At 37.7% G+C, this 57671-nt stretch carries 50 protein-coding genes and 2 pseudogenes; 11 read left to right on the forward strand and 41 right to left on the reverse strand.

Features of this window, described 5'->3' with window-relative positions:
* Positions 1-118: 118 nt before the first annotated feature.
* Both sapS and sapR read right to left on the reverse strand, forming a co-directional pair.
* Positions 119-1144 (reverse strand): two-component system sensor histidine kinase SapS, encoded by a 1026-nt coding sequence (gene sapS, locus ACH0AK_RS07835; protein WP_010736205.1) that lies wholly within the window; start codon positions 1142-1144, stop codon positions 119-121.
* 17 nt (positions 1145-1161) lie between these two features.
* Positions 1162-1836, reverse strand: coding sequence for a two-component system response regulator SapR (gene sapR, locus ACH0AK_RS07840; RefSeq protein ID WP_010736206.1), 675 nt, complete (start codon positions 1834-1836; stop codon positions 1162-1164).
* 623 nt (positions 1837-2459) lie between these two features.
* On the opposite strand from sapR, the gene ACH0AK_RS07845 reads away from it, so the two are divergent.
* Entirely contained in the window at positions 2460-3290 is an 831-nt protein-coding gene (locus tag ACH0AK_RS07845) for a manganese catalase (RefSeq protein WP_010736207.1), read from the forward strand.
* Between the two features lie 50 nt (positions 3291-3340).
* Here the strand turns inward: ACH0AK_RS07845 and ACH0AK_RS07850 are convergent, their stop codons facing one another.
* The 3 genes from ACH0AK_RS07850 to ACH0AK_RS07860 form a co-directional block, all read right to left on the reverse strand.
* Positions 3341-3547, reverse strand: coding sequence for a hypothetical protein (locus ACH0AK_RS07850; protein ID WP_023519183.1), 207 nt, complete (start codon positions 3545-3547; stop codon positions 3341-3343).
* A 190-nt stretch (positions 3548-3737) separates the two neighbouring features.
* A complete protein-coding gene (locus tag ACH0AK_RS07855; protein ID WP_010736209.1) occupies positions 3738-4193 on the reverse strand; it encodes an arginine repressor in 456 nt (151 codons plus the stop codon).
* 57 nt (positions 4194-4250) lie between these two features.
* Positions 4251-4901: a GyrI-like domain-containing protein gene (locus ACH0AK_RS07860; protein ID WP_023519182.1), complete on the reverse strand. Its 651-nt coding sequence runs from the start codon at positions 4899-4901 to the stop codon at positions 4251-4253.
* 209 nt (positions 4902-5110) lie between these two features.
* Here ACH0AK_RS07860 and ACH0AK_RS07865 point away from each other — a divergent pair, with 209 nt between their 5' ends.
* Positions 5111-6493 carry an MFS transporter gene (locus ACH0AK_RS07865; protein ID WP_010736211.1) on the forward strand — a complete coding sequence of 461 codons (1383 nt, stop codon included), beginning with the start codon at positions 5111-5113 and terminating at the stop codon, positions 6491-6493.
* Between the two features lie 178 nt (positions 6494-6671).
* Positions 6672-7778, forward strand: a complete 1107-nt coding sequence (locus ACH0AK_RS07870; RefSeq protein WP_023519181.1) for an NAD(P)/FAD-dependent oxidoreductase — start codon at positions 6672-6674, stop codon at positions 7776-7778.
* Between the two features lie 64 nt (positions 7779-7842).
* Here the strand turns inward: ACH0AK_RS07870 and apf are convergent, their stop codons facing one another.
* The 6 genes from apf to ACH0AK_RS07900 all read right to left on the reverse strand — a co-directional run bounded on the left by apf (position 7843) and on the right by ACH0AK_RS07900 (position 13598).
* The gene (apf, locus tag ACH0AK_RS07875; RefSeq protein ID WP_023519180.1) at positions 7843-8451 is read right to left on the reverse strand and encodes an aggregation-promoting factor; all 609 of its coding nucleotides are present in this window, start codon (positions 8449-8451) and stop codon (positions 7843-7845) included.
* A gap of 377 nt (positions 8452-8828) precedes the next feature.
* On the reverse strand, positions 8829-9995 hold the full coding sequence (gene queG / locus ACH0AK_RS07880; protein ID WP_023519179.1) for a tRNA epoxyqueuosine(34) reductase QueG: 1167 nt from the start codon (positions 9993-9995) through the stop codon (positions 8829-8831).
* 15 nt (positions 9996-10010) lie between these two features.
* Positions 10011-10757 (reverse strand): hypothetical protein, encoded by a 747-nt coding sequence (locus ACH0AK_RS07885; RefSeq protein WP_010736215.1) that lies wholly within the window; start codon positions 10755-10757, stop codon positions 10011-10013.
* Positions 10758-11030: 273 nt separating this feature from the next.
* On the reverse strand, positions 11031-11966 hold the full coding sequence (efaA, locus tag ACH0AK_RS07890; protein WP_023519178.1) for an Mn/Fe ABC transporter substrate-binding lipoprotein EfaA: 936 nt from the start codon (positions 11964-11966) through the stop codon (positions 11031-11033).
* Positions 11967-11997: 31 nt separating this feature from the next.
* A complete protein-coding gene (locus ACH0AK_RS07895) occupies positions 11998-12855 on the reverse strand; it encodes a metal ABC transporter permease (RefSeq protein ID WP_023519177.1) in 858 nt (285 codons plus the stop codon).
* Positions 12852-13598 carry a metal ABC transporter ATP-binding protein gene (locus ACH0AK_RS07900; protein WP_023519176.1) on the reverse strand — a complete coding sequence of 249 codons (747 nt, stop codon included), beginning with the start codon at positions 13596-13598 and terminating at the stop codon, positions 12852-12854. The genes ACH0AK_RS07895 and ACH0AK_RS07900 overlap by 4 nt, the downstream gene beginning before the upstream one ends.
* 241 nt (positions 13599-13839) lie before the next feature.
* Between ACH0AK_RS07900 and ACH0AK_RS07905 the strand changes: the two genes are divergently transcribed.
* On the forward strand, positions 13840-15210 hold the full coding sequence (locus ACH0AK_RS07905) for an amino acid permease (protein ID WP_226076728.1): 1371 nt from the start codon (positions 13840-13842) through the stop codon (positions 15208-15210).
* A 337-nt stretch (positions 15211-15547) separates the two neighbouring features.
* Here ACH0AK_RS07905 and ACH0AK_RS07910 read toward each other — a convergent pair whose 3' ends face one another.
* From ACH0AK_RS07910 to ACH0AK_RS07955, 10 genes and pseudogenes are all read right to left on the reverse strand, one after another.
* Positions 15548-16912: a sensor histidine kinase gene (locus ACH0AK_RS07910; protein WP_071866683.1), complete on the reverse strand. Its 1365-nt coding sequence runs from the start codon at positions 16910-16912 to the stop codon at positions 15548-15550.
* Complete coding sequence (locus ACH0AK_RS07915) at positions 16909-17565, reverse strand: response regulator transcription factor (RefSeq protein ID WP_019723143.1); 657 nt, start codon at positions 17563-17565, stop codon at positions 16909-16911. Before ACH0AK_RS07915 ends, ACH0AK_RS07910 begins: the two co-directional genes overlap by 4 nt.
* A gap of 12 nt (positions 17566-17577) precedes the next feature.
* Positions 17578-18810: an ABC transporter permease gene (locus ACH0AK_RS07920; protein WP_137072016.1), complete on the reverse strand. Its 1233-nt coding sequence runs from the start codon at positions 18808-18810 to the stop codon at positions 17578-17580.
* Positions 18811-18816: 6 nt separating this feature from the next.
* The gene (locus ACH0AK_RS07925) at positions 18817-19500 is read right to left on the reverse strand and encodes an ABC transporter ATP-binding protein (protein ID WP_137072014.1); all 684 of its coding nucleotides are present in this window, start codon (positions 19498-19500) and stop codon (positions 18817-18819) included.
* Positions 19487-20740 (reverse strand): efflux RND transporter periplasmic adaptor subunit, encoded by a 1254-nt coding sequence (locus ACH0AK_RS07930; protein WP_178946657.1) that lies wholly within the window; start codon positions 20738-20740, stop codon positions 19487-19489. The genes ACH0AK_RS07925 and ACH0AK_RS07930 overlap by 14 nt, the downstream gene beginning before the upstream one ends.
* 61 nt (positions 20741-20801) lie before the next feature.
* Complete coding sequence (locus ACH0AK_RS07935) at positions 20802-21032, reverse strand: hypothetical protein (RefSeq protein ID WP_023519169.1); 231 nt, start codon at positions 21030-21032, stop codon at positions 20802-20804.
* A 385-nt stretch (positions 21033-21417) separates the two neighbouring features.
* On the reverse strand, positions 21418-22569 hold the full coding sequence (gene tnpB / locus ACH0AK_RS07940; RefSeq protein ID WP_499796843.1) for an IS200/IS605 family element RNA-guided endonuclease TnpB: 1152 nt from the start codon (positions 22567-22569) through the stop codon (positions 21418-21420).
* Between the two features lie 42 nt (positions 22570-22611).
* Positions 22612-22938, reverse strand: a pseudogene (locus tag ACH0AK_RS07945) (transposase).
* Positions 22939-23078: 140 nt separating this feature from the next.
* Positions 23079-23432, reverse strand: coding sequence for an MmcQ/YjbR family DNA-binding protein (locus ACH0AK_RS07950; protein WP_023519166.1), 354 nt, complete (start codon positions 23430-23432; stop codon positions 23079-23081).
* A 130-nt stretch (positions 23433-23562) separates the two neighbouring features.
* The gene (locus ACH0AK_RS07955) at positions 23563-24189 is read right to left on the reverse strand and encodes a pentapeptide repeat-containing protein (RefSeq protein ID WP_226076756.1); all 627 of its coding nucleotides are present in this window, start codon (positions 24187-24189) and stop codon (positions 23563-23565) included.
* Between the two features lie 233 nt (positions 24190-24422).
* Here ACH0AK_RS07955 and ACH0AK_RS07960 point away from each other — a divergent pair, with 233 nt between their 5' ends.
* Entirely contained in the window at positions 24423-24599 is a 177-nt protein-coding gene (locus ACH0AK_RS07960; protein ID WP_019724362.1) for a hypothetical protein, read from the forward strand.
* A gap of 125 nt (positions 24600-24724) precedes the next feature.
* Here the strand turns inward: ACH0AK_RS07960 and ACH0AK_RS07965 are convergent, their stop codons facing one another.
* Positions 24725-25108: a DUF7006 family protein gene (locus ACH0AK_RS07965; RefSeq protein WP_019724361.1), complete on the reverse strand. Its 384-nt coding sequence runs from the start codon at positions 25106-25108 to the stop codon at positions 24725-24727.
* A gap of 1037 nt (positions 25109-26145) precedes the next feature.
* Here ACH0AK_RS07965 and ACH0AK_RS07970 point away from each other — a divergent pair.
* Positions 26146-27633, forward strand: a complete 1488-nt coding sequence (locus ACH0AK_RS07970) for an AcpB/EbpR/MafR family transcriptional regulator (RefSeq protein WP_226076759.1) — start codon at positions 26146-26148, stop codon at positions 27631-27633.
* 241 nt (positions 27634-27874) lie between these two features.
* On the opposite strand, the gene ACH0AK_RS07975 is transcribed toward ACH0AK_RS07970, so the two are convergent.
* From ACH0AK_RS07975 to ACH0AK_RS07990, 4 genes are all read right to left on the reverse strand, one after another.
* Positions 27875-32746, reverse strand: a complete 4872-nt coding sequence (locus tag ACH0AK_RS07975) for a WxL domain-containing protein (RefSeq protein ID WP_226076762.1) — start codon at positions 32744-32746, stop codon at positions 27875-27877.
* Between the two features lie 13 nt (positions 32747-32759).
* The gene (locus tag ACH0AK_RS07980; protein ID WP_153830450.1) at positions 32760-33845 is read right to left on the reverse strand and encodes a WxLIP family cell surface protein; all 1086 of its coding nucleotides are present in this window, start codon (positions 33843-33845) and stop codon (positions 32760-32762) included.
* A gap of 75 nt (positions 33846-33920) precedes the next feature.
* Positions 33921-34724 (reverse strand): WxL domain-containing protein, encoded by an 804-nt coding sequence (locus ACH0AK_RS07985; protein ID WP_071866713.1) that lies wholly within the window; start codon positions 34722-34724, stop codon positions 33921-33923.
* 22 nt (positions 34725-34746) lie between these two features.
* Positions 34747-35118 carry an EF2685/EF0750 family sortase-dependent surface protein gene (locus ACH0AK_RS07990; protein ID WP_023519160.1) on the reverse strand — a complete coding sequence of 124 codons (372 nt, stop codon included), beginning with the start codon at positions 35116-35118 and terminating at the stop codon, positions 34747-34749.
* Between the two features lie 265 nt (positions 35119-35383).
* On the opposite strand from ACH0AK_RS07990, the gene ACH0AK_RS07995 reads away from it, so the two are divergent.
* On the forward strand, positions 35384-36901 hold the full coding sequence (locus tag ACH0AK_RS07995) for an AcpB/EbpR/MafR family transcriptional regulator (protein WP_023519159.1): 1518 nt from the start codon (positions 35384-35386) through the stop codon (positions 36899-36901).
* 217 nt (positions 36902-37118) lie between these two features.
* Here the strand turns inward: ACH0AK_RS07995 and ACH0AK_RS08000 are convergent, their stop codons facing one another.
* The 7 genes from ACH0AK_RS08000 to ACH0AK_RS08030 all read right to left on the reverse strand — a co-directional run bounded on the left by ACH0AK_RS08000 (position 37119) and on the right by ACH0AK_RS08030 (position 45766).
* On the reverse strand, positions 37119-38282 hold the full coding sequence (locus tag ACH0AK_RS08000) for a hypothetical protein (protein WP_023519158.1): 1164 nt from the start codon (positions 38280-38282) through the stop codon (positions 37119-37121).
* 144 nt (positions 38283-38426) lie between these two features.
* Positions 38427-39572 carry a pectate lyase-like adhesive domain-containing protein gene (locus ACH0AK_RS08005; protein WP_041684173.1) on the reverse strand — a complete coding sequence of 382 codons (1146 nt, stop codon included), beginning with the start codon at positions 39570-39572 and terminating at the stop codon, positions 38427-38429.
* 210 nt (positions 39573-39782) lie between these two features.
* Complete coding sequence (locus ACH0AK_RS08010) at positions 39783-40148, reverse strand: hypothetical protein (RefSeq protein ID WP_010736245.1); 366 nt, start codon at positions 40146-40148, stop codon at positions 39783-39785.
* Between the two features lie 40 nt (positions 40149-40188).
* Entirely contained in the window at positions 40189-40746 is a 558-nt protein-coding gene (locus tag ACH0AK_RS08015) for a hypothetical protein (RefSeq protein ID WP_010736246.1), read from the reverse strand.
* A gap of 25 nt (positions 40747-40771) precedes the next feature.
* On the reverse strand, positions 40772-41290 hold the full coding sequence (locus ACH0AK_RS08020) for a hypothetical protein (RefSeq protein ID WP_010736247.1): 519 nt from the start codon (positions 41288-41290) through the stop codon (positions 40772-40774).
* A 32-nt stretch (positions 41291-41322) separates the two neighbouring features.
* Positions 41323-44025 (reverse strand): BspA family leucine-rich repeat surface protein, encoded by a 2703-nt coding sequence (locus ACH0AK_RS08025; protein WP_071866712.1) that lies wholly within the window; start codon positions 44023-44025, stop codon positions 41323-41325.
* 265 nt (positions 44026-44290) lie between these two features.
* On the reverse strand, positions 44291-45766 hold the full coding sequence (locus tag ACH0AK_RS08030; protein WP_226076771.1) for an AcpB/EbpR/MafR family transcriptional regulator: 1476 nt from the start codon (positions 45764-45766) through the stop codon (positions 44291-44293).
* A gap of 1083 nt (positions 45767-46849) precedes the next feature.
* On the opposite strand from ACH0AK_RS08030, the gene ACH0AK_RS08035 reads away from it, so the two are divergent.
* Together ACH0AK_RS08035 and ACH0AK_RS08040 are read left to right on the forward strand one after the other, a co-directional pair.
* Complete coding sequence (locus ACH0AK_RS08035) at positions 46850-47470, forward strand: helix-turn-helix transcriptional regulator (protein WP_023519152.1); 621 nt, start codon at positions 46850-46852, stop codon at positions 47468-47470.
* Between the two features lie 172 nt (positions 47471-47642).
* Positions 47643-47900, forward strand: a complete 258-nt coding sequence (locus tag ACH0AK_RS08040) for a VOC family protein (protein ID WP_023519151.1) — start codon at positions 47643-47645, stop codon at positions 47898-47900.
* A gap of 28 nt (positions 47901-47928) precedes the next feature.
* Here ACH0AK_RS08040 and ACH0AK_RS08045 read toward each other — a convergent pair whose 3' ends face one another.
* The 3 genes from ACH0AK_RS08045 to ACH0AK_RS08055 all read right to left on the reverse strand — a co-directional run bounded on the left by ACH0AK_RS08045 (position 47929) and on the right by ACH0AK_RS08055 (position 50871).
* On the reverse strand, positions 47929-48525 hold the full coding sequence (locus tag ACH0AK_RS08045) for a YitT family protein (protein ID WP_023519150.1): 597 nt from the start codon (positions 48523-48525) through the stop codon (positions 47929-47931).
* Between the two features lie 383 nt (positions 48526-48908).
* Positions 48909-49751 (reverse strand): S-formylglutathione hydrolase, encoded by an 843-nt coding sequence (gene fghA, locus ACH0AK_RS08050; RefSeq protein ID WP_023519149.1) that lies wholly within the window; start codon positions 49749-49751, stop codon positions 48909-48911.
* Entirely contained in the window at positions 49732-50871 is a 1140-nt protein-coding gene (locus ACH0AK_RS08055) for an S-(hydroxymethyl)glutathione dehydrogenase/class III alcohol dehydrogenase (RefSeq protein WP_137072002.1), read from the reverse strand. The genes fghA and ACH0AK_RS08055 overlap by 20 nt, the downstream gene beginning before the upstream one ends.
* 312 nt (positions 50872-51183) lie before the next feature.
* On the opposite strand from ACH0AK_RS08055, the gene ACH0AK_RS08060 reads away from it, so the two are divergent.
* Positions 51184-51432 (forward strand): winged helix-turn-helix transcriptional regulator, encoded by a 249-nt coding sequence (locus tag ACH0AK_RS08060; protein ID WP_224434882.1) that lies wholly within the window; start codon positions 51184-51186, stop codon positions 51430-51432.
* A 131-nt stretch (positions 51433-51563) separates the two neighbouring features.
* Here the strand turns inward: ACH0AK_RS08060 and ACH0AK_RS08065 are convergent, their stop codons facing one another.
* Together ACH0AK_RS08065 and ACH0AK_RS08070 are read right to left on the reverse strand one after the other, a co-directional pair.
* The gene (locus ACH0AK_RS08065) at positions 51564-51863 is read right to left on the reverse strand and encodes a hypothetical protein (RefSeq protein ID WP_023519146.1); all 300 of its coding nucleotides are present in this window, start codon (positions 51861-51863) and stop codon (positions 51564-51566) included.
* A gap of 411 nt (positions 51864-52274) precedes the next feature.
* Positions 52275-54104 carry a glucose PTS transporter subunit IIA gene (locus ACH0AK_RS08070; RefSeq protein ID WP_499796845.1) on the reverse strand — a complete coding sequence of 610 codons (1830 nt, stop codon included), beginning with the start codon at positions 54102-54104 and terminating at the stop codon, positions 52275-52277.
* Positions 54105-54377: 273 nt separating this feature from the next.
* Between ACH0AK_RS08070 and ACH0AK_RS08075 the strand changes: the two genes are divergently transcribed.
* Positions 54378-55577 (forward strand): enolase C-terminal domain-like protein, encoded by a 1200-nt coding sequence (locus ACH0AK_RS08075; protein WP_071866709.1) that lies wholly within the window; start codon positions 54378-54380, stop codon positions 55575-55577.
* A gap of 282 nt (positions 55578-55859) precedes the next feature.
* On the opposite strand, the pseudogene ACH0AK_RS08080 reads toward ACH0AK_RS08075, so the two are convergent.
* The 3 genes and pseudogenes from ACH0AK_RS08080 to ACH0AK_RS08090 form a co-directional block, all read right to left on the reverse strand.
* A pseudogene (locus ACH0AK_RS08080) lies at positions 55860-55985 on the reverse strand (type II toxin-antitoxin system PemK/MazF family toxin); the annotation flags it as partial.
* A gap of 49 nt (positions 55986-56034) precedes the next feature.
* Entirely contained in the window at positions 56035-56265 is a 231-nt protein-coding gene (gene mazE, locus ACH0AK_RS08085) for a type II toxin-antitoxin system PemI/MazE family antitoxin (protein ID WP_010736255.1), read from the reverse strand.
* A gap of 661 nt (positions 56266-56926) precedes the next feature.
* Complete coding sequence (locus ACH0AK_RS08090; RefSeq protein ID WP_010736257.1) at positions 56927-57634, reverse strand: GntR family transcriptional regulator; 708 nt, start codon at positions 57632-57634, stop codon at positions 56927-56929.
* Positions 57635-57671: the final 37 nt, after the last annotated feature.

Genomic DNA, 57671 nt, shown 5'->3' on the forward strand with positions numbered 1-57671 from the left:
ATTAAAACTTTTCCAATCATCATCTAAGGTCAACACACTTCTATCACAACCAAATTAGACCATGTTCAACCGGTAGTTCCTTCAGAAATACGCGTGAACATGTCGCAATCCCATTTTTTTAGCGTTCTTCTTGGTAAAAACTCAAGATAGGGAAAAACAAAGACATAGTCGTCCCTTCTCCTTCGATCGAGTCAACAGTGAGAGAAATCCCTAATTTTTCCGCAAGATTTTTAGCGAGGTATAATCCTAGACCAGTAGAGTGGGTTTTGCTCAGACGGCCATTCGCCCCTGTAAAGCCTTTGTCAAAAATCCGTCCAACATCTTCTTTCGGTATACCGATGCCTGAATCTTTGACAGAAAATTTTACGCCTTTTGTCGTCTTCTCGATCAATAGTTTGATCTCGCCTTCATCCGGCGTATACTTAATGGCATTACTAAGAATCTGTTTGAAAATAAAAGCCACCCATTTGGAATCAGTCAAAATCGTTTGATCTTCACCTATCACTTCATAACGTATTTTCTTTTGGATAAAATAATTTGCTTGGCTACGAATGACGGGTTGGATGATACTCTTGATACTGTATTCTTGGATCAAGTAGTCTCTTGAAAAACTATCCAAGCGCGCATAATACAATACTTGTTCCACATACTCATCGATTTTAGACAACTCATTTTCTAACAATGTATATTTTTGATCATCGATATCAAACTCGATCGATCGTACTAATAATTCTGAAGCCGCTACGGGTACTTTGATTTCATGGACCCATGAGTCGATATAATCTTTTTGATCTTGCTGGTTCGTGATGGCTTCTTGCATCACTTCCTGATGTTCACGTATCAGTTGATTGATATAGTCTTCTATCAACTTCTCTTCCTCTGTATGTCCACCATCTAAATAATTTTGCAAGGGAGAATTTTTTTGTAGATTTGCCAATTTTGCCCACCACCGACGTTTACTCAAGTAACAGACAAGTAAAAAAAAGATTAAGAAAACACCTTCGATCAATGTTAAGTAAGCAATCGTGGCCCAATCGACCGTTATATTAGGGGCTAACCACATCACAAAAATCGTCAATAAAATAAAAAATATCCAACCGACGATCAGCGACCATTGATCTTTCAAATACTTAAAAAAGTTCATAGTTGTATTTCATCCTTTCAGGGAACAATATACCCCTGGCCGACTTTTGTTTCGATATAATCGGTGATCCCTGCCTGTTCGATTTTACGACGTAAGCGATTGATGTTGACCGTCAGTGTATTGTCATCGACAAACCGTTCATCATCCCACAACGCACGCAACAATTTTTCACGAGTCAAAATTTTCCCGTGTTGCTTCATTAAAATAAACAACAAGCGATACTCATTCTTACTCAAATCGATCATTTCACCATTAATCTCCATACTGCCATTATCGACGTTCAACGTGATTCCATTATGGGTCATCATTTCACTCGACAACTCACCATAATTATATGAACGACGCAACAAAGCATTGATTTTAGCAATCAAGACATCGATTTGAAACGGCTTCGTCACAAAATCGTCTGCCCCCATGTTCATCGCCATGATCATGTCCATATTCGTATTACGACTTGAAATAAAAATGATTGGGACTTTGGAAATTTCTCGTATTTTCTGGCACCAATAATAACCATCAAACACTGGTAAATTGATATCTAAAAGAACAAGTTGTGGTTCTTCTTTCTCAAAATCAGCAAAAACCTGATTGAAATCTGACGTTCCATAGGTTTCAAATTGCCATTTCTCCAACTCTTCCATAATCAGCTGACGAATGATCTCTTCATCTTCCACTACCATAATTTTAGCCATGATATACCTCCGATGTTTTTCTTGTACTAACCATATCAAAGAAGCAAACATTCTACAAGTAACAATAGGTCGTGAAAGAAGCGATCAGCACTAAGGCATAAGCAAAAAAAAGCGAAAATGGCTCTTTCATTTTTGATTTTTTTTTGCTTAGGACCGAAGTGTTGCTTCTTGAACACCGTTTATCAGGTCGTGAGAAAGCCGGTCAGCTCCAAGTATTAAGACGGAAATTGAGAAAATAGCTTCTCATATTTTTTCAATTTTTGACTTAATATCGTAGGAGTTGGCTTTCAAACACCGTGGATCAGGTCGTGACAAAAGCGTTTTGACCTGAGACTTAAAAACAATCGTTCTTTGATGTGACCAGCTCTTCTTTCTCGTTACTTACTTTCTGTTAACAAAAATGAGAATACAATTGGAAATTATCAATAGTTATCATTTATAAACAAAAATATTTCATTGAGCTATTCCTAATATTTTCTTTTAACGAAGTCATTTTCACAGAATAAAACATTGATAAATCAACGTTTATAAAATAACTATAATATCTAGAGCGTTTTCTTTGAATTTTTTTCCATTACATATAACAATAGTAATGTATTAAAAAATGATTAGGAGGAGATTTGATGTTTAGACACCAAAAAGAATTACAGTTTGAGGCAAAACCAGATCGTCCGAATCCATTAATCGCAAAATATTTACAAGAATTGATTGGCGGACAGTATGGTGAAATGAGTGTAGCGATGCAATATCTTTTCCAAGGTTGGAGCTGTCGTGGAGAAGAAAAATATAAAGATATGCTGATGGACATTGCAACAGAAGAACTTGGACACGTTGAAATGTTAGCGACAATGGTTGCTCGCTTACTTGAAGATGCACCTGTTGAAGATCAAGAAGAAGCAATGAAAAAAGACCCAACGATTGGTGCGATCATTTCCGGCATGAATCCTCAACACGCTATTGTAGCTGGCTTAGGACCTCGTCCTGCGGATAGCGTTGGTAATCCTTGGAGTGGTGGTTATATTGTTGCTAGTGGAAATTTACTTGCTGATTTTCGTGCAAACTTAAACGCAGAATCTCAAGGAAGACTACAAGTGGCACGTATTTACGAAATGATCGATGATCGTGGCGTAAAAGACCTACTATCAGTTTTATTGGCTAGAGACAGTTATCATCAAAACCTTTGGGCAGCGGCTGTCAAAGAATTAGAAGAAACAGAAGGCGGTATTCTTGTTCCTACGACTTTCCCAAGAGAAGAAGAACGTAAAGATATTGCTTATGATTTCTATAACTTTTCAGAAGGTGACGAAAGTAGCGAAGGTTCTTGGGCAAAAGGTAAAGCTTTAGATGGTGAAGGGGAGTATCAATGGTTGGAAGAACCTAAGATCGAAGGCAAAGCACCTAAATTAAAACCGGTAACACCTAAAATGTACGGTACCCCTCCCAAAAAAAAATAAATGAAAATTAAAAACTGATGCCCTATATTAATGGGCATCAGTTTTTTCTATTATTCTATCAACAATATTCCGTCTTCGACGATCTTACCAAAAAATAGGAAAATACTACTGGTGAACAACAATGTCATGTTCACACCAAAATAGATCGCAATTTTTTCTAGGTAATTTTTGATTTCTTTTATTTTAATGTACATAAATGCCAAAAAATTGACGCCGTAAACTAAAATCGTCAGAAAAATGATCATGTTTGTCATCACTGGACTGCTCGCCCCTCTTTCACTGTATACTTGTTCAAATTGATTGGAGCTTTAGAATGATCCAGATTGTAAAGACACCCTTCCAATCATTACGTACCATTCTTGCAAGTCCAGTATCCATGGAATTTAGTACGATTTACACAACGTCAATAAGTTTAGCGCTTCCATTGATCATTAGACTAAACGTGAGCTATTCTCTCATTTGCTCTAATTTTTCAGCGAAAGCCTGGGCTTCTTCTTCTGTGCGACAAATAATAATGAACGTATCAACGCCGGCAATCGTCGCAGCCACTTCTGGATAATCAACTTCATCTAACCAGTTTGTTACCACATCCGCACCATCTTTTTCTGTTAAGACAACGATCATGAATTGAATCCGTTGAATTCGTAATACTTCTCGTTTGACCGCACTTCGCAAGCGATCTTCCATCAAAGAATCCGCTTGTTGATTGAATAACGCATAGCGTATTTGTTTATTCTCATCTTGGATTTTCACAAGTTTCAACTCACGTATATCTCGTGAGATCGTTGCTTGCGTTGCATTGACCCCATTCATCTGCAAATGATTCAATAATTCCTCTTGCGTACCGATGGCATGCTCAGTAATCAATTGGCGAATCAATGATTGTCGTTGATTTTTTTTCATACAAAAAACACCTCTTCGTATCTATTATAGCAAAAAAACAGGGAATCTTTCTCTCTTTTAGTTGATGTCTGACACTTCGACTGATTTGTCTTGTTCAACGGTTACTCGCAAAATCGTCTTTAATTTTTCTGGTGCCGTCCTTCTGGGATCACTCATATAGATTTCTTTATGCTCTTTTGAAGTTCGGCGATAGCCTTTTTCCTTGAGAGATAAAGCCAACTTTTCAAATGTTTCTGGTTCATCGTCGTAGGAACCAATGTGTAAGATCTGCGCCACAAGGCCTTCTTCAATCGTCTTAAAAACGAGCTGACTAGCTAGGTCTTCTGGAATTTTGGTTTTGGCTCGTACTAACGCCTCTGCAGCAACTTGAGGAGTCACAAAATCCGGTTGCTTGATCATCAACTGATAAGAAAAATGCTCTTTTAACATCACTGGTTCGTTCAAAAATTTTTCTTGCAGTCCCCACTGACCTTCTAAAGGATACACAGTATAGGGGGAGTAATCAGGGATCAGCCAATCATTTTTAGGTGCCATTCGGATCGTATAGCTAACAGCATACAAACTACCTACACGACGCTTAAATTCTTCTCCATTTGGATCACCTATTCCGTTGATGCAAAAAAAATTTTGAGCAGGGAGTGTGATCAATTGCGGTTTCTTTGACATACGATAACTAGGGTCGGTTTTTCTCCATTCGATTTTTTCCATAGGCCCTCCTTGTTTTCTTCTTCACTACTATCATAACTCTTTTACATTGGATTGGCTAATCTGGTTGACACTATTTTTAGACTTGTGCTAGAATAAGCCGAACGATAAATCGTACAGATAACACGCCTAGCGTGTCGAGAGAGAGGCGGTTTCTATTTTCGAATAGAAATCTCTCTCTTTTTTTACGAAATAATTTAGAGGTGAAAAACATGCAAAAACAAAAACAACTACAATTAATTCCTGCTGTACTTGCCACAGGGATCATGTCATTTGCAGGTGTTTTGATCGAAACCGCAATGAACGTGACCTTCCCAACGCTGATTCAGGAATTTCAAATCAGTACCTCCCAAGTACAATGGGTAACAACCATTTACTTATTAATGATTGCGATCATTGTGCCACTTTCAACTTATCTGACAAAAAACTTTAGCCTGCGTACTCTTTTCTTGAGTTCCAATTTACTATTTATTGCTGGTTTATTGGTCGATTACTTTTCCCCTACCTTCTTGTTACTGCTTTTAGGACGGGTACTCCAAGGTGCTGCGACAGGGATAGCCTTGCCATTGATGTTTCACATCATCTTGACTTTTGCTCCTATGGGAAAAAGAGGAACGATGATGGGTCTTGGTACTTTAACAACCGCCATTGCACCAGCGATTGGTCCTACGTATGGTGGGATCTTAACTGCTAATTTCTCATGGAGTCATATTTTTATCTTTCTATTGCCAGTGTTACTCCTTTCACTTGGGATTGGCTTATACGCGATTCCTAAATTTAAGGTGGAAAAATCTGGTCGCTTAGATTTACTCAGCGTCCTTGGTATTAGTCTGATGTTCAGTGGAAGCTTAACTTTTCTAAGCATGTTCAGAGACTGGATTGGCTGGGCATCCTTAGTCATCGCCATTTTAGGATTCATCCTTTTCTATCAACGAACAAAAAAAGCCGATCATCCGTTGATCCGACTTGAAATTTTTAAAAACCATACGTTTCGCTTATTCTTATTTAGCTTTTTAGTTTATCAATTTTTATTACTTGGTGTTTCTTTTGTCCTACCGAACTTTGTCCAAATCGTCCAAGGGAACAATGCCTTTGTCGCAGGTTTAGCTATGCTTCCAGGTGCAACGATTGGTGCCCTGTTATCACCTTTTTCAGGAAAGCTACTCGACCAACATGGACCTAAAAAACCAATTTTCATCGGTCTCTTGTTTTCACTTGTTGGCTGGACTACCCTTGTCCTGATCTTAGGTCATGCATCATTAGGTTTTTTGATTGCCTGTCATTTCTTCTATATGATCGGTATTGGTTTGTCTTATAGCAATATGATGACTACTGGAATGAATGCTTTATCGATGGAATTACAAGGTGATGGCAACGCCGTATTCAATACGTTGCAACAATTTTCTGGCGCTGTCGCTACTACGTTGGTGGCTGTGATCATCAACTTTTTCCAAGATCATCGTTCAGATAGTTATGAAGCAGCAACAACGTTAGGATCAAAAGTTGCTTTAAGTGTCCTACTTGGCTTGTTGATCATTAGTTTGATCCTATTTATCCGCTATATGGTGCAAAAACCTAAGCAAATACAAAATTAATAGATAAGGAGGTGTGAGAGAATGAAGCTCACTCCTCCTTGTTTTTTTTGTCTCTAACTTTATCAATAATCAGTTTTCACCATACAATCGTTCGGATGAAATAGAAAAAAATCCTTGGATAAAATATTGTATCTCTAATGATTCTATGAGATGGTAGATAAGTAAAGGAGGTTTTTCTATGGAAAAAATTGCTATTATCGGTGGTGGCATCATCGGTATGACATTAGCCAACTATTTAGACACCTCTAAATTTGAGGTGACCTTATTTGATGCAAAAGAAGGACAAGCTACTCGCGCTAGTGCAGGCATCATCTCGCCTTGGCTTTCAAAAAGACGAAATAAACAGTGGTATCAGTTAGCAAAAGATGGTGCGGCTTTTTTCCCAAAACTAATCCAGGATCTATCACTTGATGATTCCATCTATAAACAATCCGGCACACTGATTTTTCGCCAAAAAGAAGCTTTGGAAGATCTTGCTGCACTTGCCGAACAACGAAAGAAAGACGCACCTGAAATCGGCGATATTTCGCTGTTACAAGCTGAAGAAACAGCCAAAGTTCTCCCATTGCTAAAACCAACACCTGCTTTATTTGTGACTGGAGGGGGACGTTTAGACGGTCATGCCTATCTATCTCACCTTGCCACACGCTTGGAGAAACAAATGGTCAAAGTAATCTCTGAACGTGTCCAGTTACGCAAAGAAACCGCACACTGGGTCATCTCTGGTACTTTTGGACAACTTGACTTTGACCGAGTCATTCTAGCGCCTGGCCCTTCATTGAAGCCGTTACTGGAGCAGATTGGCTTTCATGCTGATATTCGTCCACAAAAAGGACAGCTGATCGTTTTTCAAACACCTTATGCGAACAGCCAAGAATGGCCTGTTGCCATGTTAGAAGGGGAAGCCGATTTTATCCCATTCAACGATGGGACTATACTAGTTGGCGCAACCCATGAAAATGATGCGGGTTGGGATTTGGTTCCTACCGAATCTGCTTATCAGCAATTGATAAAAAGTACAGTACCATTTTTAGCTGAACCCGATCAACTTGCTACATGGAAACACACCATGCGAGTAGGCACACGGGCGTACACCTCCGATTTTGCGCCGTTCTTTGCACCTGTTCCAGATGAACCAAGCTTGATCGCCGCAAGTGGCTTAGGCTCCTCTGGTTTGACTACTGGCCCTTATATCGGCTATTTGATTGCAGAGTATCTCAACACAGGCATTTGGCGAGGCGACCATTATCAAAAATCAATCGATACGTACCTTTCAAGATTATAAAAGAAGTAAAAAAAGAGGCCTACTTGCGTAGCCCTCTTTTTTGGATTCATGATTGATGGTTATCTTAGTACCAACCGTTTGCTAACCAGAATGCTTTTGCAGCATCCCATGAACCATAGCGTCCAGCAACGTATTCTTCTACAACACGTTCTTGGTTCGCTGGTGAGTAGTCACCGTTCAAATATGCTGAATCTAATTGGTAACGTCCGATGTAACGGCCGTTTGTTGCAGTGTAAGAACCACCTGATTCTTTTTGTGCAATCCATTCTTTCGCAGAGTTGCTGTTTGTTGTTACAGTAGTTGTAGCTGGTGCTACTTCAACTGTTTCAACAGGCGCAACGTATGTATATTCTTGCGCTGGTGTTTCTGTTACTACAGGAGTTTCTACTTTTTCAGTTGTTGGTGCTACTTCTGTTGTTTTTACTGATGAAGCGTCAGTTGGAATTGTTAATTCTTCACCAACGAAAATGCGGTTGATATCGTCAATCGAATTTTGCTCTGCAATAGCTTTGATCAGTGAATTGTCACCTGCAAATTTTTGTGAGATTTTAGATAATGAATCTCCAGCTTTTACTGTATAGACTTCATCTGCATGAGCAGTAGTCCCTACAAACATTGCAGTTGCTCCAGCGGCAACAGTTGTCCCCAAAACGATCTTTTTAATTGAATTCATAGTAAGCTCCTTTTTTTCTCTTTGATTTGTTTCAACGTCACTAACTTTATCATCTAGAAATATTTCATAGGTGAAAGAATTATGACATTTAATGACAAAATCGTCACATTTTTAATATTTGTAATATTTGATTTTCCGAAAAACTAGGACTAAAGTCGTAGAAGCTTTATAAATCAACGTTGGAATCGTTTTTCAATCCTTTCACAGAAACTTTAAAAAAACTTACATTCTGTAATATTTAGAATAATTTTTTTTCAATTTATTGTATTTTTCTGCGAAATTCTTCTCATTTTCCCAAAAATTGATGCAATAAACACAAAAAAACCAGTAATTGTTACAACAATTACTGGGAAAAATGACGTATTCGAGTAAAAAAGTCATTTTTTAGGAGTTTTTTTCTTTTGTAACAATTGGATTGCTTGGTTCATTTCATGGATTGCTTCTTCGTCTGTTTCTTTTTCCAGTGCGCAACTTAATACTTCTTGCCATTTTTCAGGATCTTTGATTCCTAACTTACCGATTGCCCACGCTGCTGTCCCGCGAATCACTGGACGAACATCACTTAGACACTCTTCAATATGAGGCAAAGCGGCACGTTCTCCTAAATTGGCTAAGGCAATCAGCGCATTTCGTTGAAGAGGTTTCCTTCCACGCCATGAGCCAGCCAAATGACCGTATTGCTGTTTAAATTCTTTATTAGAGATCGTTAACATAGGCGTGAGTTTCGGATAGACTTCGTCTACTTTTGGTTCCATTTCTGGATGAAAGTGAAAATCTTTCCCTCTATTATAAGGACAAACCAACTGACAGATATCACAACCATAAATGACGTTGCTCATCTTCTTTCGATACTCCTCTGGCATCATGCCTTTTGTCTGCGTTTGATAAGACAAACAGCATTTAGCATTCATTCGCCCATCACCTAAAAGTGCATCCGTTGGGCAAGCCGTCACACAACGCGTACATTCGCCACACCCAAAGACACCAGGAGTATCTGGTTCTAGGTCGATATTGGTCACGATCTCACCTAAATAGACAAACGAGCCAAATTCCTCTGTGATCAATAATCCGTTTCGACCGATAAACCCTAATCCAGCACGTTGCGCCACAGCTACGTCGATCAACTCACCTGTATCTACTTGCGGCGCCAAGCGCCATTCTTCTTCCTTTTGCCAATGTGTCGCTCGTGACTCAATAAATGAAATCAATTGTTGCAGACGATCCCGTAAGACATCATGATAATCGATGCCCCAAGAAGCACGAGCAAACTGTCCACGCTTTTCATCTCTAGGCATCTTTTCATGGATCTTTGTCGGATACGCTAAAGCAATTGCAATAATTGATTTCGGCCGATCAAACGTCATTTCCGGATATAACCGTTCATCGATATTAGGGTGTTCAAATCCAGAAGTATGTCCAGCAGCTTTTTGTTCTACCAACGATTCTTTCAAATGATCAAATGGCTCTGCTGTAGTAAACCCGATTTTATCAATCCCGATTCGCTTACTTTCTTGAATGATTTCTTCCTTTAATGTTAGTGCCATCATTACCACCCTCGATCAGACACGACTATATAATCCGTAATATAATCGTTCTTTTTTCAATTGAACGAATTGGATCTGTTGATCTGGGATTTTTCTTTCTTCCATCCAACGATTTCTAGCAGCAAATACTTCCCAGAAATTCACGGATACCCATTTTCGACGTTGGTCTAATGCATTGAAAAAGTTCAACGAAACAGGTTTGGTGTGGAGTAGTTCATGTAAACGTAGTTGTTCTCTTGCTGAGAACTCAGATAGATCCCGTGAATAAACAACATCTTCGTATAGATTTTTTTGTTGCCCATAAGTGAACGTTTGTGGAATTTCTCCTGGACGAGCAATTTCTACTAAACGATTATAATACGTATTCATTAGTTTGCTATTTGCAATAAATGCACTCTTGAAAAATGCGGATTGGATTTTTGGAATCACACCCTCTGTCCCTATCAAAGAAAACAACGCGGGCCATGCTTGAACCTTTAGTTCGTTCTTTTGTTTGACTAATACGCCAGGAGTAAAACCGACGGATGAAAGAAAAACAAAGTAGCCAATGCCTGTTTCTTCATCTAATGGCTGAAAATCATCAAATAACCATTTTCCAGGGTATTCCTCTGTTTCCAATTCTTCTGGGCTTGCTATGAACGCTTTCGCCATTTCTGCTTCAAGAAATAGGAGATCTTGATCTTTCTCCTTATTTTCTAGTTGGTTGATTTTTTTTGTTATTTCTTTTGCAATCAATTGTTTGTCTTTGCTAGTAAAATTCATAGCTTCACCTTCCTTTCCTCTCTTTTAACTATAACGGAATTTCACTAAAATTGGTATCTTTAAAACAATAAACGAACGAATTTTTATTTGTATAAATTGCGGAAGCATTAGTCCTCACGTCTCCAAAACTGACCAAACGGAAGGAATAGAAGGACTCTCTTCAAAAACAAAGCGCCATCCACAAAAATTTAAAGAACAATTTTCGTGGATGACGCCTTATTTATCGAGGCTACACACTTTTGCCTCTTTTTAGATTATTAAATCGATTAGTGATTATTTCTTTTCTTGAGATAGACCATCGTGGATCGTTTCGATGTTCCATTTCATCATTCCATAATAAGAATCACCAGTTTCTCCTTCTTTTGCAATGGAATCAGTGAATAGCTCATCATAGATTTCAAGGCCTGTTTCACTTGCGACACGTTCCATGCTTCTCGGATCAACACTTGTTTCCACAAATAAGACTGGAACATCCGAAGTACGAACTTGGCTGATGATCGACTGCATTTGTTCAGGTGTACCTTGGCTTTCTGTGTTGATTTCCCAAATATACCCTGCTGGTAGATCGTATGCTTGTGAGAAGTATCTAAAAGCTCCTTCACTTGTTACTAATAGTTTTTTATTGTCTGGGATCGATCCGAAACTCTCTTTCGCTTGTTTATCTAATTCTTTCAATTTTTCGATATATGCATCTGCATTTTCTTCATATTGCGGAGCATGGTCTGGGTCTTTTTCGGCAAAGATGCGTGCGATTTCTTGTACATATTTGATTCCGTTTGAAAGATCCAACCACGCATGTGGATCTGCTTCTGTCTCTGATTCTCCACCGGTCAAATAAAGTGGTTCAACTTCTTTACTTACTGCAAAATAGTCTTCATCTTCTTTTTTATTTGCCGTATCCATCAAGTTTTCAAACCAAGCATCCCCTGTTTCCAAATTTAACCCATTGTATAAGATGACATCAGCATCACTTGCTTTTTTGATATCTTCTGGCAATACCTCGTATTCATGTGGGTCAGTTCCAACAGGGACGATACTATGCACATCGACATGTTCTTTTCCAACTTCTTTCGCCATGTCGGCGATGATCGAATTTGTTGCTACGACGGTCAGGTTTTCTTCTTTCTCTTCTGCTGCGGAACTGCCACAACCTGCAAAAATAAATAAGACAGCTCCCATTAACCATAAGATATTCAGTTTATTTTTCATGTACATACTCCATTTCTATTCGTTAGATTTTTTACGACTCGGCATTTTTTTTCGTTTTGTTTCTTGAAAAAATAATCCCTTTAGTCGGTGAAAATAAAAAGGCCAACGTAAAGAATACTGCACTGGTCAACACGATGGTCGCCCCAGAAGGCCAATTATAACTATAACTATAAAACACACCGATGATCGCACTTAACACGCCGACTGTTGCCGAAATAAAAATCATTTTTGCCAATCGATCGGTCAATAGGTATGCAGTTGCTGCTGGTGTGATCAACATCGAGATGACCAAAATCGTTCCTACTGTTTGTAAACTCACAACGGCAACCAGTGTTAAGAAGAACATCAACAAATAGTGAACAAGTGTCGTATTCAACCCATAAGCTTTTGCCATCATCGGATCAAAAGAAGTGATTTTCAGTTCTTTATAAAAAATAAATACAAACAATAAGACGATCCCACTCACTATGGCAGTCATCAACATATCACTTTCTCTAACTGCTAAAACATTTCCAAATAAGATATGGTACAGATTAGTTGCACTTTGAGCAAAAGAAATCAAGATGACACCTAATGCAAAGAACGAACTAAAAACGATCCCAATAGCTGTATCATTTTTCAAACGGCTACGCTGTGTGACAAATCCGATTATGCCAGCTGTCAACATCCCAAATGCAGTGGCCCCTAGAATGTAACTAAAACCAAACATATACGAAATCGCGACTCCAGGCAGTACCGCGTGAGAAATCGCATCCCCCATCAAAGACATCCCTCTCAAAATAATAAAAGAGCCAATCACCCCTGAAGCCAATCCAACTAACATAGATGTAATCAATGCATATTGCAGAAATTGATAATCCATTAACCCCTCAATAAACGATTGAATCATTTTTCCATTACCCCTTTAACTAATTGCCCAATGATCTCCCCATAAGCCAACTGTAGATTTTCTGAAGTAAATACTTCGTCAACTGATCCAGCTGCAATCAATTCTTTATTCAATAAAATTACTTCATCAAAATAGGCTTCGACTTTGTGCAGATCATGATGGACGATCACAATAGTTTTCCCTTCATTTTTCAGTTCATCCAAAATAGCAAAGATTTTTCTTTCACTGACCGCATCGATCCCAACAAATGGTTCATCTAAAAAAATCCATTCTGCGCCTTGAGCCAAGGCTCTAGCAATAAATATCCGCTGTAATTGTCCTCCAGATAATTCACTGATTTGTCGATTTTCATAATCTGTCATGTCCACTTTCGCTAAGGCTTGTTTTGCTCGTTCCTTTTCTTTTTTCCCAGGACGTTGCCCCAAGCGCAAGGATGGATAGGTTCCTAACAAAACTACCCCTAATACATCGATCGGAAAAGAAAGATCCAGCTCACTACGCTGTTCGACATAGGCAATTTTTTTGCGAATCGTTTTTATGGAGCGACCGTCGAAAGTGATTTCTCCGGAAATTTTAGGAACTAATTCTAATAAAGCTTTCATAAAAGTAGATTTCCCAGCGCCATTCGGTCCAATGATCCCTGTAAATTTTTGTGATTGGATAACTGTTGATACATGATTTAATACTGTCTTTCCTTGATAAGCAACCGTCAAATCTTTAACGGATATTTCATTTTTAGACACCTCTTACCACTCCTTTTCGGTGTACCTAACTTTTTATTCAAACTTAGTTTAACTAATATCAAAATCATTTACAAGTGTTATAGCTAATTTTTTTGATTTTTTAGATTTTTCTCGCAATTTTTGAAAATTTTCTGTAAAATCACAAACAAGAGCTATAAAGTAATGGTCGTTATTTTGTTTGCTAGTTATAGAATAAACTTATTTTTTACTTTATCACTCAACTTAAAAAAGGAGTTTTTGTATGGAAGAAGAAAAATTAACTCGTAGTCTCAGTGCACGTCATATTCAAATGATTGCGCTAGGAGGAACGATCGGTGTCGGTCTGTTCATGGGTGCTTCATCCACCATCCGTTGGACAGGACCTTCTGTAATGGTTGCATATGCTGTAGCAGGCTTCTTTTTGTACCTGATCATGCGTGCATTGGGCGAGATGTTGTATTTAGATCCTTCTACCGGTTCTTTCGCTAATTATGCAAGTGAATACATCCATCCCGTCGCAGGTTATTTGACGGCTTGGAGCAATATTTTTCAGTTTATCGTGGTCGGTATCAGTGAAGTCATTGCTGTAGGGGAATATATGAACTATTGGTGGCCAGACTTGCCCCAGATCATTCCAGGAATCGTTGTGATCCTTTTCTTGATGTTCGCCAACCTTGTTTCTGTCAAAGCATTCGGTGAATTAGAATTTTGGTTTTCTACTATTAAAGTAGTGACAATTATTTTGATGATCATCGCCGGTTTAGGCATCATTTTATTTGGATTCGGTAACCATGGAGAAGCAATCGGGATTTCAAACTTATGGAAAAATGGTGGTTTCTTTACTGGTGGCGTGAAAGGATTCTTTTTTGCTCTATCGATCGTCGTTGCCTCTTACCAAGGAATCGAGTTGATTGGGATGACTGCAGGTGAAGCGAAAGATCCCCAAAAAACGATTGTAGACGCTGTCCAATCAACGATCGGGCGGATCTTGATTTTTTATATTGGGGCGATCTTCATCATTGTCAGCATCTATCCTTGGAATCAATTGAGCGAACTAGGATCACCGTTTGTTCAAACTTTTTCTAAAATCGGGATCACGTTTGCTGCTGGTTTGATCAATTTTGTTGTCATCACTGCTGCTTTATCTGGTTGTAATTCCGGTATTTTCAGCGCCAGTCGCATGGTATACACATTAGCCATCAACGGCAAAATGTCTAAAAAGTTTTTGAAACTTACACGTCATGGAGTGCCATTTTACCCAGTAGTAGCCATCTCATTTGGTATTTTGATTGGGTTGATTTTGAATTATTTGTTGCCCTTCGTCTACTCCCAATCACAGGATTTATTTGTTTTTGTCTATAGTTCCAGTATCTTACCAGGGATGGTACCTTGGATCGTTATTTTGATCAGTCAAATCAAATTCAGAAAAAAACATCGGATAGAAATGCTTGAACATCCATTTAAAATGCCCTTATCCCCATATACCAATTACTTGTCATTGGCCTTTTTGGCAGTGGTATTAATCTTTATGTTCATCAATCCCGAAACAAAAATCTCATTGATGATTGGTTTGATTTTCTTGATCTATATGACGGGTTACTATTTTGTACGCGAAAGAAAAATCAAGGAATAGTAGAAGAAACTATACAAAAAGAAGTCAGGACTGCGCGAACGTAGTCCTGACTTCTTTCAATCTATCACAACCTGATTGCACAACTGCTACTTACCAGGGACTAAATTTTCTACAAGAGTTTCTAGTACGTTGTGAGTTTTTTGATCATTTTGTTCTTACTATTTAGTGGTATGGTATAGTGTGGTTTTGTACATTCCAGTTGAGTGTGTAAAAATAAAAAATCAAAGTCCCTGGCAAATAGCAGTTGTGCAATTTGGCTATTAGCTTCGCTACCATCACAAAAATATCCAATAAATCTTGTGGCGACAGACCGTTTGTCCTTTAGGAATACCATCGATCAATTTAGGCTTCTTCCACTAAAAATGACAGAAAAGCACATCCTGGAATTAGCAGTTGACTTGAATGAATACTCCCAGCCATATTTTTCAAAAAGTTGTTGTACGATAAACAATCCTAAACCAGAACCTCCAGTATCTCGACTTCTGCTAAAATCTGGTCTATAAAAAGGTTGGAAAATCTTACTTAATTCCTCCTCCGTAAGTATCTGATTCACTTCATTTTCAATCACTAATTGTTTACCATCAAAAAACAGACTGATTTCTCCCTCATGCTTCGTATATTTGAAGGCATTACTTAGTAGATTATCTAAAATTTTATCAATATCATTTTTATTACCGATGATTTTCTCCCCTTTTAGATTAACGACTAGTTTTTTCTGTTCTGCTTCAGCAAGTATCCGGAAAGAAGTCAATTTATGTTCGATCATTTCTTTGATTGAGACTTCTTCATAGACCACATCATCTGAAGGCAAATTGTTTCTTGAGGCAAAGAGGATATTATTGATCATTTCTGTTTGTTCTTGCAAAATATTTTTGCAAACTTCTAAATATCGCTCTCTGTCTTTAAATTTTCCGACATTATAGATCATGCCATCAATCAACCCCATCAATGAAGCAACAGGTGTTTTCAATTCATGAGAAGCGATTTGCATAAACTCTGACTTTGCTTGTTCCAATTCTTTCGTTTTAGCTACTTCAAGCTCTAACACTTCAATTGTTTGGATCAAAGAAACATATAGATGGTTGATATCTTGCGCTAAAAGTGAGATTTCATCCGTACCTTTGACATCACAACGAATATCCGCATCTAATTCGATCATTTTTTCTGTTACTTTGGATATCTCTTTGATTTTTTTTGTCGAATAAATACTATAGTAGTAAGCGCCGATGCCCCCAATGATTAGTGAGACGATGATGATGAATGGATATAAATGAAGTAAGACTTTACTTGCTTCTTCAACTGGTTGCATTGAGTACATACCAACTAGATAATAAGTGTTACCTTCTTTGTCAGTAATTTCTTGATAAAGGTTCATTTCATCAGATAAAATACTTATTACTGAATAGCCAATACTTTCGTCAAAGAAGGAACCAATGGCTATACCATCGGTATTGGTCAGGAAGAGATCAAGATTTTGTTCTCTTCCACTTTCAAGCCAGTATTGATCAACCACCTTTTGCATGGTAGCTAAATCTTTGTTTTCTATACTCTTTGCCACTTGATTGAATTCTTTGTTTATTTCGTTCAGCTTCATTTGTTCATAGTAGACAGGCATCGTAAAATATAAGACGATCAACGAAAGAATCGAAACTAGAAAAATGATGATCCCAGAAAAGAGAAAATTTTTCAGCATGATACTCATGGGGTGTCCTCAAGCTGGTAGCCTCTATTTTTGATCGTTTTTATTGATAAAAGTGGCATTTTCTTTCGGATATTTTTTATATGATTATCTAATATTCGATTTTCCAAATGATATTCATACGACCAAACTTGATACACTAATTGTTCTCGCGTGATGATTTTCCCTTTGTTTCTTATTAGAATCACTAAAATATCGTACTCTTTTCTTGTTAAATGGATTTCTTCCTCTTGGTATTTTACAAGACCACCATCGAGATCAATGGCGTACTCCCCGATAGTGATGTGGGGATTTCCTTGATTCATCCGAAACACATTTTCGATCCGTTTGATCAAAATAAGTGGGGAAAAAGGTTTAACGACATAGTCACTGATCAAATGGGAAAAACTGAGCAACTGCGTATATTCATCATCCAAGGCAGTCAGCATGATGATCGGCACATCCGACGTTTCCCGAATTTTCTTTAAAACATCCGTCCCCCTTATCCCAGGCAACATAATGTCCAATAGGATCAAGTCAAATGTTTCTTCAGCAAAAACTTCCAATGCCTGTTCGCCACTTCTTACTGAATAAACTTCATATTTACGCTCTTTTAAAAATTCCGTCACGATTTGATTGATCATATATTCATCTTCAACCACTAAAATTCTTTCCATATCACTCTCTCCTTATTCAAAGCGTAATGCCTCAATAGGGTTTAATTTGGATGCTTTCATCGCTGGTAATAAGCCAAATATCACACCCATTAGGGAACAAAAAACTAAGCTAACGATAATAGACAGTACAGACACAATATAAGGATAATCAAGCGACTGTGTGATAACATAGCCACTTAGTAAGCCTATAAGTATCCCCAGTATCCCACCAATCAATGTCAAGACTACCGCTTCTACTAAAAATTGTTTTAAAATAATTTTTCTTCTTGCGCCGAGTGCTTTCTTTATCCCGATTTCTTTCGTTCTTTCCGTGACAGAGACTAACATGATATTCATCACACCGATCCCCCCTACTAATAACGAGATACTTGCTATACCGGACAAGAGAATAAAACTTGACTGGTTCATTCGTTCCAATTCTCTGGCAAAGTCTTTCAGATTCATTACCCCATATTCATAATCGGATGGTGGGATCTGTTGATTAAGAATCTCTGCTGCTTTTTCTGCAGCGCCTTGTAATTGATCGGTATTATTTGTTTGGATCGTGACAAGTGGCACAATATCTAACTCATCAGATAGTTTATGTGCTTGCTGTAAAGGAACATAAGCTCTTTTCTCAAAGCTAAATAGATTACTACTATTGGGATCTAACTGAAATACACCTTGAACTTTGAATGGCACGCCATTCACTTCGACAAACTGTCCGATCCCTTCTTCATTGGGAAATAATTCGTCATACAAGGAATCTTCCAGAAAAATGGCTTGTTGTTGCTCCTTGAAGGCTTGAGAAGCAAAACCTTCCCCTTTGATGAAGTTTAATTGCTCCAAATCCTCAACAGAAGAAGTGACAGCAGAAACTTTGGCGTCAGCCCCTTTTGCTTTCCTATAGATTTTCCCATCTTTTTGATATGACAAGCCACTTGCTAAGACCTCTGGTATCTCATTAATTTTATTTAATACATCTTCACGTAAAAACGGAAGGTATAACGGTTTTTTTTCTTCCTTTTCTGATAGGCCTCCCCCAAATAGGTTTCCACTTTGGAATGAACTTTTTTTATCGTATTGGATGTTCATCGTATTATTGTTACCACCAATCATTTCTCGTTTCATTTTTTCGGTATTTCCACCGATGATGCTGAAAATCGAAATAATGGCAGCAATCCCAATAATGACACCTAACATAGTCAACACTGAACGCATCTTATGAGCAAAAATCGATTGTAAGGCAAATCTGATTTCTTCCATTCTTGATCACCTCACTTTATTTTGTTCATCACTGATTATTTGACCATCTCGTAAAGTGATCGTGCGCTGACATAACGCTGCAATTTCTGGCTCATGGGTAATTAGAATAATTGTTTTTCCTGCTTGGTGGAATTCCTTAAAAAGGTCCATGATTTGGCTACTGGTTTTTGTATCAAGTGCCCCTGTCGGCTCATCCCCTAAAACAAAACTAGGGTTAGTCACTAAAGCTCTCGCAATTGCGACACGTTGCTTTTGTCCTCCTGATAATTCCATTGGTTTGAAGTCACTTCGATCCTCTAACCCTACGAGTTGCAACATATCCAAGGCACGCTTACGCCGCTCTTTTTTATTGACTTTTTTATACGTTAATGGCATTTCCACATTTTGCGAAACAGTTAATTTTGGCATGAGATTGAAATTCTGGAAAACAAAGCCGATTTTTGCGTTACGAAAATCGGCTAATGAATTGTCCGCTAACGTTTTGACATTCGTTCCTTCAACGATGTAATCCCCTGATGTAGCTGTATCCAGACAACCAATGATATTCATCAACGTCGACTTTCCTGACCCCGATGGCCCCATGATTGCGACCAGTTCTCCTTCATTGATTTGCAAAGAGATATCTTTAAGGACTTTTAGTTCTTTCCCGCCTTGCCAATATGACTTCTGAATGTTGTTAAGCGTCAACACTTGCACCAACCTCCATTCCCTCGACCATTCCTGTTTGAGGCAAAGCAAGTTGATCTTCAACAGTCAATCCTTCGACTATTTCTGCGAGTTCATTATCCATCGGATTTACCTTGACTTCATGCTCTTTGATCCGATCATTTTCTACTTTCCATACATAATATTTTCCATCTTTTTCCATGAGGTATCTTTGGTTGATGATTACTTTTCCTGACACAAAATCTTTCGGTAAAACATTGACATACACATTGGAACCAATCAGTGGCATTTCTTCTTTTGGATCAATCTTAACTTTGTAAGGAAACTTAGATAAATTTGGATTCTCTTCTTTTTGATCGTCTTGTTTTGCATCACTTGTTAAATTTGCCACCTGCACAATGGTTCCTTGCCAAGTATTCTCTTGGTCTTTACGATCCATAATTTCTACTCGCTGATCGACAGCAACTTTTTCACGATCAAATTCAGTGACTTGGCCATCCACGTACAAGTTCGAATCATCAAGGATCTCCATAAAGTTTTCTTCTTTTTGACGTTCTTTTGATTGATTGACTAAGTCACGATTCAATGATTTGATTCTTCCTGAGTTATCGGCTGTCACTGTGTCTTCATTCAGCCGTTCTTTTTCGTTTTCGTGAAGTAGTTGGGCTTTTCGCAAGTCTGTTTCTATATTCTTCACTTCATTGTCACCAGCAATAGCTTCTGCATGTAGACTGGTGATTTCTCCTTCTAATGCTTTGATCGTACTTTGTAACTCTTCGGATTTTTCCTTCGCATAATCTTGTCTTGCTTTTCCAAGCTCTGCTACTTTTTGGTTATGTGCTGTCCATTTTTGATTTGCAGTCACTCGTGCTTGTTCTACTGCTCTCACTTTGATTTCTACGTCCATTTCAGCTTCCACAACTTTTCTCTGTTGATCCGTTTGGTATGTAAACAAAGGTTGCCCTTTTTCTACGACATCGCCTTCATTTACCAGAATATCTTTCACTGTTCCTCGTTCTGGATCAATTTTGATTTTGTTGCTATTATTTGGCATGACTTTTCCTGCTAAAATCAAATTCGCCGCTTTCACCTCATCAATGAGGGATTTGACAGACCGTGCTTCAATATTTGTTCCTGCATTTTCTTCTTTTGTTTTCCCACTAGAAACAACTATACTGATTGCACCAACTACTAGTAAAACAGTGATGACTGCTACTAAATAATACCATTTTCGGTTGAATTTTTTTATTTTTTTAGGCTTCATGTACCTACTCCTTCATTCAGATCAGTCATTAGAAAAGCGCTTATATAATTCTATCCAAAGCTCATTCCTCTTCTTTTTCCGAGACTTCTTCCTCAAACTCTTGAACAACCATTCCATTATCTAAAACTTTTTCTGTTCCTTCTTTCCCATCCACGGTTATTTTTCGTTCACTTTTTACTTTTGGCATATCTGATTCACTTGTATCTTTGGTCTCTGAACTGCATGCTGCTAAAAGACCGATAGAACATACTAATACCAGATAACCTTTATACTTTGTTCCTTCTTTCATCATAAAAAACCATCCTCTTCTATTTGTTTTAGTTATGTTTCTCTTGTTATATTTACTATCATACATAACAGACCTATTCTCTTTCTAAAGCTAATCTGTTTTTTGTGTAATTTTTTTGGTAATTTTTTTTGAACAAAAAGATAGCGCTTAAATTTCACACAAAAAAAAAACAACCCAAGTGATCGTTGGATTGTTTTGATGAAAGTGAAATCTTCCACTATTATTTTTAGCACTCATTCGGTGAACTACTCACCACTTTGCTAAACCTAACGGTTCTTAACACTTGAAGTGGGAGCTTCTTGGGAATAGAGCATACCTGTAAGTGTATTTCTTTACTCACAGCGGTTTCTCTTGTTTACCAAGCGATCTCCGTAGTTCCTACGGTTCTTTATGTTATCTCAGTCAGCGATTTTATGCGTAGTCCTTCGGTCAGAATATTGATACTAGCATTGATATCTCGATCATGATGCGCGTGACAAAGAGGGCACGTCCATTCTCGAATTTCGAGGGATTTCTTGCCGTCTTTCTGTCCACATTTCGAACAGATTTGACTAGATGGAAACCATTGATCCACCTTGATCATTTTCCGACCGTACCAGTCAGCTTTGTACTGTAGTTTTTTCACAAAGCTAGACCAAGACACATCAGAAATGCTTTTTGCTAATTTATGGTTACGCAACATACCTTTGGTATTCAAGTCTTCAATACAGATAATATCGTGATTTTTGATCATTTCTGTACTCAATTGATTTAGAAAATCATTCCGTTGGTTCATTACTTTTTCGTGTAATCGAGCGACTAACCGTTTTTGTTTTTGATAATTCTTCGCTTCAAACAGATTGAACCCTCTCTGTTTAGCTAATAACGCACGTCTTGACAATTTAGGTTGTTCATGTTTAAGTTTCTTTGCCATTTTTGAGGTAAATTTATTGTTATCAATCTTTTGAACAGTTGAAAAAATGGCAAAATCAGTGATCCCAAGGTCAATCCCAATAGCGGAATTCGTTTGAGATAGTTCGCTAATTTCTTCTTTACACAACAACGAAATATAGTATTTACCACTTGAATGACGCGAAATGGTCGCTGATTTGATCATTCCTTTCGGTCTTCTATGAAGCTTGATTTTAATTAATGACTTCAATTTAGGAACTTTGACGAATTTATGATCAATCAAACTAACTGTTCCATTTTGATTGTTGGTGGTGTAACTTTGAACTGGATTTTTTTTGCTTTTGAAACGAGGAAATCCAACGGATTTATCACGAAAGAAGTTCTTGTACGCCTTGTCTAGATTGAGTTGTGCATTCGCTAAAGCAAGGCTATCTACTTCTTTCAAAAACGGAAATTCTTCCTTGTATTTAGCGGGTGTTGGAAAATTCATTTTTTTAGAAGGATCATTTTTTACTTCTTGATAGGCTTTTTTTCGGTCATCAAGCATTAGATTGTAGACCTTACGGACACAACCAAAAGATTTGGCAAAGAAAATTTCTTGTTCTTCTGTTGGATAAATTCTAAATTTATATGCTTTCAGTCGTTCCATCAGCTTCATCTACTCCTTGTGATTGTTTCCTTGGCTTTGACTCTATTTCTTGATGTCACTAATAGATACGTCACCAGTAGTCAAAAATTTTTAGACGAAACCATTTCTTTTCAAAGAAACTGTTTGATTCGTGGGAAATCACGTTGATAAGCAGTGATGAATATTGTCAGTTCTGTTTTAGATGGGTTTTGCACATGATCTTTCTCATGATGCCACTCAACTAAAGGGATAAGATTCTGCCATTCGTACAAAAGTGGTTTTAGCAAATTCAGATCGTTCAGCGTCAATCACTTGTCTACGGTATTTAGTTACCAACACAAGGTGAGAATAGAGGAGAAATTCTGAATGGTGATTCGTGTCGAATGCCATTGTTCTATCCACTCATTTCTCCTATAGATTGATAATAACGTCGAACATAATAACCTGTCGGGTTTCGAGTTGCCAACGGCAATCCTCATACCGAACGACATTCATCACCCACCTAGAGAGGATGGGCGACTTCTGCCTAATTACGTTAAATCATAACTCTCTTTCAGTATATAAAAGAGTTGCTTTTCTGTGACTGCACCATTCAAAGCTACACTGATCCAATGTTGTTTATTCATATAATAAGCAGGATAATAGCCTTTACTCTTTTTCAGGATGGAGATGATCTCTGGATCTGCTTTGACATTGACGAGGGGGACTTGACCTTCGCCTTCTATGCCTAATTTGTCTTTTTCAACAGATACGATCAAACCAAACCATTTACCTGTCGATTGATGTCGAAACACGATATAATCTGGAAATTTTCCAAAAGGATGATCCATTTGGACGGCTTCCAAGGTAGTAGCAAAATCGACAAGTTTTTCTGTCAAATCCATTGGTAAGTTCTCCTTTCTGCCAATAAACTAAATTAAGTGGTCATGAAATAATTCAACTATGCTCTAGGTTGATTCTAGGATGTATTCGATCAGATTGACTAATTTCTTAACATTGTTCGTTCTGTTTTATCTATTCAATTACCAATCCCAACCCAGCCGAAATAATGATCGCTTGTTCCTGATTGACGATCAGTCCACGAAGTAATTCCATAGATAGATTGATTTGAGAAAATGTATTTGTTGTAAAGTCTAAACCTTTCAGTGGCGTATTGACCCAATTAGAGCCTGAAAGGTCATTGTTTTCTACTACTAGATCTTTCCAATTGCTATCGAAAAAATCAGTATTTTTCAATTGATTGTCGCTAAATCTGACGAACTTCATATTCGTATAGCTAAAAGAAGAGAGATTTGCTACACACTCTTCGAAAACACAATCACGCAAGAAGCTGTCTGAGAAATTGGTTCCGGTCAATTTGCATTGCTTGAAATGCACACGATGAAAGCTTGCGCCAAACCATTCTAAATTTGAGAAATCACACTTCTCAAAAATGACATTGCTACATTCAAACCGCTCTAAACGAGATTTTTGCATCGCTAATTTTTTGATATGGCTACTCTTCAACACGATATTGCGAGAACTAAGATAACTTTGATCTTCCCCTTCAGAAAAAATACCTGAAAAGATTGTTTCATCCTCTAAATAAAAGTTTCCCTCAACTAATTCGGGCAGCTCTGGAGAAGCAATTTTCTTTGCCATACATTCAGCTCCTTTCTCTCTATTTGTTTTACTTCCCTTATCATAACAGAATAAAGATAAGATAACGTGATTTATCTCATATAGATAAACTTGCTTTTACTCATATCTTATTGCAAGCTAATCGGCTTTATCCCCTGTCGATATTTGACAATGAAACAGCTTTCACCGTACACTATAAGTAACTAGTATTTTATTGTTTAAATAGGATATGTATCTTTCAGGAGGCTTTTATTTTGACTAATTATCATTCCAAACCATTCACATTCCTACGCTTAGCATTATACACCCTTTGCAGTTTAAATCTATACTACCAATTCATCACAAATTCGATCTTTACTTGGGCGCTTTATTTGCTTGCAATGGGATTTGTTGCTTATGACGTTTTTGATATGATCAAGACACGGAAATAATCTATTAATTTTTATATGTATATGAGGTCGGGATAGAGATAACTTCTCTTGTCCCGACCTTTGTTTTTTTACCTGCGACTAGTTCGTTGAATTTTTTCTACCTTAATGAGAGCAATCAAGCTTCCTCAAGATTCACTAAGATAAATCAACTGCCATGGTACTGAGTGATTCATGTCAAGACCTGTTAGTTCTCTGTAAAAACATTTTTTATCTTTGGCGATCATTGAAATGATTTCTGATTCTGTCATCCCTAATTCTTCACATAAACTTTTGTTTGTACTTTTGATCAATTCTAATAGGATCTGTAGCTGTGCATCAATATCTAATAATATTGCTAATTTCAGAAAAAGAGTGGCATCTGTTTGCTGATAAGTCATTAGGAATTTTGTTCGTAAATCAAGATAAAATTCAAACATTTCTGGATGTTTACTGATAAAAGAATGATTGATTACTCTCTGATCATAATAGGCCAAGTATTCTTCAGGCGTTTCAATTCTTTTCGTTTCCATTCGCTCCCTCCTTAAAACATTAAAAACCACATTAATGTTTCTTTTAAGATTTATTTGTCAGATTCACTAAATTTAATTACGCTTACATTTTGATACTTTACTCAAGAAAATAATTGCAAAAAAATATATCTTTCTTCACAGATTATTTTTATATTTACTCATTAATGAAAGTAACAGATTCTATATTTGATGTGTTTCATAATAACATTTAATGCAGAGAACATCTTACTAGATCCAAATCAGTTTTTCCCATTACTTAAAATTGTTTATGTGAGACTACCTTAAGAACAAGCCTCTTTCGTCGCAATAATTAACAAACAAATTGAACTAATAACACTCCTAATTTCTAACTTCTTCATGCAATTTTACAGTATTCAAATAATACTTCAATTGAATAATTTCATAGTTTTCTGAAATTTATAGATTGTTGTCATTAAGTTATTTTAATATAGTTATTAGGTAATATTAATTATCAATCTGAAAGCGATTTGTTTTTTAACCTTACGCTAGTGCAAAAGTGGATTGCTAAAAAAAAAATAGAAAGGACGAATATCCGGTAATTAATGGTATTAGTAGCTCGTTTATCTACTGAACACTTTGAACCACTATCAAAAACTGATCATAGAAGTAAAACCAACTCATTTGATACTGATTAAAATAACCATGTAAAATCGAACGCTCCAATAAGCAAATAAAAAACGTTAACCTTTCACTCAAAAGATAACATAAGTTACTTTTAATTCATATGAATGTCCACTACTCAATTTGAATATTACTCTCATATTCAACATATAAGAAACTTAGATCTAATGAGCTCCTAACTAAATGAATACTATGATAAAAGCAATTCTCCTTTACTCTTTTATTAAAAATATACATCTGAAAATATTCTAGCTTTTTTTGAATTTCTATCTCACTTGTTAACAAATAAGAAATTGGAAAATTCCAAAAATATATCTTTAACTTTCGCAATGGATGCAAGCCTATGCTCTATTTTCTATTCCCTAGAAAGATTTAGATAGGAGGTAAAAGTTCTATTGAAAAATTTTCAATTAAATTTTATAACAGATAAAGTAAAATTACGTTGGTTCCAAATCTTGAAAGAGTTAGAGTCTACTAGAATCTGTACGACAGCCCAACTGATTGGCATGACAAACAGTACAGCCAGGACATTAGTCAACGACATCAATTATTTGAGAGAATATTTCGAGAACGTCGCGGATATCCAATCCTCGAAACAAGGTTATTCTTTAAACATCCATTCTTCAGAAACCTACCTAGAAAAAAAAAGAGCGATTCTCGAAGATGAACCACTCTTTATTATTCTTGAACAAATTTTTTTCAACGAACTTCAGTCTATTTATGATTGGGCAGATTACTTTCATATCTCTGAGAGCACGATGATCACGTACGTTAAAAAAATTGCAGATCAAGTAAAAGAATTCAATATCACCCTTGAGCTAAATCCCGTCAATTTGATCGGATCAGAAGCCGATATTCGAAATTTTTATTTTGCTTTCTATTACGAATCAGATATTACACCCCACACGGTTTTTCCATCAATTGCGACGCAAGAAGTAGTGATTAAAATTGTTAACCTATTGGAGCGTCCTAATCAAAAAGTTTCTTCATTTGGTTATTTTAGTTATTTATTATACCTCTCTATTGAACGGATATTATGTGGTTGTATGGTGGAACTCGACCCTGAATTAAAAGATATTGTCCTTAATGATCCAGAGTTTCACCGACTTTCACCTGCATATTCGATTGTGAAGGATTATTTTAATATTGACCTAACACAAGAAGAAGCCATTTTTATTTTTAGTTCTGTTTTATGCCGTAGAGGTATCGAAAATCCGAAACAGGAAAAATATTTTTGTGAAAGGTATAATCGATGGTCACTAATAATAGCGCTTACAAGTAGCTATTATCAAATGATCAAGAGAAATACGCACACACAAGCACACGAGTTAATCTTATTAGAATCTTTTTTCACGTCCATCAAGCTACGTAGTCTATTGTCTAAAAGCGGAAATAAAAATATCCAAGATACAAATGAGTATGCCAAAACCTTGTTTAGCAATGAATATAAAAAAAATCGAGCTTTTTTAGAAAAAAATCCCTCCTTCCATCATTTGTTCTCTGATGATCATTTGGATGATATCTGTGCTAGTTTAACGATATTCACTGAGTCAATCAAAGAAAAATATTGGAAAAACCCTACGAATATCGCATTTATTTTTGAAGGAAATGAGTATATCAGTCAACATCTCGAAGCCTTAGTTCGAAAATATTTAGGGGGATTTCAAAATATCTACTTTCTTCGTCCAAATGAGCTATGCGCCTCTTATATTGAAAATCATGAGATCAATCTCTTAGTCACGAATTACAATGAATACTTGACATTTTCTTCGTTAGGTCTTGAATGTCTTTTATTAAAAACAGTACCTGATGCCTCAGATTGGAAAAAATTACTAAATAAAATTGATCCTCAATTATTACAAAAATTTAGAACGCAACATTAGTAAAACTTAGAGTTATTCATTTTTTCTACTGCATAATGTAGTGATCCAAACAAGTAAATACAACTCCACCGATTCGGAGTAGATGGTCTTCGGACGACTCTTTCAGTGAATTTATACTTATAATCATCACTTGCTACATCTTACATCTAAAAAAGGAATTCAATTGACCTTAATGTACCGATCAATTGAATTCCTTTTTATTTTTTTCATTTCCAGTCAATTTTAATCACCACTGACTGGTTCATTCTATTCGATTTTTAGGAGTGGCTTGAAACGAGTAATTGATGTGCGTCGTATAGTTTGTTGCTTTTGCATTTGCTGTATTCGGCACATTTAGAAAGATACTGCTCTCTTTATTCGAATCATCCCCAAAATTATAAAACCATGTCTGCTTCTCTATGAATAGATTTGCATCGATCAATTGAATACTATTATTATTAGGAATCAAGATCCCACTCGTGCGGATGATACCTAAATTATCTTCATTGCCGATTTCTCCAGTGCTTGAAATGGCTTGTCCATTTTTCCAACTAAGTTGGGCACCTTTCAATTCACCTGTTTTTTGATTAGAAAATTGTTCTTCTTGTTTGATGAACAAACTCCAGCCACTTATTTCTGATACCGGTCGCTCATCTGTCACCTGAACAAAATTCGGTCTGGAAGTTCCTTGCGCCGTACCGCCTACCTGACTTGGTAATGCATGGTACGTTTGTGTTTTAGTCGTAAGCGGTTGGGTCCCAAAGTCCCAATTACTTGCTTGATCGATCGTTAGCTCTCCATCGACCATACCACCGACAATCAATGTGGTAGCAGGAACAAACGTTGCATCCCGAAATGCTAATGGCGTTTTCGGATTGATGTTTCCTACGTGATTATTCGTCTCTGGTGGATTCATGACACCAGCTTCACTAGCAGAACCTTGGTGATCTCTTAAGAAGACTTGGATGACATCATCTACTGCTAAATTTAACTTCTCAACAGCAATCCTGATATCCCCTTTATCATCTATGGTAATGAGTGTAGGATCGATTGTTTCTCCATTATGAGTCGCCGTAACCTCTACCTCAGGATCGTCGGAATGACCTGAAATAACCCGCGCATTTGCCGGAACTAAATGATTGGAGAAAGTCGCAGGTGAAGGTGGTATGATAGGAAATACGGTGACATCTTCCACTTCATACACATTTTGAAAATCGCCTTCCATTTCACCTGCTAAAACCTCAACATCTGTTATACGTACAAGATCGCCTGCTTGTAAATATTCGTCAAGTTCGATTTCAAAAACGCCACCTTGTGGCTCTTCATCATAGATACTAATACCTGGTTTTTCCGCTGTGTGACCATGTGTCAAGGTTTCGTATGTCTGAATCACTGCCCCATCTCTTTCGATTTCCACAGTTACCTTCACTTCATCTTGCCACGCGGGGCGGCTGTCATGGAGACCAACTGGCATACGGATCAACCCGTGGATTTTTTTATCCGCATTTGTCGGTACTCTCAATTCATTCACGATTGCCCAACGTGCATTGTTTGAGCTGAGTCGAGAATAAGAAGTCAAGCCCGCTGAGCCAAATGCTTCAAAATCGAAACGTTCTGCTGGTTCCATTGAAGTGAGCGTAGAAAAGTTAGTGCCAGAGAAAGTATAATCCATATTGTTCGAGTGAAGATACGGATCGGCATCTAAGTCTGTACCATCTTTCCAAACAGCAAAATCACTTGCAGTAGCAGTTAAAGTGGAGCTCGCAATATTACTAAAAATATTCCCGCCACCTACACGATTATTCCGATAGTCCATAAATAGCGGATTATCGAAATTCACAGTAGTTGAACGACCACGAAAAATACCTGCATTTGCGCTTGCCGTACGACCGGAAGCTTCAAAATAACCTAAATTACTCACTCTGATCTCACCATTTCCACCGGCTGTATTTCCACCGGCTACTGTCGCATCACTCATATCCAATGCGGGACCATCATTCGCATAGATTCTTACTTCTGAACCCGGATCATTGACAGAAAACCCATTATTTGATCCAGCAGTATAATGGATTCCTTGGTTTCCACCACCTGTATTCCCATTATGAGCAATACCAGTCCCCTCATTGACTACTAACAATCGCCCCGCATTACTAACAGTCACTTGATTATTACTGCCCCACATCCGGATTGCTGGCGCCATTTGCGCCGCCCCCCCTGCGTTACCTTTTCTCTTAGTCACGGTCATATCCCCACCATTGATATTAAATTGATAGCCACCGTGCGTCGTTCCTGTATTATTTGGACCGGAACGTAAGAATCTTAAAGTAGCATTCGCATTATTTGCTTCAAGTTGTCCAGAAGGACCTGAATCTAACTTTAATGTCGCCTTGCTATTTACATTGAACTGTCCATTGATGCCTTGCAAGACTAATGCAGAGGATGAGTTCGCCCAAAGTGTGATATTTGCTGAATCGGATGCTCCTACAATCGGCTCACGCCCAATTTTTTCTGTTTCTTCTTCGCCTAACTTCACAGTGGATACACCATTTACAGTTGTTGCGATATAGTTACTTTTCGCATTGATACTTGTCTCTTTATTCTCTGCGAGGAGTTTGACATAATCACCATTCAATTGTATCGCTGTCGCTGCTTGCGTTTCCGCAGTTAACTTTCCGCCTTGATTAAGTGATAAAACAGCATTCGCACCGTCTAAGCGAATCCCTCTCTTCGTACCCGAGCGGACCAATACATCCACGCTAGCTCCTCGAGTAATTTCCATAGTAGGAGCATTTCCTTTTAAATAGATACTATTATTCGTTATGACGGTGTCAGCAGAATTAGTACTTGGAACTGCGACAGATAGTTGTGATTGGTTGTCAACAACCATTTTTGCTTGATTTCCTTGAAGAGAGACATTAGCAATTGCTCCGCCTTCATTTTCTACACTCATATTACTTTGGTTATCTAGGGTAAATAAACTAGTTTCACCCGTCAGAAGAACAGCTCCACCGGTACTCGTTGATTTCGTTGTCAAGTCACTTCTATCTAAATGGACAGATGGCTCAGCCCCAGATAGTTCCACTGCTCTTCCTGTCACGGTCTGTATGTCAGCCTTAGAATCTGCAAATGTAATACCCGCTTTCTTTCCTTGTAAATATATGCCATTGCCTGTTCCACTGTTGACTGTCAGATTCAGTTGAGCATTTTCTGAAAGAGTCGCTTTTGACTCTTCCCCGTAAAGTCCAATCAAACTATTCGCACCTGCGGTAGATACTAACGCACCTTGCACGTCTAGCGTTGCACCATTTTGCATACGTAACGTAGAATTTTTACCTAATGTGGTGGTGCCGAGTTGATTGATATCCTCGGTTCGGTTCCCTGTATTTGTAATAGCAACAGCACTATTATCAACAGTTAACATCGCTTCTTGATTCAACAATCGAATACCTGCTCCGGTTGTCGCAGTCATCTTCAAATCACTGTCATTAATCGTCATTGTCGGCGTTATACCAGTCATTGTCAGCCGATTGCCTGTACTAGAGTTGATTGTTACATTACTTGCGTCACTTACTTCAAAAGTTGCATCGTTTCCAGACATGACTAGACTATTTCCTGTAGTCGATTGGATTACTGCCGTTGATTTAGCTATGTTGAATGCGCCATTTGCACCTGTAAGGTTGATGGAATGCGCTGTATTCGATTGACTTTGCCATTGACTACCTGATGCCACATCGATTGTTGGGTTTTCCCCTGTCATGATAATTGCCTGTCCACCTGTAGTTGTCGCATTTAACCTTCCATTTTCCAGCTCAATGCTCGATTGATTCCCTGTCATCGAGAGCGCATTCCTACTTGTAGCGTCTGTCGAAGTAGATGCTGCACCATCCGCTTGTATTTGTAAGTTACCGTTGTTTTTCACAGAAACTGTCGCATTGCTTCCCGTAAAATAGACGGAATTTTGCAAAGCGGTTGTTCCACTGTTCGTAATAAACAGTTCTGCTCCATCTGCGACGGTCAGTTTTGCATTCGCACTCGTAAATGCCAACGCAGAATTTTGAGTATTCCCTAGCTTCACGACTGCCTGATTTTCTACGATAAATTCTTTTGTCGTAAAAAGCGCGCCTGGTAGATTGATCCTATTATCTATGGTTAACCCACCGCCAGTTATTCGTACCACTGCGCTTGAGATATCAGCTACTCTAAAATAATTGATCGATGAGCTGTCTCTTGAAACATCTTCCATTTGAAGGGTCCAATTTTCACCAGACGATTGCCCGATAACAAAGGGATTGGTATCTGTTTTATTAAGAAAAGTATTTTCAATTCTTAAAGTTTTGCTCTCAGTAGTCGTCAATAAACGCACTTGTCCGGTGCCGATATTCAAAGTATTCATTTGCCCATTGATTTTTAGTGAACGATCAATGTCCAAGTTTTCTGGACTGATAACTGAGCCTATATCGATCGAACGTTCCAAATTGATGATAGAAACCTCTGGATTGGCGAGTGCACTTAAAAATTCTGCACGAGTCGAAACCGGTACCGTTGCTCCTTGAATTTCTTCGTCCTGTTTCTCTTCCGAGCGATTTCTTTCTTCCTTTGGTTCGTCGTTTTCTGACTTTTCTTCTCCTGAAGAATGGTTCGGCTCAGCCTTCGTGATTTCTACTTTAACAGTTGCCACTTCTCCTACAGTTACTGAATAGGTTCCTGCTTCTGCAAACATCACAGGTACGGTAAATTCCTTTTTCGGAGTTTCTGATGATAAGAGCCACTGGTCGAACGTTTCATCATAACTGCTACTCATCCCTGATGACAATTCATCTTCAATGATCTCAGCAGTTGACGGAAGTTTGATTGCCACGTTATCCACTTCTTCTGTACTTATAAACGAAAGGGCAGTTACCGTCTTTTCAGTTCCCTTTATTACCGCTTGCTCCAAAGAAAAAGCGGGTGCCAGTGACTGGGTATCCTTCACTTCAGCTGATTCTGTTGATTGACTATTACTGTTCGGCGTGTTTATAGGTTGACTCCCTTGATCGATTGTCTCCGCAACAGCGAGGAAAGGTATACCCAAAGTATATAGTGCAAAGATTGAAATACTTATTTTAGTCATCATTTTACATACTTTTTGACGCATTGGTCCTCCTCCTCTAGTCATCTGTTTTATTTTCTGAAAGTGTATCCATGTATTTTTCTTGCATTAGTTTTGCTTTTTTCTTATTTTTGTATGTCGTATAGGCGAGTACACTAATAATGATCACGATTAGAACGATTGCTGCAATCAACCACCAGTTGGTATCTTTAACGGAAACATCTGATTGGTTCAAGCGTCTTGCTTCGTCTGCTGTCACATCAAAAGTTTCTTCCCAAGTCCATTCATGTTCGCCAGAGCGAGCCGTCATATTCAGCACATATGTCCCGCTTCTAAAACGTTCGCCATTGAGTGAGATTGGAAAATTAAAATTGGAGTTAGGTGCCATTTGCATCATCTCCTCTGATGCTCGATATAAAATCGTATCAGATCCTTCTCTACGTATCGAGGCTTCCACACTTAGTTCATTCACAAAAGTAGGTAAGAAATTCTGAATCGTCGCACTAAAGGCGTTTCTATAATTTATTTGATCCGCAAATACATCTAAAAGCGCCAATTCTGGAACAATCGTTTGTGTACGATCATTACTCGCTACGACACCAATTACATAAGAAAAAGAATTGATGATCTGCATTCCTTTATCCTCAGAATCCTCTTCCTCTTCTTCTTGTGTCACTTCGCTTAGTTGTAAGCCACCGGCTAATAATCCTTCTACCTCATCCTGAGGCATAGTGAGGGTTGTAACGATCCGTTTTTCCTCTCCTGCTTCTAAACGAATGGGTTCATCTTCGACATCCAGTAAGTCCTTCATTTCCACTTTTAATGTAGGATCGGGCTGGTCAGTTTCTCCGCCATATTCAACCACACCATTGATATTTGTGTAGGCAGTATGAGCTGTGATCGAGAGATCGATCGGGATATTTCTAACATTTTTCACCACTAACGTGAGTTCTTCTGTTTCTCCTGGTTGCAATTCCACATCAAAGTAGCCTTTATCATCCCCAAATTGACTTTCAGGCGTAATTGTGCGAACACTAAAATTTAGTTCACCATTGGCAAATACCTCTTGAGAAAAACCAACAAACCCGATCATTACATAAAGCATAACCAGAAAAGATGCTGTAAACTTGTTAAATAAAGGCATAGTTATCTCCTTTCTAAAAAACAACGATGCTGACTGCATCGTTGTTTTTTATCAACCTTTCAAATCTCTAGCTAGTTAATTGATATTTGCCGGTGTTGCAGACAATGTCCATAATAAATTAGTCGTATATTTGGAATTAGCATCTGTACGTGTTGTGCCAGGTACACTTAATTGTACAGAAGGATTAGCCAATCCTCCATCTACTTCACTGTCTTGCACTAAGTTGGTTTTATCTCCCCACATGGCAGTACTTAGTCCATAGCCTATGTTGCTTCCGGCAGTCATGATCACTCGGCTATTTTCCGGAATCAACGTGAAACCTGAATTTATCGTTGGTAATTCGTCACTTGTATTTTGAGCTGTCCCATTCGCAAACTTGACTTGAGCACCATTTAAGCTTCTTTCCCCATTCGTAAATTGTGCTTCTTGTTTCAATGCCAGGTTCCAACCTGTTAGGTCTTCACGTAAGTCACGTACTTGAGCAAATTGTGTACGTGCAGCTTGTTTTGTCGCTTCATTGACCCATGGGCTATTCATATCAGGATTAGGAAAATCAGTTGATTCTTCATCGATGTCAAACCACCAAGCGGCAGCTGGATAAGATTGATCTAATGCTGAATTTTGACGTAAACCAAAATCATAATCACCAACATATGCAATTGCAAAAGCACCATCTTGAGTAGGAGGTACGATGACTTCTTCTGGTCCCGGGTTTGGATCAATTGTTTCACCGTTGTCCTCATCCGCTTCACGATATTGGATCTGTCCATTCGTTTTTAGTGTTCCATCCTGATCTGTATTGTCTGCATGAACAACCATACTTCCTGTTGCTAGACTTGCTAATAACACTGACATTGATACTAGTTTTAATGCTTTCATTTATTCGTTCTCCCTATTTATTTTATTTTTTTGTAAAACATCTACTTGATAGTGCGACTTGCTCGTTTATTTTCTTATCTCTTCGTTTTAACCAAGTTCGAATGACCCATAAAAGAATTAGTAGACCCAGCAACCCGTAACTTGGTATCACTTGATTTAATTTTGGTAATTGTCCATTTACCTGTACATATTCGTCTCTATCTGAGGGTTGCGCCTGCTCTTCAGAAGGTGGTTGTGGTTTAGGGTCCCCTTCATAATCGATTTCTCCGTAAAACCCTACATTCTTATTCGTTTCTACAGAGGAGCCTTCTGCCGCAAAGACTTGAACTGGTTGATGAAGCATCCCAAGAAACAATAAAATGGTCCATAACAAATACCAAGGCTTCTTTTTCACATTTATTTCATTCCTCCTATTCTAGGTAACTACATTTATTTTCTTCTAAATAACATTTTTATGACTCAAGTTTGTTTTTTAGAAGAGTACATTATATACTTTAAACAACACACGCATTCTTTCGCAATTAGCGTTTTTCACCATACTCTGAAATTATTACTATTTACTAATTATACTTAATAGATATAATTTACTTAAAATTAGCTACACCTAAAACAAAGAATCAACTACCCTAAACTAAACTGATCTATGAGAGGTGGGTACATTGAAAACATTCCAACTGAATTTCATTACCAATAAACCACTGATACGATGGCTTCAAATCCTCAATGAATTTGAAAAGAATGCTTGTTGCAACGCGAATGACTTAGCAATACTTACTGAGAGCACTTCTAGAACAATTGGTAAAGATATCTGTCAGATCCGAGATTATTTTGAAGATTCGATCACGATTGAATCTACCCATCAGGGGTATGTATTCAAACAATTAAAATTAGTTACTTACGAAGAGAAAAAAACTGCTTTACTTGAGAACGAGCCACTTTTTTTAATTCTTGAGAAAATTTTTTTTGCTGAATTATATACCCTTGACGATTGGTCCGATCAGTTACATCTCTCTAAAACGACCCTCTTGAAATACCTCAAAAAAATCCAATCACAGTTAGTTCATTTTGATTTGGATATCACGCATGATCCCGTAAATATCATTGGTCAAGAAGCAGATATACGACATTTTTTTTGCACGTTCTTTTATGAATCTGAAATCACTCCGCACACCATCTTCCCTTCTGTTTCCGCTCAGCAAGCGGTGAATGAAATCAGTTGTCTGTATAAGAATGACTTCTATCGAAATACCTCATTTTTCTTATACACTTACTTACTTTATATCTCGGTTGAGCGATTCATGCAGGGAAATACTGTGAACGTAAATAACCACTTACGCTGTGTCCTGACTGATCGGATGCAACAAGTACATGCCGAAAAAATAAATGACGTAATTGAAAAATATTACGGCATCCGTTTGCCTGAAGATGAACTGATTTTCTTATTCTGTAGCATTATTACACAGAGAAAAATGAGTGATATCATTGTTGAAAAACAATTTTGTTCAACATACAATCAGTGGCCAGAAAGCAAACGACTTGCAAAAGAGTTTCTAGAGATATTAGACTGTAGCGATGAAAATAAGCTCGTCAATCTGATCTTTTTAGAATCTTTTTTTACAACCGCGAAACTGAAAGAATATTTGTGCATTTCTGCTAATCGAAATACGCAAGATATCAATCGATTTATTAAAAAAATCTTCCCGAATGAGTGTCGTAAGTACCAATATTTTCTAGAAAACAGCTCGGCTTATCATTCGCTATACTCTCATGACTTTTTAGTAGATTTCGCTTCTAGCCTAGTGATCTACGTTGAAACCATTCGAGAACGCTACTGGAAAAACAAAAAAAATATTGCCTTTCTTTTTGAAGGCAATAATCATGTCATACAGTTCATTGAAGCCATATCGAATAAATATTTTATGGAATATCAATGTGTGTTCTATCCAAACGCTAGTGAAGTAAACAAGAACTATCTTCTTAAAAACAAGATAGATTTTTTGATCACTAATCATCCTGAACATGTAGAAGAATTCCAAGAAGTAACAGAATGTATTCTTTTTCGGTCTATTCCTTCTGCTTCTGATTGGAATCGCTTACTCGAAAAAATCAATCCGAAAATCATCAATCAATATTTTTTAGCTGACAAAACGAGCTTTCCCTCATCCATATGCGAATGATAAATCCACCATACTCCAATGGCCTTTCGAATGGGTCTTTGCTAAGCAGATTTTAACTATGTCTACGATTACTCCTAACCTTGGCTTACGATTATTTTATCAGCACCTGTATCATGAAATGCTTGTTGTTTAGATTTGCAAATATGTATCGATTTTTAAGACAAAAAAAACTCCCTCAAATGGAAATAATCTTTGAGGGAGTAAAAACGTGATAACGTTAGTCGTTCATTGATTCAGTTGAGGGAAATGTATCTGGGTACAGCTGACTAGCACTTCCAGCAGTATACTCTCGATAACCATTGAATCCTAAGAAATTCTGTGTAAAGCTATTGATGTTCGAAGAAACCACTTGACTCCCATTTGCACCACTTAACTGTGTTTGTAGATGAGCTGTCCAAGCATGAGTCGGTGTTGGTCCAAAATTATTATTCGCCCAGAAAGCATTTCGAACGGCATTGATCTGGATATTTGTTCCTAACGTATGGATCAATGGACTAGAATAAGCGGCAGAACCCGTTTGTCTTAAATGGATTTGGTAAGGATTATCAATTGTTAAATGTCCAGATCCAAGGACTTTTACTACTGGCTCTCCACCAGTATGATCTGCTTTAAATGTTGAGAATTCCCCCACATACATCCGACCATTTGTTGAAATTTGTACAGGTGATAAAATATTCGAATTGACAGTCAAACTACCATTGTTGATCACATTCAATTGATTCGCCACGATGGCTTCATTCATGATCACTTGGGAGCCAGAGTCGATTTGCACTAGACCATCTGTTCGGATAAATGGTTGTTGTCTCTGTCTTGTTTGTTCATTCCCAACAACCAACGTATTCCCAGAAAAACTTACTGTTGAACCAGAGACACCTTGTATAAATGGTTGTCTGACTTGGTTTCCGTTTGTAACAATTGGTCGATTCGAGCTAGAGTTAAAATGAACATGTCCACCAAACCCTACATGTAGGGAATGATTATTATTCATATTGATAGTCGAATTATTGAGGAAATTGATTGTCACCGCTCGATTGACTGTGTTTAGACTAGTTAAAGCGCTATTGAAACTTGAAGTGACATTGATTACTGACACATTTGAATTATTGATGGCACTTCTAAATCCAGACCATGTTCTTACGGATGCAGTTGTGCGATTTTGATCATCTACAAAAAATTCCACGTCTTCATCATTTGTAAATGTTTCCCCATACATTGATAATGTTTCCCCATCTTTCAGAAAAACACCACCAGCAGTTTCGCCTTCTGTCAATAATTGTGCTTCTGGTACGATTTCACTTGCAGCGACATTCGTTACTGAAATTGGGCCAGCAAGGAGCATACCACTTAATAATAAGGTACTCATCAGAGTCATTCGTTTCATTTTCTTTCCTCCATTCATTTGATAATTTAAGATTAACGAAGAACTCACATTGAATCAAAAGTGTTTTTTCGTAACTATACGAAATTTTTTAATTGATTCTTTCAAGGTTCTTCAAAAGCTGTTGTGATTTCTACTTCAATCATGTTACTCCGGGAATGTATCAGGAAATAATGGCATCTCCATTCCAGCAGTATATTCTCGATAAGAATCAAATCCTAAAAAATGATTTTCAAAACTAACTGAATTTGAACGAAGAACTTGCGAACCATGGGGGCCACCCAGTCGTGTCTGTAATTGACTATTCCAAACATGGGTGGGACGAAAACTCATATTATAATTCTCCCAAAAAGCGTTTCTCACGGCATTGATTTCCATGAGTACGGCAGAAGAATCGATCAATGGAGCGACAAGCCCACCGAAGCCAGTCTGTTTTAAATGTATACTGTACGGATTATCAAAAAAAATCTCCCCGCCAGTCATTTTGATCACTGAATGACTCCCCCCATGCGTCACTTTTAACGAAGAAAATTCACCGACTCTAATCGTCCCATTGATCCCCATTTTTATGGGGGTGATTTCATGTGCGCGTAATTCTAAACGACCATAGTTGATCACAAATAAATCATTTGCTTCGATTGCTTCATATATCCTTACATTGGAGCCAGACGGAACCTCGATCAATCCTTCTGTTCGAATAAAAGGTTGCTCTCTCAGTTCAGTTGAACCATCTCCGATGACCACCTCACCTTCTAGACGAATCGTACTCCCATAAGAACTTTGGATAAATGGTTGCTTTAATTGATTTTGACTAACAAATATAGGCGACTTGGCGTTCGCTTTGATTTCTAAAGTAGAATGCTTTGCCAGCTTGAGTGCATGATTATTTTCTAAATCTATACGAGCAGCATTGATAAAATTGATCGTCAATGGGCGATCAATCGTATCCAACGAATGAAAGGTCGTATTGAAGCTAGCTGACACATTGATAACGCTGACATTTTGATCATTGATAGCATTTCGAAATTGGTACCACGTTCTTACCTCCACTGTTTTACGATTTTCCTTGTTTACGACATAGTACGCCCCATCTTCACTGATAAAATGATGGACGTTATCGGCTAATGATTCACCATCTTCCAGTAAAATCCCATTGACCGATTCTTTCACTCCGATTCCAAGATTTGTTTGGAAATCATGCATTGTCGCTTCACTTGTTGTTGAACGTACAAAGAGTAAGCCTATTATTCCTCCTAAAAAAAATACCAAATTGAGCTGCATAATTTTTTTCATATCTAACACGCCTTCCTTTTATAAAGCGATCATACCTGAAAGCAAAATGGAATATCAAAAATGTTTTTTCTGCAAAGCAAGAATTTTTCTGTTTTTACAACTAGAAGTTGTGCTCATTCGGCATATACATCCACCATGAAACGAACAAACCAATAAGCCCCTTTCAATGACGGAGACCTATTGGTTTGTTTCTTCTTTATTATTTTGTTTTTAGTAACTATTCTTTTTCGGACGTTTGTTACCTGAGCGATGATTCTTTCTAGTCGAAATAACAAGCCAGGCGGTAACGAGTAAATAGCCAAGCCACAAGAAACGCTGACCGCTCAAAGCGTTTGTTTTTGGTAGCTTCCCTTGTTTTAGTTCGGAAATATCAGCGACAAGGGTGTGCTTCTTGTCCTCGTTTCCATGTGATCCATTGATCGTTATACTTTTTTCTGTGCTAGTGTCTTCTCCAATTCGTCCAGTGACAGTGATTTGTCCCGTTGTCGTATCTGCACCAACTACCTCAGTAAGCAATCCATTAGCGATAATAAAGAATAGTCCCGTGATATAGAACAACTTCATTCTTCTTTGCATACGATTGATCCCTTCTTTTTGGGATTTAAGTGATTCTTTTTTATGCTACATTAGGAGAGAAACTCAAAACTAATTTAAATGTTGGGTTTAACTCTGCTGAGGCATTGACCGGCGTGACTTTACCAGTGAAAGTAAATTTTCCTTCATTCGTCCCTTGATTTCCTTGGAGTCTGAAAAGTTCAGCTACCGTTTCTGTTGGCTTGCCATCTTCAAACAAATCAATCGTATTCACTTTCAATGAGTCTACTTCAGCCATATTCGTTGGTGTATCTACGCCAGAAACGGAAGCAATCACGCCAACAGCAGAATTATTCGTAATCGTGTGTTCAGGTGACGTAATTGTGGTATGATTTGAGGCTTTTGTTGTGTAAAATAAGGCGGTTGTTGGAATCGTCACATTGATCCATTGATCCAAATCCTCAGGATTTGGTCCAGGTGTCGTATTATCGAATTCACCGATGATCCCCCGTACAAGAACGTCTCCTGACGTCTCTCCTTCACGCCCGTCAATCACTTGCTCCGCTCTAGCGATTGTCCCAGTTGCCATAATCCCTGCGATTGTTGCTGTACTTATAAGTGCTGCTACTATTTTTTTCATCTAAATTCCCTCATTTTCTTTTTTTTTAGTTTTTAACGATAATCATTACTTCCGCCTCAGTGACCCCTTGTTTTTCTTTCGTTTCAGGATCATAAATATTAACGGTGGCTTTAGCAGGATACTCTCCTTTAGTTAATTGTTTTTCCAATTTTACATTCTCTACGAATTGGTTTGGATGGATGGCACCCGAAGAATAAATCAACTCTCCAGTAGAGAGTAAAGAAATATCAACTGCGATCGGATAAACATTCGTCCCAGGATTGACAATCTCGATCGAGCCTTCACTCTGTCCGTTCTCAAAGACGGCTTCTGGATTGATTTGTAATGTAAAATAATTGGCATCGGCTACTTCTTGCGCACGTTTCGCCAAGCGTTGATCAGAGGCATCACCAACTGCTGGTAAAAGATCCGCACTGATCAATGGAACCTGATCTTTTGATTGATTGAAATAATAGGCAAGACCACCGGCAATCAACGAAAATAGCAAAAACCACAAGAGCCATTTACGCTTATTCTTATTTTGTGCTTGGTTCGTTTCCTCCAATGGCTTCACCTCCTTGTTAACTATTTTTTTCTTTAAATTCGTGGGACGAATCGTAACACGATTCGGTAATTAGGTACAAGTGTGCTCTCGTAATAGCCCCCTTGCTCAAGTTCAGGATGATCAATCCACCGTGGATAATTCCCATAAAATTCTCCCGATAAGGAAAGGGGGGTACGATCTCCTTCAGATAAACGAATCAAATGTTGCTCTGGCATCGTTGCGTATAACTGTTTTTTTGTCTCCTGCGTTTGGAGATGCAAGCGCAACAGTGGCTTCGTAATATCCTCATAACTAGGATCTTCCACTGCACTTTCTGCATAATCCAGTGGATCTTCCCCTTTTTTTAAAAGAACGATTCCAGCAGAATCATCAATAGCAACTTGGTTGATATACGTATCAATAGCTACCGAAGATTGGTTGTGGATCTCATAGGTTTGGCTCTCAAACTGGCGGTTTGATTCTTCTTCGTCATACAATGATTCAAAAATCATTTTGACAGGGATCGTTACCCTTAAATGTTCAACTTTGGAGGTAAGATCAATATCAATCGTCATTTGATACGCTTTATTGCCGACTTCAAGAATCGCGTAGTAACTTCCGTCTTCTTCGCTATCTAACGAAAGATCGGTCTCAACGATGCGAAAATCATTGGTCATGTCTTCTTCAGATAAGATATTTTTTGCTTGTGCACGACTTTCTTGAAGAATAAGCGCATGTAATGCTTCGACAGTAGCTAACTCATTGAGCTTAGAACGATCTAACGTAAAGTTATTGCTCCGATAATCAATCCCTTTGATGACTGTTTGCTCTTCTGCTACATCACCAGTTGTGTCTCCTGAAGGTTTGGATAGTTTGATTTCGACCGTTGACCCCGTTTCAAGCCGTTCATTTTCTGTCAAATTGATTTGGAACGAGCGAACCTTCTCCTGGGTATCTTGATACTCTCCCCAGACGATGCGAGGAGAATCTTTTTCAAGAACTACTGTACTTCCTTCTGTGTTTTTATAGGTAATCGTCAAATGGTCAACTGATTCTGTGGCATGACCATGAATCGCTACAGATTGGTCACTCACAGGGTCAAATTTGGCAATGAGTTGTTCAGGAGGAACTGGCTCCCAGATATACGTACCTGGATAAGTGCCATCATAGTTATTCATAAACTCGGTTGAGTTTTCAAAGGCGATAACCCCAGTTCCGCTCGTTAAACTTTCTTCTAAAACCCACCGTCCTGTATATTGATCAGTTATTTCAATCTGTGGCAAATTTGTCGAACCAGCTGATGACGTGGGTGGGAAAACCGTTTTTTCTCCCAGAACGATTGTCTTTAAAGATGTATTATTAAACATAGCTACAACTAAACTTAAGCTTGCTGTATTCCAATTACTGATATCTAATTTTGTTAAAGAATTTGCACCATTGAACATAAACATAGTAGAAAATAAAGCTGAGGTATTCCAATTTCCTAAATCTAGTTCTGTGATTGAGTTTGCAGATTGGAACATGAAGCTCGTATTAGTTACCTTAGATGTATTCCAGCTACTTATATCCAATTCGATTAAGGAATTTGCATTTTGAAACATGCCACTCATAGTTGTGACATTCGACGTATCCCAATCACACACATGTAACGTTTTCAACGAGGAAGTACCATTGAACATATAGCTTATATCGGTTACATTCGACATGTTCCAATTATTCAAATCTAACTCAATCAAAGAAGTTGTGAAACTGAACATCCCGCTCATATTTATTACATTTGATGTATCCCAATTAAGTAAATCTAATTCTCTTAGACTTGACGCATTGGAAAACATATTCATCATGTTTTCGACATTTGAAACATTCAATCTATCAATATTCTCAATTACTTCCAGATTTCGTAAGCTTGAAAACAGCCTCTCTGAATTTTCTGGTAGTATCACTTGATCTTCCACAATAATTTGTTTGACCGAAGAGTAGGTTTTCCATGGAGCATCTGCTACTTCGCCAGCTTCCCCACCATATAATGTGATTGTTTCCGTTCCTTCCTCATACGACCAAGGGACCGTTCCCCATAGATTCTGTTCAGGCTCATAAGTATAGACAACCGTTTGTTCTTCTACTCTAAAAGTCCCAGAGGCATTTTCGGGAGTCTTACTCAATTGCCAACCACTAATGCTTAACGCTTCGGTTGTGTAGGTTTGATCAACTAATCCAGTCAGCACGCTAGGATTAGCTAATTGATTTCCTTCCTCATCTTCATGCTTTACAGTAATATTCCCACCTGGAACCGATTCATAGACTGCACGAATCACAGAGTTTCCAGCTTCACTTTGGCTTACAGCAAGATCTGGGATATTTGGACTAAATATGAATATTGGACCTGAAACGACTTCCCAGCGTAAAAATCGGTAACCGGGATTGGGGAACGCGTGCATATTACCCATGCTCTGTCCTACCTGGAGCCATACCACATTCGATCCTGACGAATCAGTTCGTCTAGGATTACCACCAGCTAGTGGGCTTGCAACTAATTCTAAACGATATTCAGTAGCACGATTACTTACCTCTTCACTTTCTTTTTTTCCCGATTCTTCTTGCTTTTCTGGATATTCCGTAATTGCTGCTACTTCATGATTATCAGAAGAGCTTGAATAATCATGTGCATAGGTTAGTTGAAATGGGAGCTGGGGTAAAAGCAAAACCATGATCAATAATAACTTTCCAACGATTCGGCTAATTGTATTTATGTTCATACCACTCCTCCTAGTATTTGACCTACTGTATTATTCTTATTAGAAACTTATAGCGAACAAAGTTTAGACATTCTTTTTATCAACTGTCATTTTTTATTGGCTCGAAGATAACTCTCTTTCAAAAATTCTGTAAGTCAACTTGCATGTTTATTACTTCACTAAGATTACATTGATTTTTTAATGAAATAAAATCATCTATTTCATTAACGTCTGAAATAAATGAAAAAAAACAGTCGCTATTTTTATTAGCAACTGTGGAAAAATATTAATTATAGTTTTTACGATAAGGATTTATTTTTCTTTCTAATCGTTGCCAATCATGTTCATCTGGAACAGCTTTTAACAAAAGAAAATCGCTCTCAATGATGTAATCTAAAAGATAGCGATTGTAGTTTGTCACAATTAAATCAATATGTGCGGCGTTCAATACTTCTTCTGCTAGATAATAAAGCGGTAAAAAAACTAATGTATGTTTACTCCCAAATTGTTGACGTACACGAGTTATAATTTGTTGACAAACAAAATGATCCCCTTCCAGAAGAAAGTAAATTGTTTTACTTGGTAAATAAAAATCGAAAATCAAATTACTATAAATCGTTAAACTCACACTTATATCTTCCATGTATTTTGAAGAAATAGAGTAGCTTTTCCTTTCTTTTTTAAAAAAACCTAAATTCCGCTGATAATTCTCATTATCTGAGCGTATGACTGCTTTTTTTATCTCTATCGCCTCTTTATTTAAGACAGGTGATAACAAATCATTTATTTTTCTAGATAGAAAAAACGAGCGTAAGAATGTTGTGATTTTTTGATCAATATTTTTAGGGAAATCAAATTCCTTTAAATATCGATTCGTGAGTTGAGAAATTTCTGTGCCTTCATGAAAATCTTTATAAAACTTTTTCTCTGATTCTTCATGATCTAGGGTACGTTTACAGACAGTGACTAAATAAATCCAAGCGAATTCTTCTTTTGATAATTCGACCTTATAAAGTTTCTTGATGTCATCTTTCAAAGAATGAAGGAGAGAAAAATTCTTTGCTTTGTATGCTAATTTCGCTAATTTTCTTGGAATCTCTATAGAAAAACCCAGTCCCGCACGTTTGATTGCGATATAAAAAGTATAATAAAAGGCTGCTGGCGTAGTTCCAGATCCAACCTCATCTTGGCCCAATTTATTGCTTAATTTTTTTAAAACCAATTCATGTAATTCAATATCAGGAACAAGCGTATAGGGCGTTTCTACTCCTTCATAATAAAAATCTTTGAAGAATTTTCGCAAATTAGCTTCTCTTCCTTCAATCGACAACGGGTTGGATGCCCACTGCAGTCCATAGCTCTTCAATACTGTGGTTGTTCGATTCAATAGCCGGCGAAAGGTACTCTCTGAAAAATGATAGTGATGGGCAAGTTCATCGATTGTTGATAATTCTCCTAAAAAAATATTCCCGATGATTTCAAATAGACACTCATTCTCAAGTAATTTCTGCTTTTTTTCTTGATACATCGAAGCTTTTTTTTCTTCAAAAAAGATTCCACTATTTCCTGAATCTAAACTGATACAATCATCAAAATAGTCTTTGATGTACTTGATATCATTGGCAATCGTTCGTTCTGTCACTTGCAGTTTTTCGGCCAATTCTCCAATCGTAAACAATCGTCTTCGTTCAATCATACTCAATATTCGAAACAAACGACTCGTCGTTCGATTACTGATAAATGCCAATTGTAAGTCTTTCAATTTTCCACCTCATTTTTTAAATGAACACTTTTCTTTATACTTACATATAAATAACACAACCAATCGGAATGATAAACTATATTGTTTCTCCTTGAAAGAAAAAACGAACGTAAAAGTGACAGATTTTAACGTTCTATTTTGCTTCTTAACCTTATGGTAGTTATGATTTATTCAATAGTTACACAACGCTTTCTAAATGATCATTTGTACCCATTTTTATATTTTTTTCAGGATTCCAAATGAACCCTACTGTTATAAACAGCATTACCAACAAAGTCATTCTTTAAATAAAAAGGAGTATTTTTGCTAACTGACCAATCTTATTAGTTATTAACCATGTATGATCCAAAAAAGCTGATACACCTTACATAGAACCAACTTATTTATAACAATTTGTTCATGTATTCTTGCTTATTATCCATAAACTCAAGTTCTTGATCTCCCTTAAAATCCATTTGCTATTATCGTTTTTTGTCTTCCTTGCTCTAGTATCCTACAAAACAAATCCAATAAATAAAAAAACATGTCTTTCTCCTTCGTCAGATAATACGTAGAAGAAATACATGTTGAATATTTTGTTCATATCCAATTAAATAATTTATTGGGATCAACGTGGAGAGTTTTCTCTTTCACCAATACTGTTAACATTAACAACGACTATTTTATTCACTTTAACAATCACTTACCTATGGAATAGAAGATGAGAAATCAGAACGGTAAATGCGTAACCTTATAACCAGTCAGAATAGTCAAAAACCTAGGATAAGAACCAGCGATCACTGTGGTATCTATCCTAGGTTTTTACTGTCTAGCTTGAGCATACATATTTTTTCCCTTAGCCAATCCACTCATTTACCCCTCTACCAATTAACAGATCTCTGCTTATCTCTTTGATTTTTTCACACCAGCATCCTATTTAGCGACAAATAGCAATCCAACGCCTTTTTTCATTTCGCCTAGATACGCTGACACTATCACCGACAATCCCAATTGCGTACTTACTTTAGTGATATAGACAGATACATCTCATCAACATGCTATAATTGATAGAAAGGAACAGAACCATAAACAAGTAGGTGATCCATGTATTCTCCAATTCAAGTACCCTATATCGTCAACCCAATCTATCAGAAATATTTCAAGTATCCAGCAATTGTCATTCCCTCATTACAAGACTTTGTGATTTGTCTATGGGAACACCAATCCTTGACTCAGGATTCCTACGAAGTGAATGATTTGATCATTCCAGATGGGTGTATCGATCTTTTCATTGATTTCAAAAAGCAATCATCGAATTTTCAGGTATCAGTAAAACAGAGTATGATTTCTATAGCAATTAGTGAGTTTAAGATACCTTTCAACCTCGACTATTTCTTCTCCCTATCCTATTCTCAACAAAAAGAATATTTTATTGATTACCTCCATCAATTGATTGAAGGACATACACCAAACCAGTTTATCAAATTGATTGATCGATTTAGCCAAATCCCTGCTTCTACAATTCAAGATTTGTGTCAGGATTTAGTTGTAGGCACACGGCAATGCCAACAGTTATTTAAGAAGTATTATGGCATTTCACCGCAACTGATGTTGCTTACATTGCGTTTTCAGTACTGCTTGAAAATACTAACCGATCCTCACGCTAGTGAAAAAAAGTTAATTGCGTTGCATTACTACGATCAGTCTCACTTGATCAAAGATTAAAAAAAACATATCGGCTTTACACCACTCGAATTTGTCCAGCTTTGTAAAGAGTTCAAAGCACAACCTTTGGATTAGATGATACGTCGTGAGCAAAGTGAGATGTCGTGTATTTACAATACAGTCTAAAATTCTCATGCTATAGTTGCTCGATCAAGTTCAGGGAGATGAAATCATGAATAAAATCAAGTGGAAAGGCTTTTTACTTACAACTTCTGATTCAGAAATCGAAGTGATCCACGATACATTGACCTATGACTGGGGACAAAAAGTGTTTCGTTTTTACGACTACGATAAACATATCGTTGAAGTTTCAGAAAGCATTCAAGGTGTCTTCAATCGTCTATATGCGCAAGGATTGAGCCTTCCGAAAATCGCTGAACGCTTCGGTGATCCACTAGAAATTGTCAAAGAGCGTTACAGTATCTCCTAAACTCCAAGAATAACTAAATTATCCACCTCTAAGAAGTTTGTCTATTCTCAATAGATTTATAGGATATCTTAGAGAATAGGTTCATCGTTAGAAAAACTAGAATATTTGAAGTCAAGGCAAGTAAAAATTGATCAAAACCAAAAATACTCCAATTTAGCAGTATGACTATACCATCTATGAAAAACAAGCCTGTAGAGAGTTTTATATTGAAATATTTTTTTAAAATTATCGGTGGAATGGACGTTCCTCCACTAGAAGAATTTTGTGAATAAACAATGGACATACCTACAGAAAAAATTAGACTCCCCAAAACGATCGATAAAATTTTATTTTCAGTAAACATTATTTTAGGTACATAAGTTAACAATAACGGTAGAACTAAGCTGCCATATAAAACTTTCATAAATACTTGTTTACCTAAATAAATGATTGCTAATAGCAACATAACTGAATTTAATGCTAGCACGACGAGTGAACGATTTACTTGAACAAGGTATTCAAGTAATATTCCTAGACCACTCGTTCCTCCAGCAGCAATATAATGTGGGCCAAAAAACATATTGATACTAATTGATAGTATCCACAGCCCCAAAGTAATCGTTAAATATTTGAATAGATTTTTCATATGCGCCTCCTAATATTTTTTAATGCAAGAACACAAAAAGGGATTAGATAAGAATATTCTTATCTAATCCCTTTGGATCCTCCGAAACTTTAATTAAGTTAACACATCTATTCTAAAAAGTAAACCTGTTAATTTTATTTTTTAATTTTGACTCACAGAATTACACCGCTATAAACAATTGAAACTAGTATCCGGCAGAACTCCTTTCACTAATTGGCTTTCGTGGCTCTGTGCACGATCTAGTCAAACTAAAGAGGTATCTCTCAAAAAAAATTTCAGGTTTCACTGCTTATTGCTTATAGTTGCATCGTTCTGTCTTCCTCTGATTTTCCAGTTAGTTGCTCGTTTGTCTGACTCACATTCCATCTCTTACAATGGTCTTTTCACTGTTTCAAATAGCTCGCATGAAAAGCAATATGTTGTTCTACAAATGTAGCAATGGTGAAGTAGCTATGATCATAGCCTTCTTCTTTTCGGTAGAAAACTTCGTGTTTCACTGATTCTGCTGCTGATAAAAAAGCTTCTTCATTGAGCTGGACTTCGTAGAATGGATCAGCCGTCCCTTGTGTGATCAGGATAGGCGGTTGACTGGTTGTTTCTTTTTTGATCAGCTCAGTGGCATCCCATTCACTCCATGTCGCTTGGTCAGGACCTAGATAAGCAGTGAATGCTTTTTGTCCCCATGGTACGTTTGAGGGGTTCGAAATTGGTGCAAAAGCAGAGATCGAAGCAAAGCGTGCTGGATTTTTCAGACCGATCACTAACGAACCATGCCCACCCATGGAATGACCCATGATACTTTCTTTTCCAGAAAGATTTGGGATCAAGGAGTAGATGATCTCAGTCAGCTCTTTCGTAAGGTAGTCGTACATTTGGAAGTCTTTCTTCCAAGGTTCTTGTGTTGCATTCAAGTAAAAGCCAGCCCCTTGACCGAGATCCCAATCTTCACTGTCAGCAACATCCCCCCGAGGCGATGTGTCCGGCATGACGAAGGCGATTTGCTGTTCTGCTGCATAGCGTTGGAATCCACCTTTGATACTAAAATTATCATCTGTACTTGTTAAACCAGCTAACCACCAAATGAGTGGGATTTCTTGATTTTCAACAGTGGTTTCTGGTAGATACACGCTGAATGTCATCTCACAATGTAGCGTTTCTGACAGGTGACGATATTTGATTTGTTGCCCGCCAAACGACCGATGTGTTTCAATTTTCTGTAGTTCCATCAGTATCACCTCCATAAGTGAGCATAGTACGAATGGATTCTCCACGATGCAACAGCTCAAGTGATTCATTGATTTGTGTAAAATCTAAACGATGGGTGATGAATGAATCTAAATCAATTCCACCGTTCAAGTAATCTTCCACCATACCTGGCAATTGGCTTCGCCCTTTGACACCGCCAAAAGCCGAACCACGCCAGACACGACCAGTCACTAGTTGGAACGGACGCGTGTGGATTTCTTTTCCAGCTCCGGCTACACCGATAATGATGCTTTCGCCCCAGCCTTTGTGACATGCTTCAAGCGCGGAACGCATCACTTCCACATTGCCAATACACTCAAAACTATAATCTACGCCACCTTGGGTCATTTCTACGATGACTTCTTGGATTGGACGATCGTGTGTTTTAGGATCAACAAAATCCGTTGCGCCCATTTTTTTAGCTAACGGCCATTTTTCAGGGTTCATATCGATTGCAATGATTCGTTTAGCATTAGCTTTTTTCAAGCCTTGGATTACTGCTAAACCAATCGCTCCTAGTCCAAAAACAGCTGTGACAGCACCTTCTTCAACTTTTGCCGTGTTGTCAACAGCACCTAACCCTGTCGTTACGCCACACCCTAATAGTGGAACGGTATCTAGAGGAGCATCCTCTGTGATTTTCACCAAATTGATTTCATTGACGACAGTATACTCACTAAACGTACTCGTACCCATATAGTGATAAATCGGCTCGCCTTTGTAAGAAAAACGTGTCGTACCATCTGGCATTAGACCTTTTCCCTGCGTTTCACGGACAGCAGAGCATAGATTGGTTTTTCCTGACAAGCAAAACTCACACTTTCCACATTCTGGCGTATACAACGGAATCACATGGTCCCCCACTTCAACAGATGACACGTCATCACCAACTTTGACAACGATACCGGCGCCTTCATGACCTAAGACCGCAGGAAAAACTCCTTCTGGATCTTCCCCTGATAAGGTAAACGCATCTGTATGACAGACAGAAGTGTACAAAATTTTTACCATGACTTCCGTCGGTTTCGGATCAGCAACATCGATTTCAACGATTTCTAACGGTTTTCCTGGTTCAAATGCTACGGCAGCTCTACTTTTCATTTTTCTTCCTTCTTTCTTATTCCGCTCGTCTGGTTCTTAGTTAGCGAGCGAAACCGCAATCTTTCCACTTCATCGTATCATAGGCTGTGTTGAGAAACAAAACTGACAAACTTGTCAGTATCCTCAATTTCTTTACTTCCATTGGTAAGATTTGTATAATAGCAACTATTGCTGTCGAATAAATAAATCAAAGTGAGGTTCTTTATGTATCAATACCATGAAAAAGAGTTTACCAATACGAAAGATTTAGCCATGCACGTCCTGAGTGGAAAATACAAGATCGTCTTGATTTGATGTTTTTTACAACAACCGATTTTACGATTAAGTGAGATTGAAAAAATGTTACCAGACATCAACCAGCGAATGTTGATTCGCCAATTAAGAGAATTAGAAAGCGATCATTTACTCACACGTAAAGTCTATCCCGTAGTCCCGCCAAAAGTAGAGTATCAATTGACCGAGATCGGGCGCGAACTCTCAACGATCGTCCAACATATCTGCGATTGGGGCGATCATTATTATGAAGTCGTTGCTGATCTTTCAACGGATATAGCGGATTGATTCTGTAAATGATGGAAAGATGGTTTTTCTATCACAGTAAAGACAGTTCTTGAGATAATAAAAATCCCATATAGTTGATAGTAGAATGAACATCTTCTCTTATCGACCGTATGGGAAAGTGGGGAAGTATTTTAAAAAGTTGGGTCAATCAAAAACTCGAATGTTTCCGCTTCCAAAAGCGTCACTTCATCTTGTGGATTTTTGTTGATTTTGTAAGTCACTAATTTTTTGCTCTGTGTGGGCCCAAACATGTTGACTTTGCACAAGATCCAATAGTTTGTCCCAGCAACTACTTGTGTTCCTAATAGCGCAAATGGTATAGCCTCACTACTGTCATCTAACGTTTTGCGTGCTTCTTCTACCAGCTTCTTGTGTTCATCAGTAATCGTTGGTGCGTCTGGAATAGTGATTCCTCCAGCTAAATCAGTCATATCTATCGCCTACTAAGCTTACATAGAAAGCGCTTACCGCTTCTTAAAATAAGGATAATTTATTTAAAAAAAAACATCAAATAAAACAACCCGAAGAATTCCACACACTGAATGAATCTTTTTTATATTTCCCCTCTTTCGCCTATCCACCATACCATTCCCCACTGCATTAAAAACCACTAGCCCTCATAAAACAATGAAAACCAGCTGATAAACCAGTATTATCAAAGTCCCCTAACACCTAGCAAATCATGGAATCGCATAAAATCTATTCATGTTTCACCCGATAAATTAAATAACTTTAAACAAAAATATAGATAACTAAATAAACAAAAAAATAAGGTTACCAACAAAAAACATACGCCAATCTTTGAAGATGGCGTATGTTCTCTTGATCATGCTATTTTCATTTTACCCATTCAACAAGGCACGTTCCAAGAGCGCTCCAGCTTGGTGCTGCCCTTCTAGGTTTCGTTCCCCGGAGAATTTCGACACACGATCCATGTTCGTGATCACAACGATGACCATGCTCTTTTTCCCTTGACTATGGATATAAGGCAAATCCATTTGAGCAATTTTAGTGTCAACGGTTACCTGATCACCGACCTTTACAAGTACATCGAATCCTGCCCCATTCAAGTTGACAGTATCAATTCCCATATGGACTAATACTTCGACGCCATTACTAGTTTTAATTCCTAACGCATGTTTGGAAGGGAAAATCGTAGTGACTTTTCCGCTGACCGGTGCAAAGATGGCGCCATCGATTGACTCGATTGCAAAACCATCCCCCATCATTTTCGTTGAAAAAACTTCATCAGGCACATCTTCTAAAGGAATATATTCTCCTTTAGCTACAGCGTGTAGATTCACTTCGTTCGTGTACTCAGTATCTTCAGCTTGTTCGTTTGGTACTAAGAAATAAGTGATGGCGAATGAGGAAACCAAAGCGATCACTATCCCAAATACCGCAAAAACAAAATACTGACCGATATAAGCTGGTAAGCTAAAAATACTTGATAAAATATAGCCGTAGATCCGAACACCGAAGAAACTGATTAACGCTGAAGCGATCGAGCTACCGATTGTAGCCGCCATAAACGCCTTCTTGTATTTTGATAAGATCCCAAATAGCGCTGGTTCAGTGATTCCTAATAGACCAGAAACAGCAGAAGATAGTACCAATGACTTTTCTTCTTTTGATTTTACCTTGAGATAAATTGCAGCTGTCGCACCAGTGATCGCCATGTTCGCCATGAACATCATCGGCATCAACATGTCATAGCCTTGATTCGCAAAATTTTGTAAGGCAATTGGGGTCATCGCATGATGCAACCCAGTAAAGATTGCAATTGGACGGATCGCACCGACCACGATACCAGCTAACACTGGTGAGATTGAGAATAACCATGCCACACCAGCTGCTAAGAGGTTACCTAAATGAATACTGATCGGGCCGATCACTGTGAGTGTCAACAATCCTGCAACAAACAGGGAAATGGTTGGTGTGAAAACCGTTCGTAACACTTGTGGCAACAACTTATCCACCCAACGATAAATGTAGCTGAGTGCCAATACCGCAAAAATGATCGGGATAACTGTTCCTGCATAATTAAAGACAGGAACTGGAATGAGACCAAACAGTTGGAAAGCAGAGATCGAACCTTCAGCAACCGCTGTCGTCATGGTGGGAAATTGTAAAGTTGCAGCGATCGCAATCGCTAAATATGGATTCGTTTTGAAGATCCGAGCGGCAGAAGCAGCAACGAAAAATGGCAAGAAAGTAAATACGCCACTCGCAATCATATCAATGATCAAATACGTATCCGTCTGGTTCGAAATGACATTCAATGCCACTAAACCGGCCATCAAACCCTTGATCATTCCTGCCCCAGCAATTGCTGGTACGATCGGACCAAATACACCGGAAACAGTATCCATAAATAAGGATACGACGCCTTTTTTCTCTCCTTCACTTCGTTCACTTGTTTCATCTAACCCTAATTCTTTCGCAATTGGTGCAAAATAGTCAGCGACTTCTGTACCGATCACGACTTGCAGTTGTTCACTTTGATATTTTGTCCCCACCACTTTCGGTGTTTTTTCCAACGCAGCATAATCCACTTTTTTCTCATCTTTTAAATCAAACCGTAATCTTGTCATACAATGCCAAGCGTTGTTGATATTACTTGCTCCACCCACATGTTGTATGATTTGTTTTGCTATTTCTTCATGCTTCACATGTTCTCCCCCTTATTCTCATCAAACAATGATTCTTGTTTCCGCTTTCACCCAAATAGTAGCATGTGGAACGCCACTTGTAAAACCAGTCCTTTTTAGTAAATAACCAACGAAAAAGCTTTAATATCAACGTTTATAAAAATACTAACGTAAAATTGGACTGATTTTTAGTCGGTTTAGATGTTTTTATTAGACCAAATTGACAGGATGTTCTTCCCCATGTTTCAATGAGGATGCACATGATTCATATTTATGTATATTGGAGTGAAAAAAATGACACCAACGATCATTACAAATATAAAAAGTTACGCAATCAAACCAGATCGTCACAACTTGTTAGTCGTAAAAGTTGAAACAGATAAAGGCGTGACCGGCTTCGGTTGCGGCACTTTCCAATTTCGTCCTTTGGCTGTCCAGACCGTAGTTGAAGAATACTTAAAACCTTTACTGATTGGACGCGATGCGAATCAAATCGAAGACCTTTGGCAAGTCATGAATGTCAATTCTTACTGGCGGAATGGGCCAATCACAAATAACGCCATTTCAGGTGTCGATATGGCGCTCTGGGATATCAAAGGGAAAATCGCTGATATGCCATTGTATCAGTTATTCGGCGGAAAAGCTCGAACAGCAATTCCTGCGTATACGCATGCTGTCGCAGCTAATCTAGAGGACCTCGATCGTGAAATCGAAACATTTCTCGCACAAAGGTATCGTTATATTCGTTGTCAATTAGGTTTTTATGGGGGAAATCCAACGAATTTAGCAACACCTGAACAACCACTTGCTGGCTCTTATTTCGATCAAGAAGAATACATGTCCACTACGCTATCCATGTTTGAACATATCCAAAACAAATATGGCGATCGTTTCCAAATGTTACACGATGTTCACGAACGCTTGCATCCTAACCAAGCGATCCGTTTTGCAAAAAAAACAGAAAAGTACAATCTTTTCTTTTTAGAAGATATTCTACCGCCAAACCAAAATGAATGGTTGGCTCAATTACGAAGTCAATCAACGACCCCGATTGCTACTGGAGAATTGTTCAATAATCCAATGGAATGGAAAGAATTAGTTCGCAATCGTCAAATCGACTATATGCGTGCCCATGTCTCACAAATCGGCGGGATCACGCCTGCCTTGAAATTGGCACACTTTTGCGAAGCGATGGGGATACGAATCGCTTGGCATACGCCATCTGATATCACACCGATCGGCTTAGCAGTGAATACGCATTTGAACATCCATTTGCACAATGCGGCGATCCAAGAAAACATCGATGTTCCTGAAAATACGAAACAACTTTTCGGAAATATCCCCACACCAAAAAAAGGCTTTTTCTATCCGATCGAACAAAGTGGGATCGGTGTCACATTCAATGAAGAACAGGCGGCAGAATTTCCAGTTGTCTATCGTCCACACGAATGGACACAAAGCCGTACACCAGACGGCACGATCGTGACACCGTAATTCCAAAAAAAAGCTATCCTTACACGAAATATGTAAGGATAGCTTTTTTTGGTTCCGCTGTATTCCTATTATTATAATAATGAATACACGTGTAAACCTTAGTAGCTTTTTATGTAAAACATAGTTTTCAAAAATCAGTTTCTAAAGAATAATCTAAAATCTGTTTGACTTGAAGAAAATCGTCTCCTCTTAGACGATCAATAAATTCTTTACTAATAATCCGGTCAGTATCAAAACTATGAATTTGTGTAGCGTTCACTCTTCCACGTATCTTGTAATCATTCAAAGAAACATACCCAGAAAAGTTGTTCCCCCAGTCATTACCGGACAGACAATAATATAGTTCGTTTTTTTATTGTAAGCATTTGAGGAAACAACTAAAGCTGGCTGCTTCCCTCTTATTTCCCTGCTAAAAGAAGGCGTAGAATTAAGTCAGATCAAATCACCTTGTTGAGGTTCATACATTTTTCCCAATCTCCTCTTTTGCTATTGTTTGCCATCCCTCATCTTCATCCTTTTGAAATGGTTCATCCAATAAAAATGGATTTTCTATTTTTGGTGTGAATATTAATCCTCCATTCTTAGATTTATATACGACATATTTTGATCCAGCTTTAACCTGATACTGTTTAGGAATTGAAATAGAGATAGAATTCCCTACTTTACGAGCTTTTACATTAATCATCATTTATCACTCCTCACACAGCAAATTTTATTATGTAAAATTTAATTTTATAACGTAAAAGATACTAATACAAAAATAAATCAATAGAGTTTCTCAGACCTTCTTAATCTTTTATTTAATGCCACATTCTCATTAAACACTTATTGAATATTGACTTAAAAAAGGCATATAATCAACTTAAATCACAATAATAATTTTAAGGAGGATAAACATCTATGTCGAATAAAACCCAAGCTGCGAGAAAACTTGTTCAAGTTATTTGGTTGTTACAACTTTTAACTTTGTATACTTTTTTCCTAACAACTAACGATCAATCCTATCAGCTATCGAATCTGATCATGAAGTTACTTATCATGCTCTCTCTAGGTTTACAGAGTATTTTTATACGCAGTAACAGGAACTATAAATTTGGTATCATTTTTACATACAATCAATCAACAATAGCTCAAATAGTTGAAAGACTTATTTGGTTCATACTTATTGTAAGTTATTTTTTTGTGTTTTATATTTTCTATTATAAATAATATAACTTACTTCACTTATCAAGCATTTGTAAGAAAGCACTATCAACTAATTCGCTTTAATGTTTTCTTCCTTAACTTTCAAAAAAGCTACATTTTTACAGAAGTTTTTTCCTTAAGCTATTTTGAGACTACTCAAATCCTCAATCAATCCTCGAACGATGGATCTCACGGTCAAAGGGGCGGATGTAAGTCACAGAGTAGTCGATGGCAATGATACTGCTGTATTCATAGACTTGTCCATCTTCTAATATAGCTCGGTTCGTGATTTGCATGGCTGGTGTACCGCGTTTACATAGCAATATTTTTGATTGTTCTTTGGAAGTCGTGATTGGGTCATAACTCGTGATATAGTGAGAAATTCGATAGCCTTTTTGTTCCACGTACTTTTGGATGGAATGTTCGATGACTTCTTGGGATAAGTCGGGAAACATTGCTACCGGCATTTTTGACATTTCTAACTGCTCGATTTTATAATCAACGATTCGAATACGTTCAAATGTCCAAACTTCGGCGCCGTCATCAAGTTGAAAGATTTTTTGCTCATCCGCCGTTGCTGGTGCTTTGTTTAAACTGATCATTTTTGAATGGATCCGATCATAAGGGGTACGTGTCAAAGAATTGAAGATCAAGGGATTTTTGACCCATTTTTCATGGATAAAGATACCTGATCCTTGAACGACACGGACAATACCGATTTCTTCCAGGTTTTTGATCGCTTGTTGGATCGTAAAGCGAGAAACATGATAGATTTCCGCTAGTTTTCGTTGATTCGGTAATTTTCCATCTTTAAATTCTTCTTGATAGATCTTACTCAATAAATCTTGGACGATGAATTCTCGTTTTTTCATGATCTTCTCCTTTACGGGTTACATTCACTTCTTTATC

Origin of the sequence: Enterococcus pernyi (assembly GCF_045371165.1) — a bacterium.
Taxonomy (GTDB): domain Bacteria; phylum Bacillota; class Bacilli; order Lactobacillales; family Enterococcaceae; genus Enterococcus_B; species Enterococcus_B pernyi.

What these genes read in the sequence shown, in the direction of transcription:
- sapS (WP_010736205.1), bottom strand. Translation starts at nt 1,144, where the DNA reads ATGAACTTTTTTAAGTATTTGAAAGATCAATGGTCGCTGATCGTCGGT.
- sapR (WP_010736206.1), bottom strand. Translation starts at nt 1,836, where the DNA reads ATGGCTAAAATTATGGTAGTGGAAGATGAAGAGATCATTCGTCAGCTG.
- ACH0AK_RS07845 (WP_010736207.1), top strand. Translation starts at nt 2,460, where the DNA reads ATGTTTAGACACCAAAAAGAATTACAGTTTGAGGCAAAACCAGATCGT.
- ACH0AK_RS07855 (WP_010736209.1), bottom strand. Translation starts at nt 4,193, where the DNA reads ATGAAAAAAAATCAACGACAATCATTGATTCGCCAATTGATTACTGAG.
- ACH0AK_RS07860 (WP_023519182.1), bottom strand. Translation starts at nt 4,901, where the DNA reads ATGGAAAAAATCGAATGGAGAAAAACCGACCCTAGTTATCGTATGTCA.
- ACH0AK_RS07865 (WP_010736211.1), top strand. Translation starts at nt 5,111, where the DNA reads ATGCAAAAACAAAAACAACTACAATTAATTCCTGCTGTACTTGCCACA.
- ACH0AK_RS07870 (WP_023519181.1), top strand. Translation starts at nt 6,672, where the DNA reads ATGGAAAAAATTGCTATTATCGGTGGTGGCATCATCGGTATGACATTA.
- apf (WP_023519180.1), bottom strand. Translation starts at nt 8,451, where the DNA reads ATGAATTCAATTAAAAAGATCGTTTTGGGGACAACTGTTGCCGCTGGA.
- queG (WP_023519179.1), bottom strand. Translation starts at nt 9,995, where the DNA reads ATGGCACTAACATTAAAGGAAGAAATCATTCAAGAAAGTAAGCGAATC.
- ACH0AK_RS07885 (WP_010736215.1), bottom strand. Translation starts at nt 10,757, where the DNA reads ATGAATTTTACTAGCAAAGACAAACAATTGATTGCAAAAGAAATAACA.
- efaA (WP_023519178.1), bottom strand. Translation starts at nt 11,966, where the DNA reads ATGAAAAATAAACTGAATATCTTATGGTTAATGGGAGCTGTCTTATTT.
- ACH0AK_RS07895 (WP_023519177.1), bottom strand. Translation starts at nt 12,855, where the DNA reads ATGATTCAATCGTTTATTGAGGGGTTAATGGATTATCAATTTCTGCAA.
- ACH0AK_RS07905 (WP_226076728.1), top strand. Translation starts at nt 13,840, where the DNA reads ATGGAAGAAGAAAAATTAACTCGTAGTCTCAGTGCACGTCATATTCAA.
- ACH0AK_RS07910 (WP_071866683.1), bottom strand. Translation starts at nt 16,912, where the DNA reads ATGAGTATCATGCTGAAAAATTTTCTCTTTTCTGGGATCATCATTTTT.
- ACH0AK_RS07915 (WP_019723143.1), bottom strand. Translation starts at nt 17,565, where the DNA reads ATGGAAAGAATTTTAGTGGTTGAAGATGAATATATGATCAATCAAATC.
- ACH0AK_RS07920 (WP_137072016.1), bottom strand. Translation starts at nt 18,810, where the DNA reads ATGGAAGAAATCAGATTTGCCTTACAATCGATTTTTGCTCATAAGATG.
- ACH0AK_RS07930 (WP_178946657.1), bottom strand. Translation starts at nt 20,740, where the DNA reads ATGAAGCCTAAAAAAATAAAAAAATTCAACCGAAAATGGTATTATTTA.
- ACH0AK_RS07935 (WP_023519169.1), bottom strand. Translation starts at nt 21,032, where the DNA reads ATGATGAAAGAAGGAACAAAGTATAAAGGTTATCTGGTATTAGTATGT.
- tnpB (WP_499796843.1), bottom strand. Translation starts at nt 22,569, where the DNA reads ATGGAACGACTGAAAGCATATAAATTTAGAATTTATCCAACAGAAGAA.
- ACH0AK_RS07950 (WP_023519166.1), bottom strand. Translation starts at nt 23,432, where the DNA reads ATGGATTTGACAGAAAAACTTGTCGATTTTGCTACTACCTTGGAAGCC.
- ACH0AK_RS07955 (WP_226076756.1), bottom strand. Translation starts at nt 24,189, where the DNA reads ATGGCAAAGAAAATTGCTTCTCCAGAGCTGCCCGAATTAGTTGAGGGA.
- ACH0AK_RS07965 (WP_019724361.1), bottom strand. Translation starts at nt 25,108, where the DNA reads ATGGAAACGAAAAGAATTGAAACGCCTGAAGAATACTTGGCCTATTAT.
- ACH0AK_RS07975 (WP_226076762.1), bottom strand. Translation starts at nt 32,746, where the DNA reads ATGCGTCAAAAAGTATGTAAAATGATGACTAAAATAAGTATTTCAATC.
- ACH0AK_RS07980 (WP_153830450.1), bottom strand. Translation starts at nt 33,845, where the DNA reads ATGCCTTTATTTAACAAGTTTACAGCATCTTTTCTGGTTATGCTTTAT.
- ACH0AK_RS07985 (WP_071866713.1), bottom strand. Translation starts at nt 34,724, where the DNA reads ATGAAAGCATTAAAACTAGTATCAATGTCAGTGTTATTAGCAAGTCTA.
- ACH0AK_RS08000 (WP_023519158.1), bottom strand. Translation starts at nt 38,282, where the DNA reads ATGAAACGAATGACTCTGATGAGTACCTTATTATTAAGTGGTATGCTC.
- ACH0AK_RS08005 (WP_041684173.1), bottom strand. Translation starts at nt 39,572, where the DNA reads ATGAAAAAAATTATGCAGCTCAATTTGGTATTTTTTTTAGGAGGAATA.
- ACH0AK_RS08010 (WP_010736245.1), bottom strand. Translation starts at nt 40,148, where the DNA reads ATGCAAAGAAGAATGAAGTTGTTCTATATCACGGGACTATTCTTTATT.
- ACH0AK_RS08015 (WP_010736246.1), bottom strand. Translation starts at nt 40,746, where the DNA reads ATGAAAAAAATAGTAGCAGCACTTATAAGTACAGCAACAATCGCAGGG.
- ACH0AK_RS08025 (WP_071866712.1), bottom strand. Translation starts at nt 44,025, where the DNA reads ATGAACATAAATACAATTAGCCGAATCGTTGGAAAGTTATTATTGATC.
- ACH0AK_RS08035 (WP_023519152.1), top strand. Translation starts at nt 46,850, where the DNA reads ATGTATTCTCCAATTCAAGTACCCTATATCGTCAACCCAATCTATCAG.
- ACH0AK_RS08040 (WP_023519151.1), top strand. Translation starts at nt 47,643, where the DNA reads ATGAATAAAATCAAGTGGAAAGGCTTTTTACTTACAACTTCTGATTCA.
- ACH0AK_RS08045 (WP_023519150.1), bottom strand. Translation starts at nt 48,525, where the DNA reads ATGAAAAATCTATTCAAATATTTAACGATTACTTTGGGGCTGTGGATA.
- fghA (WP_023519149.1), bottom strand. Translation starts at nt 49,751, where the DNA reads ATGGAACTACAGAAAATTGAAACACATCGGTCGTTTGGCGGGCAACAA.
- ACH0AK_RS08055 (WP_137072002.1), bottom strand. Translation starts at nt 50,871, where the DNA reads ATGAAAAGTAGAGCTGCCGTAGCATTTGAACCAGGAAAACCGTTAGAA.
- ACH0AK_RS08065 (WP_023519146.1), bottom strand. Translation starts at nt 51,863, where the DNA reads ATGACTGATTTAGCTGGAGGAATCACTATTCCAGACGCACCAACGATT.
- ACH0AK_RS08075 (WP_071866709.1), top strand. Translation starts at nt 54,378, where the DNA reads ATGACACCAACGATCATTACAAATATAAAAAGTTACGCAATCAAACCA.
- mazE (WP_010736255.1), bottom strand. Translation starts at nt 56,265, where the DNA reads ATGATGATTAATGTAAAAGCTCGTAAAGTAGGGAATTCTATCTCTATT.
- ACH0AK_RS08090 (WP_010736257.1), bottom strand. Translation starts at nt 57,634, where the DNA reads ATGAAAAAACGAGAATTCATCGTCCAAGATTTATTGAGTAAGATCTAT.